The 57,671-nt window shown below is 45.5% G+C and carries 49 protein-coding genes and 1 pseudogene (2 of these 50 cut by a window edge); 21 read left to right on the top strand and 29 right to left on the bottom strand.

Annotation, left to right across the window (positions count from 1 at the left end):
- The 3 genes from hrpA to ACRN9H_RS03130 form a co-directional block, all read right to left on the bottom strand.
- Window positions 1-2,101 carry the 5' portion of an ATP-dependent RNA helicase HrpA gene (hrpA, locus tag ACRN9H_RS03140; protein ID WP_432312427.1) on the bottom strand. It extends 1,784 nt beyond the left edge of the window, so the window shows 2,101 of its 3,885 coding nt (coding positions 1-2,101); the start codon lies at window positions 2,099-2,101; its stop codon lies off the left edge, out of view.
- A 116-nt stretch (window positions 2,102-2,217) separates the two neighbouring features.
- Complete coding sequence (locus tag ACRN9H_RS03135) at window positions 2,218-2,634, bottom strand: CBS domain-containing protein (RefSeq protein ID WP_432312426.1); 417 nt, start codon at window positions 2,632-2,634, stop codon at window positions 2,218-2,220.
- Window positions 2,635-2,863: 229 nt separating this feature from the next.
- Window positions 2,864-3,892: an isoaspartyl peptidase/L-asparaginase family protein gene (locus ACRN9H_RS03130; RefSeq protein WP_432312425.1), complete on the bottom strand. Its 1,029-nt coding sequence runs from the start codon at window positions 3,890-3,892 to the stop codon at window positions 2,864-2,866.
- 120 nt (window positions 3,893-4,012) lie between these two features.
- Between ACRN9H_RS03130 and ACRN9H_RS03125 the strand changes: the two genes are divergently transcribed.
- Window positions 4,013-5,866 carry an autotransporter assembly complex protein TamA gene (locus ACRN9H_RS03125; RefSeq protein WP_432312424.1) on the top strand — a complete coding sequence of 618 codons (1,854 nt, stop codon included), beginning with the start codon at window positions 4,013-4,015 and terminating at the stop codon, window positions 5,864-5,866.
- The gene (gene tamB / locus ACRN9H_RS03120; RefSeq protein ID WP_432312423.1) at window positions 5,863-9,858 is read left to right on the top strand and encodes an autotransporter assembly complex protein TamB; all 3,996 of its coding nucleotides are present in this window, start codon (window positions 5,863-5,865) and stop codon (window positions 9,856-9,858) included. Before ACRN9H_RS03125 ends, tamB begins: the two co-directional genes overlap by 4 nt.
- 112 nt (window positions 9,859-9,970) lie before the next feature.
- Here tamB and rplY read toward each other — a convergent pair whose 3' ends face one another.
- Complete coding sequence (rplY, locus tag ACRN9H_RS03115; protein WP_220775157.1) at window positions 9,971-10,258, bottom strand: 50S ribosomal protein L25; 288 nt, start codon at window positions 10,256-10,258, stop codon at window positions 9,971-9,973.
- 303 nt (window positions 10,259-10,561) lie between these two features.
- Here rplY and ACRN9H_RS03110 point away from each other — a divergent pair.
- Window positions 10,562-10,996 (top strand): annotated as a pseudogene (locus tag ACRN9H_RS03110) (hypothetical protein).
- On the opposite strand, the gene ACRN9H_RS03105 reads toward ACRN9H_RS03110, so the two are convergent.
- The 10 genes from ACRN9H_RS03105 to ACRN9H_RS03060 all read right to left on the bottom strand — a co-directional run bounded on the left by ACRN9H_RS03105 (window position 10,947) and on the right by ACRN9H_RS03060 (window position 23,209).
- On the bottom strand, window positions 10,947-11,495 hold the full coding sequence (locus tag ACRN9H_RS03105) for a DUF882 domain-containing protein (protein ID WP_220775159.1): 549 nt from the start codon (window positions 11,493-11,495) through the stop codon (window positions 10,947-10,949). The pseudogene ACRN9H_RS03110 and the gene ACRN9H_RS03105 sit on opposite strands and share 50 nt — an antisense overlap.
- A gap of 160 nt (window positions 11,496-11,655) precedes the next feature.
- On the bottom strand, window positions 11,656-13,326 hold the full coding sequence (locus tag ACRN9H_RS03100) for a L,D-transpeptidase family protein (RefSeq protein WP_432312528.1): 1,671 nt from the start codon (window positions 13,324-13,326) through the stop codon (window positions 11,656-11,658).
- Window positions 13,327-13,490: 164 nt separating this feature from the next.
- Window positions 13,491-15,674: a glucans biosynthesis glucosyltransferase MdoH gene (mdoH, locus tag ACRN9H_RS03095; RefSeq protein WP_432312422.1), complete on the bottom strand. Its 2,184-nt coding sequence runs from the start codon at window positions 15,672-15,674 to the stop codon at window positions 13,491-13,493.
- Window positions 15,675-15,697: 23 nt separating this feature from the next.
- Window positions 15,698-17,326, bottom strand: coding sequence for a glucan biosynthesis protein G (locus ACRN9H_RS03090; protein ID WP_432312421.1), 1,629 nt, complete (start codon window positions 17,324-17,326; stop codon window positions 15,698-15,700).
- Window positions 17,327-17,814: 488 nt separating this feature from the next.
- Window positions 17,815-19,215, bottom strand: coding sequence for an ATP-binding protein (locus ACRN9H_RS03085; RefSeq protein WP_432312420.1), 1,401 nt, complete (start codon window positions 19,213-19,215; stop codon window positions 17,815-17,817).
- Between the two features lie 87 nt (window positions 19,216-19,302).
- Entirely contained in the window at window positions 19,303-19,962 is a 660-nt protein-coding gene (locus tag ACRN9H_RS03080) for a response regulator transcription factor (RefSeq protein WP_220772828.1), read from the bottom strand.
- Window positions 19,963-19,996: 34 nt separating this feature from the next.
- On the bottom strand, window positions 19,997-20,905 hold the full coding sequence (locus ACRN9H_RS03075) for an FAD:protein FMN transferase (protein WP_432312419.1): 909 nt from the start codon (window positions 20,903-20,905) through the stop codon (window positions 19,997-19,999).
- Window positions 20,906-21,035: 130 nt separating this feature from the next.
- Entirely contained in the window at window positions 21,036-22,355 is a 1,320-nt protein-coding gene (locus ACRN9H_RS03070) for a DUF3570 domain-containing protein (protein WP_432312418.1), read from the bottom strand.
- Between the two features lie 164 nt (window positions 22,356-22,519).
- Window positions 22,520-22,738, bottom strand: coding sequence for a DUF4266 domain-containing protein (locus ACRN9H_RS03065; protein WP_028760174.1), 219 nt, complete (start codon window positions 22,736-22,738; stop codon window positions 22,520-22,522).
- A gap of 3 nt (window positions 22,739-22,741) precedes the next feature.
- Entirely contained in the window at window positions 22,742-23,209 is a 468-nt protein-coding gene (locus ACRN9H_RS03060) for a TlpA disulfide reductase family protein (RefSeq protein WP_432312417.1), read from the bottom strand.
- 385 nt (window positions 23,210-23,594) lie between these two features.
- Between ACRN9H_RS03060 and hyaA the strand changes: the two genes are divergently transcribed.
- The 11 genes from hyaA (at window position 23,595) to hypA (ending at window position 35,886) form a co-directional block, all read left to right on the top strand.
- Window positions 23,595-24,731: a nickel-dependent hydrogenase small subunit gene (hyaA, locus tag ACRN9H_RS03055; protein ID WP_432312416.1), complete on the top strand. Its 1,137-nt coding sequence runs from the start codon at window positions 23,595-23,597 to the stop codon at window positions 24,729-24,731.
- A 3-nt stretch (window positions 24,732-24,734) separates the two neighbouring features.
- Window positions 24,735-26,438, top strand: coding sequence for a nickel-dependent hydrogenase large subunit (gene hyaB / locus ACRN9H_RS03050; RefSeq protein WP_432312414.1), 1,704 nt, complete (start codon window positions 24,735-24,737; stop codon window positions 26,436-26,438).
- Between the two features lie 19 nt (window positions 26,439-26,457).
- A complete protein-coding gene (cybH, locus tag ACRN9H_RS03045) occupies window positions 26,458-27,132 on the top strand; it encodes a Ni/Fe-hydrogenase, b-type cytochrome subunit (RefSeq protein ID WP_432312412.1) in 675 nt (224 codons plus the stop codon).
- 7 nt (window positions 27,133-27,139) lie between these two features.
- Window positions 27,140-27,697, top strand: coding sequence for a HyaD/HybD family hydrogenase maturation endopeptidase (locus ACRN9H_RS03040; protein ID WP_006086407.1), 558 nt, complete (start codon window positions 27,140-27,142; stop codon window positions 27,695-27,697).
- Window positions 27,698-27,700: 3 nt separating this feature from the next.
- Window positions 27,701-29,587 (top strand): NiFe hydrogenase, encoded by a 1,887-nt coding sequence (locus ACRN9H_RS03035; protein WP_432312410.1) that lies wholly within the window; start codon window positions 27,701-27,703, stop codon window positions 29,585-29,587.
- A 94-nt stretch (window positions 29,588-29,681) separates the two neighbouring features.
- Window positions 29,682-32,093 carry a carbamoyltransferase HypF gene (gene hypF, locus ACRN9H_RS03030; RefSeq protein ID WP_432312527.1) on the top strand — a complete coding sequence of 804 codons (2,412 nt, stop codon included), beginning with the start codon at window positions 29,682-29,684 and terminating at the stop codon, window positions 32,091-32,093.
- A 186-nt stretch (window positions 32,094-32,279) separates the two neighbouring features.
- Window positions 32,280-33,077 (top strand): hydrogenase nickel incorporation protein HypB, encoded by a 798-nt coding sequence (gene hypB / locus ACRN9H_RS03025; protein ID WP_432312409.1) that lies wholly within the window; start codon window positions 32,280-32,282, stop codon window positions 33,075-33,077.
- Window positions 33,077-33,322, top strand: coding sequence for a HypC/HybG/HupF family hydrogenase formation chaperone (locus ACRN9H_RS03020; protein WP_432312408.1), 246 nt, complete (start codon window positions 33,077-33,079; stop codon window positions 33,320-33,322). Before hypB ends, ACRN9H_RS03020 begins: the two co-directional genes overlap by 1 nt.
- A gap of 62 nt (window positions 33,323-33,384) precedes the next feature.
- A complete protein-coding gene (gene hypD, locus ACRN9H_RS03015; RefSeq protein WP_432312407.1) occupies window positions 33,385-34,524 on the top strand; it encodes a hydrogenase formation protein HypD in 1,140 nt (379 codons plus the stop codon).
- A complete protein-coding gene (gene hypE, locus ACRN9H_RS03010; protein ID WP_006086399.1) occupies window positions 34,517-35,533 on the top strand; it encodes a hydrogenase expression/formation protein HypE in 1,017 nt (338 codons plus the stop codon). The genes hypD and hypE overlap by 8 nt, the downstream gene beginning before the upstream one ends.
- Window positions 35,533-35,886, top strand: a complete 354-nt coding sequence (hypA, locus tag ACRN9H_RS03005; protein ID WP_432312406.1) for a hydrogenase maturation nickel metallochaperone HypA — start codon at window positions 35,533-35,535, stop codon at window positions 35,884-35,886. The genes hypE and hypA overlap by 1 nt, the downstream gene beginning before the upstream one ends.
- A 157-nt stretch (window positions 35,887-36,043) precedes the next feature.
- Here the strand turns inward: hypA and lpxM are convergent, their stop codons facing one another.
- The 4 genes from lpxM to pheS all read right to left on the bottom strand — a co-directional run bounded on the left by lpxM (window position 36,044) and on the right by pheS (window position 40,774).
- Window positions 36,044-36,982, bottom strand: a complete 939-nt coding sequence (lpxM, locus tag ACRN9H_RS03000) for a lauroyl-Kdo(2)-lipid IV(A) myristoyltransferase (protein WP_432312405.1) — start codon at window positions 36,980-36,982, stop codon at window positions 36,044-36,046.
- A 105-nt stretch (window positions 36,983-37,087) separates the two neighbouring features.
- Complete coding sequence (ihfA, locus tag ACRN9H_RS02995) at window positions 37,088-37,384, bottom strand: integration host factor subunit alpha (RefSeq protein ID WP_006081370.1); 297 nt, start codon at window positions 37,382-37,384, stop codon at window positions 37,088-37,090.
- 3 nt (window positions 37,385-37,387) lie between these two features.
- Window positions 37,388-39,775 (bottom strand): phenylalanine--tRNA ligase subunit beta, encoded by a 2,388-nt coding sequence (pheT, locus tag ACRN9H_RS02990; protein ID WP_432312404.1) that lies wholly within the window; start codon window positions 39,773-39,775, stop codon window positions 37,388-37,390.
- 15 nt (window positions 39,776-39,790) lie between these two features.
- Window positions 39,791-40,774 (bottom strand): phenylalanine--tRNA ligase subunit alpha, encoded by a 984-nt coding sequence (pheS, locus tag ACRN9H_RS02985; protein ID WP_006081368.1) that lies wholly within the window; start codon window positions 40,772-40,774, stop codon window positions 39,791-39,793.
- A gap of 469 nt (window positions 40,775-41,243) precedes the next feature.
- On the opposite strand from pheS, the gene ACRN9H_RS02980 reads away from it, so the two are divergent.
- On the top strand, window positions 41,244-42,764 hold the full coding sequence (locus ACRN9H_RS02980; protein ID WP_432312403.1) for a methyl-accepting chemotaxis protein: 1,521 nt from the start codon (window positions 41,244-41,246) through the stop codon (window positions 42,762-42,764).
- Between the two features lie 102 nt (window positions 42,765-42,866).
- Here ACRN9H_RS02980 and ACRN9H_RS02975 read toward each other — a convergent pair whose 3' ends face one another.
- The gene (locus ACRN9H_RS02975) at window positions 42,867-43,307 is read right to left on the bottom strand and encodes a YcgN family cysteine cluster protein (RefSeq protein ID WP_006081366.1); all 441 of its coding nucleotides are present in this window, start codon (window positions 43,305-43,307) and stop codon (window positions 42,867-42,869) included.
- Window positions 43,308-43,450: 143 nt separating this feature from the next.
- Entirely contained in the window at window positions 43,451-43,729 is a 279-nt protein-coding gene (locus ACRN9H_RS02970) for a YcgL domain-containing protein (RefSeq protein ID WP_432312402.1), read from the bottom strand.
- A 122-nt stretch (window positions 43,730-43,851) separates the two neighbouring features.
- Between ACRN9H_RS02970 and minC the strand changes: the two genes are divergently transcribed.
- From minC to minE, 3 genes are read left to right on the top strand one after another with little or no spacing between them, the layout of a single operon-like run.
- Complete coding sequence (minC, locus tag ACRN9H_RS02965; protein WP_432312401.1) at window positions 43,852-44,517, top strand: septum site-determining protein MinC; 666 nt, start codon at window positions 43,852-43,854, stop codon at window positions 44,515-44,517.
- 27 nt (window positions 44,518-44,544) lie between these two features.
- A complete protein-coding gene (gene minD, locus ACRN9H_RS02960; protein ID WP_432312400.1) occupies window positions 44,545-45,354 on the top strand; it encodes a septum site-determining protein MinD in 810 nt (269 codons plus the stop codon).
- A 2-nt stretch (window positions 45,355-45,356) separates the two neighbouring features.
- Window positions 45,357-45,614 carry a cell division topological specificity factor MinE gene (gene minE, locus ACRN9H_RS02955; RefSeq protein ID WP_007648439.1) on the top strand — a complete coding sequence of 86 codons (258 nt, stop codon included), beginning with the start codon at window positions 45,357-45,359 and terminating at the stop codon, window positions 45,612-45,614.
- A gap of 91 nt (window positions 45,615-45,705) precedes the next feature.
- Here minE and rnd read toward each other — a convergent pair whose 3' ends face one another.
- The 7 genes from rnd to tsaB all read right to left on the bottom strand — a co-directional run bounded on the left by rnd (window position 45,706) and on the right by tsaB (window position 52,508).
- Window positions 45,706-46,809, bottom strand: a complete 1,104-nt coding sequence (rnd, locus tag ACRN9H_RS02950) for a ribonuclease D (protein ID WP_432312399.1) — start codon at window positions 46,807-46,809, stop codon at window positions 45,706-45,708.
- A gap of 70 nt (window positions 46,810-46,879) precedes the next feature.
- The gene (gene fadD / locus ACRN9H_RS02945) at window positions 46,880-48,553 is read right to left on the bottom strand and encodes a long-chain-fatty-acid--CoA ligase FadD (protein WP_432312398.1); all 1,674 of its coding nucleotides are present in this window, start codon (window positions 48,551-48,553) and stop codon (window positions 46,880-46,882) included.
- 204 nt (window positions 48,554-48,757) lie between these two features.
- Entirely contained in the window at window positions 48,758-49,621 is an 864-nt protein-coding gene (locus ACRN9H_RS02940; RefSeq protein ID WP_432312397.1) for an alpha/beta fold hydrolase, read from the bottom strand.
- A gap of 21 nt (window positions 49,622-49,642) precedes the next feature.
- Entirely contained in the window at window positions 49,643-50,455 is an 813-nt protein-coding gene (locus ACRN9H_RS02935; RefSeq protein ID WP_432312396.1) for a class I SAM-dependent methyltransferase, read from the bottom strand.
- Between the two features lie 211 nt (window positions 50,456-50,666).
- Entirely contained in the window at window positions 50,667-51,380 is a 714-nt protein-coding gene (locus ACRN9H_RS02930) for a M50 family metallopeptidase (protein WP_432312526.1), read from the bottom strand.
- 2 nt (window positions 51,381-51,382) lie between these two features.
- Window positions 51,383-51,688 (bottom strand): hypothetical protein, encoded by a 306-nt coding sequence (locus ACRN9H_RS02925; RefSeq protein WP_107882695.1) that lies wholly within the window; start codon window positions 51,686-51,688, stop codon window positions 51,383-51,385.
- 106 nt (window positions 51,689-51,794) lie between these two features.
- A complete protein-coding gene (gene tsaB / locus ACRN9H_RS02920) occupies window positions 51,795-52,508 on the bottom strand; it encodes a tRNA (adenosine(37)-N6)-threonylcarbamoyltransferase complex dimerization subunit type 1 TsaB (protein WP_432312395.1) in 714 nt (237 codons plus the stop codon).
- Window positions 52,509-52,845: 337 nt separating this feature from the next.
- On the opposite strand from tsaB, the gene hemB reads away from it, so the two are divergent.
- Window positions 52,846-53,829, top strand: coding sequence for a porphobilinogen synthase (gene hemB / locus ACRN9H_RS02915; protein WP_432312394.1), 984 nt, complete (start codon window positions 52,846-52,848; stop codon window positions 53,827-53,829).
- Window positions 53,830-53,937: 108 nt separating this feature from the next.
- On the opposite strand, the gene ACRN9H_RS02910 is transcribed toward hemB, so the two are convergent.
- Window positions 53,938-54,843, bottom strand: a complete 906-nt coding sequence (locus ACRN9H_RS02910) for a bifunctional methionine sulfoxide reductase B/A protein (protein WP_432312393.1) — start codon at window positions 54,841-54,843, stop codon at window positions 53,938-53,940.
- A gap of 378 nt (window positions 54,844-55,221) precedes the next feature.
- Between ACRN9H_RS02910 and ACRN9H_RS02905 the strand changes: the two genes are divergently transcribed.
- Together ACRN9H_RS02905 and ylqF are read left to right on the top strand one after the other, a co-directional pair.
- Window positions 55,222-56,061 carry an isopenicillin N synthase family dioxygenase gene (locus ACRN9H_RS02905; protein WP_432312392.1) on the top strand — a complete coding sequence of 280 codons (840 nt, stop codon included), beginning with the start codon at window positions 55,222-55,224 and terminating at the stop codon, window positions 56,059-56,061.
- A gap of 150 nt (window positions 56,062-56,211) precedes the next feature.
- Complete coding sequence (gene ylqF, locus ACRN9H_RS02900) at window positions 56,212-57,150, top strand: ribosome biogenesis GTPase YlqF (protein ID WP_432312391.1); 939 nt, start codon at window positions 56,212-56,214, stop codon at window positions 57,148-57,150.
- 211 nt (window positions 57,151-57,361) lie between these two features.
- Here ylqF and ACRN9H_RS02895 read toward each other — a convergent pair whose 3' ends face one another.
- On the bottom strand, window positions 57,362-57,671 hold the 3' portion of the coding sequence (locus ACRN9H_RS02895; RefSeq protein WP_432312390.1) for a low molecular weight protein-tyrosine-phosphatase. 179 nt of this gene lie beyond the right edge of the window; the window shows 310 of its 489 coding nt (coding positions 180-489); its start codon lies beyond the right edge, outside the window; the stop codon is at window positions 57,362-57,364.

Below are 57,671 nucleotides of genomic sequence, written 5' to 3'. Positions count from 1 at the left end.
CGACATAGCTTTTCTTAATCAAATGCGCGGCTAAGGGCTCTAGCCATTCGGGTTCGATTTTGGCGCAGCAGCGAGCGAATAAGCGTGAGGTTTCGGTAAGCTCAGCCGCCATGATCCACTTAGGGCCTTTTTTGGCCAAAGGCGAACCGGGAAACACAAAGAATTTACGATTACGCGCACCTAAGTACTCGTTATTGTTATCTTTAAAACCCACATGGCTCAATAAGCCCGACAACAGCGCGCGGTGCAAGCTGTCGTAATTGGCTGGCGTATCGTTTAAGCGCCACTTTAAATCGTGCACGGCTTGCTTAAGCTGGGCGTATAAATCCTGCCACTCGCGAACGCGTAAATAGGCTAAATATTCATCGCGGCACTTTTTACGAAACTGACTAGCAGATAACTCTTTTTGTTGATCTTTTAAGTGCTGCCACAGGTTTATCCAGCTAACGAAATCGGAACTGGGATCGGCAAAACGGCGATGGGCTTCATCACTGGCTTGCTTCTTCTCCATCGGACGTTCGCGGGGATCTTGAATTGATAAGCCAGCGGCAATCACCAGCACTTCGTTCAAACAACCTAACTGCTGACTCTCGACCACCATACGCGCCAAACGCGGATCCACAGGAATTTGCGCCAAGTTGCGCCCAAGTGGCGTCAACACTAGCTTGCCGTGTTTACTCTCAACCGCCTGTAATTCTTCAAGCAACAGGAAACCATCACGGATATGGCGTGGATCGGGTGGCTCGATAAAGGGGAAACCGGCGATATCACCCAAACCGATGGCGAGCATCTGCAAAATGACCGAAGCCAAGTTAGTGCGCAAGATTTCAGGATCGGTAAACGCCGGACGATTATTAAAATCCGCCTCATCGTACAAACGAATACAAATACCCGGCCCTACACGTCCACAACGGCCTTGACGCTGATTGGCGCTCGCCTGCGAGATAGGTTCAATCGGTAAGCGTTGCACCTTAGTCCGATAGCTATAGCGGCTAATGCGCGCCGTACCTGGATCAATAACGTAGCGAATGCCCGGCACAGTCAGCGAGGTTTCCGCCACGTTGGTCGCTAATACAATCCGCCGACCTCTGTGACTACTGAAAACTTTAGACTGCTCACCGTAAGATAAACGCGCGTACAACGGCAAAATTTCGGTATCGCGGTAATTACGCCGGCTCAATTGCTCGGCCGTATCGCGAATTTCCCGCTCGCCGTTCATAAAGATCAGAATGTCGCCCAGCCCTTCGGCCACCAACTCATCGACAGCGGCAAAAATGCCTTCGATTTGATCTAAATCGGCATCGCTATCTTGCACTAAGGGTCGGTAACGGGTTTCGACCGGAAAGGTACGGCCCGACACTTCGATAATAGGCGCATTGTTGAAATGCTTAGAAAAACGCTCAACGTCTATGGTCGCCGACGTGATAATAACTTTGAGATCGGGGCGTCTTTTGAGAATTTGTTTGAGGTAGCCCAGAATAAAATCGATGTTGAGGCTGCGCTCGTGGGCCTCATCTATGATGATGGTATCGTATTGATCGAGATTGCGATCGGAGGTTAATTCCGCCAGTAAAATACCGTCGGTCATCAACTTGATATAAGAGTCACTCTTAAGCGCATCGGCAAAACGCACTTTAAAGCCAACCACTTCACCGAGCGGACTTTGTAATTCTTCGGCGACTCGGCTCGCCACACTGCGGGCTGCTAAACGTCGTGGCTGGGTGTGGCCTATCATTCCACGGCAACCTAAGCCCAGTTCCAAACAGATTTTAGGTAACTGAGTCGTTTTACCCGAGCCCGTTTCACCAGCGATGATCACCACTTGGTTGCCCGCAATCGCGCGTGCAATATCATCGCGCATCAAGGAAACAGGCAAGTTTTCAGGATAGTGGATTTTAGGGCGAGCGTTACGGCGCTGCTCAACCTTCTCAAACGCCGCCTGCGCTTGCTCACTCAGCTGGGCTAAGACTTGGGTCTTTTTATCTGAGTCGGCTTCTTTATTGAGCTTAAATAAACGACGACGGATCCGCGACGCGTCGCTCTGATAACAAAGATTAAGAAAGGCGTTCGATAGCGGATGTTTGTCTGAGTTCAAATCCAAATTCCATTGCTAGCATCAAAAACGGCGATCCTAGCAAGGAAAGTGGCGTAATGGTATTGCTAATTTACTCTGCACTCAGTATATGGTGTGTCAGTTTCGCACTGGCTCGACTTAGATTAAACCGGTGACAGATAACATTGTTGCATATAGATATTCATGGCTTTGAGCACATTGGTACGATTAATCGTGCCAATTACTTTGCCATGTTCAACCACTGGATACACTTTAGGTTTAGGCCCTAGCATTTGTTCAGCGAGCTGCAAAATACTGTCATCAGGCCCGACAAACAGCACTTCAGTTCGCATGCAATCCTTCACCACTGAGGTCATATCACAGTGATAGCTACTTTTGATCATCACAGCCAAACAATCCTGCTGGGATAAAAAGCCCACCAAATCGCCCGTATCATTAACCACTGCTGCGCCCATTTTATTATTATCTAACAACTTTTCGACCGCAGTCGCGAGCGACATATTCGCGCGCAGTAACACGGGCTGACGATCCATATGATCGCGGATTTTAATTAAGTCCATAGTCTTTCCTCCCATAATATTTTTCTCGTACTGACCTTAAGCTTTAGTCTAGTCAAAATATTGCGATATCAGTGTGATAAATATCGATTGAGCTCATCTAGTGCATAAAAAATAGTACTGGTTAAAATATCTTAGGCATTTCAATTGAGAGTATTCAAACTCAGTAGGTGACAGAAGATGATTCAGAACCCCATTTCAATGACGAACTTACATCATAAAAATCAACTGATTATTCATCTTGCCAAATCAACACTTGCGCAAGCTCGCCATTGCTGCGGGTAGCACGGTACATGCCTTCGGTATTAAAAGGCGTCGCGATATTACCTCGCTGATCAACAGCAATCACCCCGCCAGAACCACCGGCAGTAATGAGCCGTTGATTAATCACTTCATCGGCCGCTTGAATGATCGACTTTTGCTGGTATTTCACCTTGGCACAAATATCCCCCGCCACTAAGTAACGAATAAAAAATTCACCATGTCCTGTTGCTGAAACAGCACAAACGCCATTTTCAGCATAGGTGCCCGCGCCAATCACAGGGGAATCGCCAATACGGCCAAAACGCTTAGCGGTCATCCCGCCGGTTGAGGTACCTGCGGCTAAGTTACCCTTTTTATCTAAGGCTACGGCGCCTACGGTACCAAATTTATAATCGAGGTCTTTCATCTCAACACTGGCAACTTGCTCTAATTTAGCTGCTTGCAGTTTTTGCCGTGCATCGAGTAATTGCTGGTAGCGTGCGTCGGTATCAAAATGACTATTAGGCACTAAGGTAAAGCCTTGAGTCAGCGCAAATTCTTCTGCCCCTGCGCCAGAGAGCATCACATGTTCGGATTTATTCATCACCGCTAAGGCTAAATCTATCGGGTTGGCGATATGGCGCACGCCCGCTATTGCACCTGCATTCATAGTTTTGCCATCCATAACCGCAGCGTCTAACTCATGCCCGCCGTCATAGGTGTAAACCGCGCCGATACCCGCATTAAATAAAGGACTGTTTTCGAGTACTTTAATCGCGGTTTGAATCGCCACTAAACTGTCTCCGCCCTCTTCTAATATTTTTGAGCCTTTATCAACGGCTTCTTTTAACTTATCTTTGTAAGCGCGACGTTGTTCTGGGGTGAGATTGGCCTTAGAAATCGTGCCCGCACCACCGTGAATCGCAATGGCGAAAGGTTTATCTGCGGCAAACGCGTTCTGTGACATAAAAAGTAGACCCGAAATAATTAAACTAAAGGTAGTTAGTTTTGTTTTCATTCTTTACATCCCCTTAAAAAGTAGCCTCCTTTGTAACCATTTCAACATGTAATTTCAATCCTCTCCTTGCCTGTTGGTTTTATTCTGGCGACAATGATGTCATATCACAGGGAATTTAGAGTGCAGCCATTTTTGCAAATTACTTCACATTACTTTCGTCTTTGCTTATTTCTGAGTTTGATGTCAGTCGTATCGATCGCGTTGGCGGCAGATAATTTTCTTCGGTTATCAGTTTCAGGCGTTAACGAAGCTCTGCAACGTAATATCGTTGCTCATTTAGGCACCTTGCCCGAATCTGAGGTGCAGCGTCGTGCCTTTTTGTTTAATGTTGAGGACAATGTCAGCACAGCGTTAGAGTCAATGGGCTACTATCACGGCGAAATAGACGAAAATCTGATTGAGCATGATAAGGGGCCGTGGGAACTAAAACTTGAAATTACCCCCGGCGAGCCAACCATTATTCAGTGGGTTGATATTAATTTTACTGGCGAAATGCTTGATGACCGCGCCTTTGATCGGTGGCTCGCACAAATTCAAATTAAACCCGGTGATATATTAAACCACGGTGCCTATAGCGAGATGAAATCGCAACTGGTATCCCTAGCCTTGGCGCGCGGTTATTTTGACGGTGAATTTATTGAATCACAGATTAAAGTGAATCGCGACATCAATACCGCCAAAATCATTTTACATTTTGACTCGGGTAAACGTTACAAATTTGGCCAAGTGACCTTCGAGGGGCATAGCTTAGAGCCCGAAATTTTAGATGACCTTATTCCTTTTAAACCCGGGGCTTCCTATTCGACCAGACGAGTGAGTTCACTCAACCGTCAACTATTGGATACTGGCTATTTCGCTAATATTAAAGTCATGCCACAGATCGACGATGTTGATGACAGCCAAATTCCGGTGCGAGTTGAATTGACCCCCAAGGCCAGCCACGCTATCGAGCTAGGTTTTGGGGGTGATATAGGTAAAACAGACCAAGCCTTTGATCCAAGAGTACGAGTGACATGGCGGACTCCGCAAATCAATAAATACGGCCACTCACAGGAGACCAGCCTAGAATGGTCACCCGATAGGCCAAAATTATTAACCACTTATACTATCCCGTTAACACACCCCTTGGATGACCAACTGAAAATCCGCGTTGGATTACTGCGAGATAAATACGGTGTCACCCAAGTTTACGATGCCGATAATCGCGATTTCACGAATACGGGGCAATTAGAATCAACCAAGTATCTTATTGGGTTATTACGTCAACAAAGATTAGATAATCAATGGTTAATGAACTATTCCCTTGAGGCCATTCGCGAGGAATATACTCAGTCAGACATCGATTATATGCCGACATTTTATTTGGCTGGGGTTAACTTTTCTAAAACGACGCGTGGCGATAATTCCCTCGATCCTAAGTCAGGATTTAGACAAATCTACAGCCTAGACTACGCCGACCCCTATTTGGGTTCTGAAACCCGCTTAGCGCGACTGCAAGCTAAATTTAAGTGGATTGATACCTTCTTTGATAAACACAGAATTGTTGCTCGCATCGATTTAGCCGCCAACTTAGCCAACGAGAATGAACTGGCAGAAATACCGCCGTCATTACGTTATTTTGCCGGTGGAGATCAAAGTGTGCGGGGTTATGGCTATCAAGAACTGGGTCCCTATTTAGACTATATTGCCGACGATGGATCACTTAACCGCGAGGTCATCGGCGGCCGCTATTTAATGGTAGGCAGTTTAGAATATCAATATTATGTCACGCCCACTTGGCGAGTCGGCACTTTTATTGATGCAGGTAACGCTTTTGATAATAATCAATTTGAACCGGTAGCGTCTGTAGGGGGAGGTATTCATTGGATTTCACCTATTGGCCCAATAAAACTGGATTTAGGGGTGGGATTGAAAGAAACCGATACTATTGAACGATCATGGCGCATTCACCTGACGATGGGGACAGATCTATGAGCCAGCCCCCAGAGCAACATAAACCCACAGAACAAGACACAGCAAACAACCCGATCACTGAGGTAGGTGATGCAATTAGTGCATCTGTGACGCAATCAGTGTCATGGCTACAAAAATTATGGCGAAGTTTCAAACTGTGGACACGCATTATTATTTATGTCCCCTTAAGCTTATTAATTGTGGTCGCTTTATTACTCGGCACAGAATTTGGCTCGCGCATTACCGTAGGACTCGCAAACCAATTTATCCCCGAGGCTGGACTGACTTATACCTCAGGATCGATTAATAAAGATTTAGTGTTATCGCAGGCCACTTGGTCTATGGCCGGAATCAAAGTTGAGCTTGAGGATGTGCATTTACTATGGCAACCCGCCTGTTTTTTACAAAAACGCTTATGTGTAAATAGCTTATCTGCAACCAAGGTTGATATAACTATTGATACTTTTGCCCTTACAGCCGACAGCGAAACGGTAATTACGCCGCAGGATAAAACACCCTCTGAGCTGCTATTACCTTTTGATATTGTGTTAGATTCAGCCACGCTTAACGCTATTCATGTTCAAGTGGATAATATGCAATTTGCGGCGAATCAACTTAGCGCACAAGCGCAATGGTTTGCCGAAGGCTTATCAATAAAACAGTTAACCAGCGAGGGATTATCGGTATTTATCCCCACATCGGCTGATACTGTGCAAACCAGTTCCGCAACGGGCAACCATAGTCCCACGCAACAAAACGCGGATCCGACTGTCGCAGCGCCAACTCCGGTACAAGTACCAACAATAGCTGCATCAACGGTTGTAAATGATAATTCTGCTGAGTGGGCATTAGCTCAATTGCCAGCCGTGTTTATGCCTTTCCCTGTGACAGTCCACGCCCTAACGCTAGACAACACCACTCTGCAAATTGGTGAACGCAAAGATGCCTTTAGTCATGTTGAATTACAAGGCCACTTTCGTGAATATCAATTGACCCTAGAGCATCTGCAGTTCAACCATACCGATGGTAACGCCGATATTACTGGCAGCTTAACCCTTGATAAAGACTATCCACTTGATTTAGAAGTCAGCCTCATCCTTAACCAATTAGCAGAATTACCCGAACTCACTCACCAAGCATTAACGCTACATTTGAGTCAAAGCGTGGGTAAATTACAGATTAACGCTGTGGCAAAAGGCGATGCGGATCTTATTCTTAATGGCCAGATAACGCTTGGTGACCCTAACCTACCCTACACAGTGAAACTGGAGCAGACGCGACTACAGTGGCCACTGAAGAACCCAGAATACTCAATAAACGATGTGACACTGGTGAGCGAAGGCGATTTCAATCAACAGCAGGCGGCACTTAAAGGTCAACTCACAACGCCGTTTCACAAAGTGCTCGATATAGACACACAGCTCCAAAATCAAGGGGCTAAGTTAACGATTAACAAGCTTGAAGCGCTGGGAGCCATTGGTAAGGTAGATCTCACCGGAGAACTTGATTATCAAAAAGCCATGAGTTGGAACGCTAATATCAAGCTCAATGACATCAAACTACAAGAATTACAACTGCCCAAAACTGATACCACGCAAACTACAACCACCTTGCCTGATAGTTTAATTTCAGGGACATTACGTACTCAAGGTTCGTTTGCAGATCCTCATTGGCAAGTTGCCTTAAGTGACACTGCGCTCAGCGGTAGTTTGCAAGGATACCCCTTCGATATTACAGGGGATATTAATATCAATGATGCTTTGTATGTCAGTTCTAAAGGACTTAATGCCAAAGTGTTAGGTGCGACGCTAGTATTAAAAGGCGAAGCTAATGCCAACTGGGATCTCCAAGGTGAATTACAAGTACCCGATTTTGGTCTGTGGATACCTAAAGCAAGCGGCCAGCTGCAAGCACAAATTAATGTTACCGGTGACGAAAAACATCCCCAAGTTGAACTCACGGCACTATTAGCAGAGTTTGCTTATCAAAATATCAGACTACAAGAATCTAACTTAACAGCCTATTACAAGCCATTAGAGCAGCATGAATTTGCCATTTCCCTAAAATCAAAAACCTTACAGCTGGCAGCGGAACGTATAGACACCTTAACGCTCGGGGCAAAAGGCACTATCAATGCTCAACAACTCACCCTGAATGCCATTGGCGATCTCAGCCTTGATGCGACAGTAAACAGCCAGTACGATGTGAAAAAATCACATCTACAAGTCGACATCGAACGCTTAAACCTCAACACCCCCGTTGGCCCATGGCAACTAGACAAGACAGTCAATCTCGCTTGGGATAAAAACAAGAATCAAGGTAGTATTACGCCGTTTTGTCTTATTAACCCAAATAGCCGCGTTTGCTTAAATAACAACACCCCATTAGGAAACAAAGGCAATGCACAGATAAGTTATTCAGGTAACCCGGGGAAATTATTAATCCCCATATTACCAACGAATATGCGCTGGGATGGGCCCGCATCGCTATTAGCTAACTTTGCTTGGGCCGCAAATCGCAAACCAACAGCAGATGTTAATCTGGATTTTACGCCTGGCAGTATCATGCTTAAACGGGCTAAAAATCGCGAAGTGACTATTAATTATCAAAATCTATCGTTACGAGCCAACTTAGATGCAAAACAGCTAACGACGGCATTAACTTTTGAATCGGAAGGTGTAGCAAGTTGGCAAAGTGAAATTAATGTCAATGTCACGCCCGATCGTGCGCTCGCGGGCTATGCCAATATCAAACAAATCAACTTACAACCACTTGGGGAGTTTTTCCCGCAATTAAATACAGTCCAAGGCTTGCTAACAAGCCAGCTTAACTTTGCTGGTAGCCTAGATGCACCTGAAGTATCAGGCAGCATGGCCTTAACTGAGGGCGCTTTAGCACTAACAGCCAACCCAACCTTGGTTGACAAGATTGACATGTCAATGACATTTGCAGGCCAACAGGCCCAACTTAAAGGCCGTTGGATGATGGGAAATGGTTTAGGCCGAGTGAATGGCCAACTGCAATGGCCACAAGGACAATTTAGCGGTGAGTTAGCCGTCCAAGGTGACAAACTGGCGGTGATCCAGCCGCCACTGGCCATCCTCGATGTATCACCTGATATCACGGTTACGTTTAGCAGTAAGCAACTGGCAGTGAAGGGGCAAATCAACGTCCCATCTGGCAATATCAAAATTATCCCGTTAGCAGAAGGCGGCGTTGCGACCTCTGAGGACGTGGTATTTGAAGACTCCATCGCCGCCACTCAACCCAAAACCAGCCCCTACGCCATAGTCGCTGATCTTAATATCAATGTGGGGAATGAGCTCAGAATTGATGGTATGGGCCTCAAAGGTAAGCTGCAAGGTACTTTAAGGCTACAGCAGCAAGCTTTCCGCCCTCCTTTGCTCTTTGGTAATATCAAAGTCAATCAGGGTAGCTATAAGTTTATGGGCCAAACCCTTAAAATCCGTACTGGTGAAGTACAATTTGTGGGACCAACCTCAGTACCAAATCTTAATATTGAAGCTATACGCGAGATTAAGAGTGAAGACTTAGTCGCTGGCGTGCGCGTAACAGGTACGCCATCGCGCCCTGTCGTCACTTTATTTTCAAACCCCGCCAAAGAGCAGGCCGAAATTTTATCTTATATTGTCAAAGGCAGTGGTTTTAATAATGCTAATAATGAGCAGAATAACTCTCTTATGATGGGCGCAGCCTTAGGGTTAAGCTCACAGGTAAGCGGCGGCGCAATTAACAGCATAGGTAATACTGCGACGGGATTGATTGAAGAATTTGGTTTCTCAAACGTGCAACTCGACACCAACGATGAAGGACGCGTTGCGATCAGTGGTTATATTGGCGAGGACCTAATGGTGAAGTATGGCGTTGGCGTATTTAACCCAGGCTATGAAATGACCGTGAGATATTATCTACTTTCTCAACTTTACCTAGAAACCGTATCGGGTACATTAGGCCAATCCCTTGATATTTATTATAACTTTAATATCAAATAGCACGCTTAGCACAACATCCATTTTATGGGGCTGACGGTAATCTATTCTAAAACCGCTGGATTTGAGAGACAAAAAAAGCGCCATTAGGCGCTTTTTACTTCAATTACGACAATTAAGCGTAAACGAAGTCAACATGCTCAATGAGTGGCTTGAACACGTGGCGTTGCATAGCTTGAACACTTACACCGACTTCTTTACCATCAACAACGATAGTCAGTGTAGAAGTGTAGAAATCTTCATTAGCTTGAATGTTAATGATATCTTTGTGATCAAAAACAATAGAAATTGGCTCTTTGCCTTTGCCATAAATGACAGCAGGTACTTTACCAGCATGGCGTAGGCGGCGGCTCGAACCTTTCCCTATTTCAGTGCGGGCTTGTGCTTGGATAGTGTAAGACATGTGTTTCTCACTTAAATTTAGAGTAAAAAATTGCCGACATTTTCGACCAATGGCGGCTCATATAAAGCGCGCGAATACTAACATAGATACCTAAAGCACACAAGAATCAGGCAATGTCTGAATTTATAACCATTTGCGTTAGTAAAAAAGGAGGTTCTTTATTAACTTAAAGGACTTGTATCGTGGCAGTTACACTAAAGAAAAAGCTTTGCTCTTAAACAAAAAACTCGCGCTCTAGATCACATAGCATCCTAAAAAAGTCTGGTAAGCTCGCGCAAAATTCGATAATTGGTGTGCCATAACATGCCTCATCCACTATATCAGTTGCAACAAGAGAATAAACTTTCATGCCAATTGGCCCATGAACTCGTCTCACTTATCGAAACCGTTCCCTATCAACAAAATACATTAGAATTAAAATGTTTAGAATTACTCGCTTGTACCCAACAAAAAAACCATAGCTTAATTTTGCTGATGCAAACCACTCAGGGTGTCGACATAAAAACGCAAAGGCTCAGACAATATCAATTATCGCAGCGCTTAAGCCTATTAATCTGTCATTGGCAACAGCATCGTGAGCTAAGCACGCTAAACCAGCACTTTATTCCACTGTTACAACATTATTTAATTGAGGCTCAAGCCTTAGAGCAAGCATTTCACCTGCAGATGCAACAATAAAAGTACTGAGTTACCAGTGTCTTACCGGACCACAATCCACATGCACAAAACCAGAGTTAGGATAATAACCTACACCACCGAGCTTCAGCGATAACGCGGCCTCACGCAGGGTTTTTAACTTAACACTTGGAATTGCAATATCCATCGCCATTCCCCGCATATGGTAACTCTTCTTGGCAACACCACCACTGTTGTTCGCTAGTATGGCATTAGTTTTTGGTGATCGATAACCAGAAATAACATGTATTTCATCATCGGTATTTAAGGTCGTTTTAAGCGAATAGAGTAAATCGAATAACCGCTTATCCATTGGCGCAGCAATATTTTGACGATGATCCCGCAGCAAATGATTAAAATCTTTTAATACCTTACTTTGATAATGTCCATCAACCCAATAACTACCATCATCACGTTCTCCGGTATGGCGATTAAAAAGGCTTAATTCGCGGATACCTTTTGTCGAACGACTTGCCACGGCTTTTGAAGGAATAAAAGAGCATAATGCCACACCACTAAGGCCTAACAATAACTGCCTACGGGCAGGACAGATCAAAGTCACACGGTCACCTTTTGTCTATTTTTTGGTCGTTAAAGAGGCAACTTATACTGAATTAATACTAAGTTCAAGTTTTACTCGCTCCATTCTTTACCACAATTTTAAAATGCCGTGTGAGTTCAATTTGTTAGTTATGCAAATAGTAAAGTGATAAAAAGCTCCCTCAACGAATATCGAGTACTGCAGCAGGGACGGCATTGGTTAACTCAGGTTCTAAGTTATATATGTCACTGCGGTAATGATCTTGACCATTATCCTCTAGCCATGCAGTCCAATAAACAAGATGCACGGGCAGCTTTTCTGACAAAGCAAACCATTGTGTATGGGAAACTTCTGGCGCCAATTTGTCCCACAAGCGCTTGTCTTTTACTAAATGTTCCTTAAACCACTGCGCTAACTCAGAAACCTTCTCTATACGAATACAACCCGAGGATAATGCTCTATTATCCTTGTTAAACAAGCTAGGCTCAGACGTGTCATGTAAATACACACTAAAACTGTTTTCAAAATGAAACTTATATTTACCTAATGCATTCTTAGCACCCGGGCGTTGAACTAATTTATATGGAAAAGAAGTCGATGCTAATGCTTGCCACTCTTCTGGCGTATGCTGCACCTTTTGACCATTATAATCATACACATCAAACTTACGCTCACTGAGGTAATGACCATTTTTTTTGATTTGCGGCAGAATATCCCGGCGTAAAATACTGCTAGGGACTCGCCAATCAGGATTAAGCACAACACTGGAGATTTGACTATCTAAAATAGGGGTTTGTCGAGATGGTTTACCGACAATCACCTTAGACTTAAGCACTGTAGTGCCGTTATCCACTAAAGTCATGTCAAAGGCAGGGATATTTATCAACAAATAGCTCGGCGCTAACTTACGCTCAAATAGCCTTTTCCGAATAGTGTTTTTCGCCAGTAATACAGCCCTTGTTTTAGGGGATTGATTCAACCAATACAAGGTTTGTTTACCAATGACCCCATCTTGCTTCAATCCATGCCTTAGCTGAAACTGCTTAATACCCACCATGAGCTCTTCAGTATACACTTGAGTCGTTTCTGACCATGTCGTTAAGTCGCCCAATACTTGTAAACGTTTTGAAATGATATCAATAGCTTGATGCGTCATACCTAAGGTCAGCTTTTCATCTAGCACTAAGGTTTCCCATGACTCAGTTGCATCAAGTTGCATAAGATGAGTAATTTGTTTCAGCACGCTTTGGAATGGAGTATCCATAGGAATAACGGCAGAGGTTACTTCCATCGTTCCAGTGTCATTACATGCCGTTAATAACGTCACATAACGCCAATAACTCACTACATTGGCTTGTATTCGGGCTAAATCTGCCATTGATAATATATTGGGTGAAGCGACCAGCTCACGGTAATCTTGGCTGAATAAGGGATTCACTCCCGCAAGATCTAATAACAACACCTGTGGCATTAATGCCTCCAGTTGCAATTGGGGCTCGGGGTCTATCACGTGAAATCCCGTACTGGACCCAGTACTTAATTCACTGTTTAACTCAGGGCCTAAGTTAGAATTTAAGTCAGGATTTAACTCGCGTTCCGCGCTTGGATTTACGTTTTGTGGAGGGATCTCATCAGCTGCATTAACTAAACTGAAAGGTATTATAACGATAACGGTGAATACTAAACGGCGAAATAATGAGACAGCCAAGCGAGCATCACTTAGTCCCCGGTCTCTCTTTGCCACTGGCACATTTGATATACCGTTTATTAGTACAATGGTGTTGCGCACCAGAGTCGCTAAAACACATTGAACAAAACGATAGAAATAGCGAATGATCTTTTGCAATACCATAAACACTTCCTTAATACGGTCAGCAATCATGTCAGGGATCAACACTACAATATGACTATTCCATGGAGCTTAATGAATTGCTAGCGCTAACTATAGATAATAAAAAGAAAAATGCCACTGAGGTTAGTCAGTGGCATGTAGGACAAACTATGCACTAGTGGCTATTAACAAAAAGACACTAAATCTTCTTCAACAAATTGCTCAGGTAACTTTTGTAAGTTACGTAGCATCTGTGGATTTGCTAACACCATCGCCCTTTCTTGACGATTAAGCAGAGCTAATGCACTTTGCTGACAACGCGCTTCCAATACCTTCACATGCAATATCGCTTCCGTCGCTTCAATCGGTGTACCTGCGGCTCGCAATGGTTGCTTATCAACCATTGCCAAATGCAGTTCCATCAACGCAGGATCTTTAAGAAGCTGTTCTAATGTCCAAGGTTCGGCAATAAAACGTTGATAAGCAGTACGCGCTTCTTGTGCTTGAATACAAATGGTAGCGGGACTACGTTCTTCTGGCGTGGCGAGAATACCAGCACGCTTGAACACTTCGCCAATTTTGACTGAACCTGTCCATGCCGATATAGGCACAGCAAACCACAAACCAATCAAAGCAGGGCTCATCCAAGCTAAAAGTGTTAAAGAGTCTAAAATAGCCGCGTAACCTAACATAATACCCGCTAGCATGTGCCAGCGATGACGGTACAAAAGTGTCAGCCAAGGCATACTGCCATCATCACGACGCTGCGGCGACCAACCACTATCTCGCCCCATCAAAATCGACATCACTGCGCCACAATGAATAAACATCATGATAGGTGCGATTAAGGCTGAAAGTATCACCTCAAAAATCACACTGAGTATCGCTTTAATGCGTCCGCCCACACTGCGAGCAAACTCGCCATCTTTGAGTAGTAATAGCACTCCAAAGACTTTAGGACCAAACAACACACCCATAGTAATGTAGAACAATCTCAATGCTCTATCCGAGTCCATGATGGGCCAAGTCGGGAACAGTGAAAATTGATCGGTGAAATATTCAGGTCGAATAAAGTGTGCCTGCAAAGCCAACATCAAACCGGTCAAAATCAACATCAACCAGAAAGGAGATGACAAATAAGCCATGATACCCGTCAGTAAATGTAAACGGCTTACCCAGTGCAGACCTTTAGTCGGCAAAATACGCGAATGCTGTAAGTTACCTTGGCACCAGCGGCGATCACGCACGGCTAAGTCGATAATCGACGGTGGACATTCTTCGTATGAACCCGGTAAGTCATAGGCAATGACCACACTCCAGCCAGCACGGCGGATCAGCGCAGCTTCTACAAAGTCATGGCTCATGATATGACCACCAAAAGGCGGTTTACCCTTAAGGTTAGGTAGTCCAGCCGCAGTCATAAAGGCTTCGGTGCGGATAATGGCGTTGTGGCCCCAGAAGTTACCTTCTTTTTGTACCCACCAACCTAACCCGGTACCAATTACTGGACCATAAATACGCGCCGCAAATTGCTGTAAACGGGCCATTAAAGTGGTGCCATTGATCAACGACGGAATCGTTTGGATCAAACCCGCATCAGGATCGGCCTGCATACGCTGCGCTAAGCCTGTGATAGTTGACGACTCCATTAAACTGTCGGCATCAAGCACCAATAAATGATCATAGCGCGAACCCCAACGACGGCAAAAATCCGCCACGTTGCCCGCTTTACGGGCGACGTTTTTACGACGACGACGATAATAAACTCGCGAATGCTTATGGGTTTCTTGACGCAACACCAAAAACGCCTGCTCTTCAAGCAAAGCGATATCAGGATCAGTAGTATCACTTAAGATAAACCAATCAAAAGCATGGCCGTGTCCAGTTTGCGACAGGGTTTCTGCCATCACAGAGACCGCAGAAAATACCCTATCTGGGGATTCGTTATAGGTTGGCATTAAAATCGCGGTACGCGTATGCAGCTGCGTCGCATCCAAGTCTTTGGCACGCGGTTTACGTAATAAGATGAGGAAACCCGCAATACCGCTACAAAATGCTAAAGCAATCCAGCAGAAGTTAACCGCAAATAGCACCAATACTAGATACTCTAAGGGTGTAATTCCACCAATACTAAACACTGCGCCCATTTCATAAATAGCAAACAGAGACATCAATAATGCGCCGCCTACTACGAAGAAACGACGAGAGGCACGCGAACGCACGCCATTTGCGACAGTGCTACGGCGCGGAAAACCTTCCGGCATCTTACTTAAATTTTGGGGTTCCATCGCGCCAGGCCGTTCATTTGGCATAGCGCTGCCACCCACGAGGACTTCCGTCTCGAGTACCGAGTTATCGGATACAGTCATATTATGTTGCTCCGTCATGAACCTTACAGCGTCCAGCGATAGAGCCAGGTTTCAACCTGACGAGGAGTTGGGAACTTAAGTTCAGCGCGCAGTTCGATAAGATCTTTATCTTCTGGCTCTAATTCAAAAGCTAAGCGATAGCCATTTCTAGCGGCATTACGGGCAATCACCACATTCGTGACCACACCACCAGACGCTTCAACTTTAGCGACAGGCATTTCATCAGTCATCGGACCTTCTAATTGATAATCAACCACAAATAAACGTCTTGGAGTCGCCTTAGCAATATCGGCACGACCGCTGGCAGAACGAGATACATGCACAGCGCCCATTTTGGCTGCAGGTTCATCACCCCAGCTCATGCGATAGGCAAAATGAAACTCGCCGCCCGCAGGAATTGGTTGACGTGGTTTCCAGTAGCTTACTATGTTGTCATGAATTTCTGACTCAGTCGGGATCTCAGTTAGCACCACTGAACCTTGGCCCCAATTTCCGACAGGCTCAATCCATAAACTAGGACGACGTTCATAATGGGCTTCTAGATCTTGGTATGCCGTATAGTCACGCTCACGTTGGATCAAACCAAAACCCTGCGGTGAGTTGTCAGAAAACGCACTGACTTGTAATTGACGCGGGTTAGCCAGTGGGCGCCACAAATGCTCGCCACGACCGTTTAACATCAATAAACCATCAGAATCATGGACTTCTGGTCTAAAATCGTCGGTATCGTGACGGCCATTTAGCGAATGCAAGAACATACTGGTACTTGGCGCTAGACCTACTTTGTTCAGTTCAACCCGCGGAAACAGTGTCGCTTCCACATCAATGAGCGTGTTATCGCCAGGACGCACAGAGAAAGTATAAGCCCCCGCTACACTTGGGCTATCTAACAAGGCATGTACAACAATCAAGTTGCTGTCATTGTGAGGACGTTCAACCCAGAAGGCACGAAATATCGGGAATTCCTCTCCTTCGGCATCGGCAGTTTTTAAAGCTAAACCACGGGATGATAAGCCATAGGCGTTACCTTTACCCAAAGCACGAAAATAACTTGCACCTTGAAATACCATGAGCTCATCGAACACACCGTTAGTATTCAGTTGGTTATGAATACGAAAACCGGAATAGCCAATATCATCATTGGGCAGCGCTTGAGTAATGACTTCACCCGCAGTGAAATACTTAGGCTCATAGGCCAAATGTGTCGCTTTATTACCCTCAACGATGGCTATTTCAATTAGATCTTGGAAATAAAAACCACGGTGAAACATTTGCATTTGAAAAGGCACACCCTGATCACGCCAAATAGACGCAGTCGGGTTAAAACGAATATCACGGTATTCATCGTATGACAGTTTAGCCAGTCCGGCGGGCAAAGGATCTTTGAGAGCCGCATAGGGTTTCGCTGCCAAACGTTTTGCTATTTTTACGACAGTCTCACCATCAAAATCGCCGGTTTTAGTAAAGCGCACTTGATTTTTGGCCGCAGGCTGAGCAATGGCTTTCGGTGGAGTAACCACTGGAACTGTCTCGGTGGGTTTTGTCTCTTCAGCGTACGCTACACTAGACAAGGCGACAACAGCGCCTAGCGTCAGTGAACATATGAGTGACGAATAAGGTTTGGACGATGGGCAACGCAACAAGCTAACCATAGATAGGTAACCTAAAAAATAAACTAAGAAATCAATGTTTTTTATATAAGCAATGAATTTTTTTCACTCTCAATAGGTGATGAAAAAAAACAACTGCTTACATATCGCGAAAGATATCAGAAGGAGAAAAAAACGCATAAATAAAGATGCGGTTAACCCCTTTTAGACAATACTATTTGAGAATAAGTTTATACTAAAAAAGAATATAAAAATAACATTAACATGCTTATTAATGGTTTCAAAGTTACAAAATAAAATTAATCGTTCAAAATGCGGCATTATTGAAAATCAATAACGCCTCTTAAAGGCTCAATTTAATGTGGGTACACTTAGCTGCCGCAGAATAGTCTTTAAAAAAATATCTATAATAAAACAATTAGTTAAATTAAGCTCTCCTATAATCACCACATTCATACTCTGACTGAATTGATCAAAAAAGCGAGCTTATGTCGCCCTGCCAGCGCCTATGTTTCTCGATTTAACTTGTGCTACTCGCATGGCAGAAAAATAGTTACTGATAATCCACCGTGTTCCCTGGCCGCCAGCACCAGTCGCCCTTGATGTAATTCAATGATGTGATGACAGATAGACAAACCTAAACCCGCGCCAATGCCTTCATTTTCATTCACACGATAGAAGCGTTCAGTTGCACTGGCAATCTGCTGCTGCGTCATACCTTGTCCTTTGTCAGCAATACAAATACAGATTTGGTCATCAACGGCACATGCTGAGACTGATATTTCAGATTCCTTGGGGCTATATTTACAAGCATTTTCGATAATATTTTTTAGTACGAGCAGTAAATAGAAGCGATCGCATTTCACCGTCAAATCGGAGGCAATATCTATGTTCCATTCATAATCCGTAATTTGTGGCATCAGCTGATTAAGCGCATCTTCAATCATCGGCAATATCCCGTGGGATGATACATTAAGCTCATTGATTGAATCGACTCTTGCAAGTACGAGGAGTTGTTCAACCGTATGGCTCATCTGTTCGACACCCGCATCAATGGCCGCTAAATGAAACTTCTGCTGAGGATCATCATCAATCAGGCTTTCTAAACCATGTTGATGTAATTTAATTACCGATAATGGTGTTTTTAGTTCATGTGCCGCATCGGCGCTAAAACGGCGTTCACGGGCAATAAAGCGGGCAATGCTATTGATATACAAATTTAATGCGCGGCGCACAGGTACAAGCTCTTTGGGTAAAGACATAGTCAGTGGCGTAAGATCGTTTGGCGCTCGACTAATTAACTCTCTTTCGAAGGTTTTTAACGGCCTAAATAAAAGATAAAACAACAGACTTACAATCAACAATGTCAAAGGTACAACAATCAAGGGAACTATCACTGCATTATGCATAATTTGAGAGACGAGTTCTTGACGCACATCATCGCGCTGAGCGGTCACAATCCAAACATTATTTTTTACCGAGAAGAAACTAAGTACATGCCAAAGCTGGCCTTCAAACATAGTCTGATGATAACCCTGTACAAAATGCGTAATCGGTTTAAGACCAATATTATCGGATAAAACCAGTGCTTCACCCGCCTCCCCCCAAATCTGAAACGCCAATTTATGTTCATAGGCAAGCTTCAACGCATCCGCTTTTTCAGCAAATGTGCTGATTTGACTATCTGGGACATGCAATATTTGTAGTTTCGTCTGATTTCTAACGGGGACGCCAAGATCTGTATGATAAAAAAGCTCCAGCATTTTTGCAGTTTGTAGCATTTGGGCATCAAAAAGCTCTTCTATTTGATGCTTAGAATCACGGGTACTCAACCAGCTAGAGACAGCGACTGAGACTGAAATACCTGACAAAATCAATAATGTCAGAACCAAACGCAGTGAATACACATCCTGCCCCTTTAATCTAATCACTTAAATTTCCTAACGTCTTTACATACTCAGCAAATAGTTAAGATATCAATACCCATAAACGCGGTTGTTGTCACTGAATGGATCGCATTAATTTATTTCAATCAAGGTATAACCGATACCGCGCACGGTTTTAATCAGTTCGTTAGCGAGTTTTTTACGTAGATGATGAATATGCACTTCAATCGAATTGCTACCAACTTCATCCCAACCATAGGTTAATTGTTCGAGTTGACTGCGCGTCAATACGCGCCCCGCCGACTGGGCAAGTTCAAGTAATAATTGAAACTCACGGCGTGAAAGCACAACATTTTGGTCGCGAAAAGTCACTTCGCGCGTATCTAAACCGATACATAAGGCGCCAATAATCAAACTGTTGTGATCGAGTCCGTACTGACGTCTAACAATAGCTCGAATGCGTGCAGCTAATTCACGCACATCAAAGGGTTTACCTAAATAATCGTCGGCACCTATGTTCAAACATTCTAGCTTAGTGTCAAAATCGGTATTGGCGGTTAGCACTATCGTTGGGATGGATACCCCTTGTTGCCGCCAAGCTTTAAGCAACTCTTTGCCGTTACCATCAGGTAAACCAAGATCGAGCACTATGGCACTAAAACTTTCATTTTTAACCCCCTGTAATGCTTGTTGGTAAGTATTAAGGTGATCAACCTGCATGCCCAGCTTACCCAAGCTTAAGCATATTCCTTGGGCTAATAACTCGTTATCTTCAACCAACATAATACGCATTCAATGTCCTTAACAGAGCCTTTTAAAAGAATCCTTAACGAAAAATACTAAACTTAACATCTTGTTGCTGTAAAAATGCTTCCGCATCTTGGCCATGTAGCATGGCCATAGTCGCCAGCATTCCTGCGGTCACACAATTTGGCCCTAACACAGTTACAGAGCGCGGCGCATGGATAACGGGATAGCCAGTGCGTGGGTCGACAATATGGCCGTAACGCTTTCCATCGACTTCAAAAAAGCGCCGCGTATCGCCACTGGTCGCTAATGCACCCTGACTAATCGCCAGTACACTCGAAGCGTGATCGAGGTGTCGTGGATCTTCAATTCCCACTTGCCATGGCGTCACTTTAGCCACGGGACAAGCGATATCACCGCCAAAATTCACTAACACTGGAATGTCTGGATAACATTCGGCTAACTCATAGGCGACTCTGTCGACCGCATATTCTTTTGCGATACCACCAAAATCCAATTTCATACCTGTTGGCATCTCAATATAGTGCGAATCAAACTCGATACGTTCCAACCCCACTAAGGCTTTGGCGGCAAGTATGTGGGCATGTTCGGGCAATTGGGCTTGGGGATCAAAGCGCCACAGTTCCATTAACGGCCCTGCAGAGATATCGAATAGTCCATCACTGAGCTGAAAACATTGTTTGGCAAAGGCCAATAGCTGCCAGGTTTCTTCATCAATAAGCTGCTTATAACCATTGGCATGGTTTAATTGCCACAGACAATTCTGCGCGATAAAACGACTGTATTTATGTTCGATACGCAGCGCTTCAGCGACGGCCATATCCAACATATCGTCGGCAATATCGAGTTGATCACATGCGATGAGTATTTCACAAGGACTCGCCATGGCCCTAAATTCGCCCACATAACCCCAATCGCGGCGTTGCAACAAATAAGGTGCGCTCTTTAGGGACGATGTCGACATCATAAATCACCTCTTCACATGGCATCCCACTGGGATTACGATTGAATAAGTTCAGGGGCAAATTGAGTATGGGTAGCTCAGCTACCCATACAGTTTAACGCTTTGCTATCTGAGCCAGTAGCATTATTTCGTATTAAAAAGAATAACTAAACTGTGCTGTAATTGCCTTCTGAGTTGGAAAAAGATCAAAGTTTTGCAGCTCTCCAGGAATCGTAGCACCGTTATTTTTCGGATCCTGTTGGTAATACTCTAAGCGATACGACATTTCATGACCGCCCGATAATCTATGGCCGAATTTAACCCCAATCGTATAAGCTGACATATCTCCGATACGATAATCGGCACTGGCAAACTCAGGCAGTGGCGTATCAGCCATCAAGAAAGGTTGATAGAAGTTAGCCGCCGTTTGTTGGTAATAGCGCAGATGTAATTGACCATAGAAGTTGCCGGTAAAGTAATACCGATAATGGGTTTCTAAGGTATGTGATGTGAGGTCCCAGTCATCGGTATTATAACGATAGGAAAAATCCACCACACCCGCATCTAATGCGCCTTTGGCCATCACGTAAAAACTGTGCTTTAAGCGCGAATCGGGGCGGCTCTCATACAATAAATCCTGAGTAATGCCGTTGTTATCCACCACACTGAGCACCTTGTAGGGATCAGTTAAATAGCCGTTCACACTCGACAAGCCATAATTAGCTTGCAACAACCAGCGCTGACTAAGCACTTGGGTGATACCTAACATCACATCCACGGTCTGCTTATTATCACTGCTACCTTGACGGGTAGCATCGAATGCGCTGCGATAAGCTTCCTCACTGGTGAAGTTATCGCGAATGACCATCGAAGATAAATCCACCGGACGACCGCCAACGGGGTCAACCACATCGAAACTATAAGCTGTACCTAAAAATAAAGTGGTGTTGTCTTTATTAAACCCTCGCTCAATTCCGGCGTTGATGCCCATTGACATATAATCAAACTCTTTCGAGCCATATGCGCCAACATTGAGTTTCCAATCGGGTGTTAGCACTTCACTCCAACCGACATTGGCTTGTACGCGGGTATCGTGAAAGGTGTCATCTAACGGCGTTTCCCCCGCTGAAACATGATATTGACCATTACCAGATGGTCGAGTAAAAGTTTGGCTAGTACTTTGGGCCACGGCGCCCGATGCTGAAGGACCCGTTAGACTGTCAACCACGAGTTTGAGATCCAGCACACTGTCATCGCCAAAGGCTTTTTGCGCTGTACCTATGGCTTCGATGGCTTGTACTCTATCTTGCTCACCGTAATACATTAACGCAGCATCGATCTTCCAGTCGTCAGTTTTTTTAGATAATTCAGTCGCATGGCCACTTGTTGCAAACAGTCCACAACTGGCTAATGCAAGAGCACCCGCAATCTGCTTCGATTGTCTTGTATTTATAGGGTTCTTTTTTTGGGTCATAGCTGACAACACCTGTAGGTCACTTCAATCTATTCAATACTGCGGGATTTCGCCCCAGATTTTAGAACATCTGCTCGTCACATTTGTTTTAGTACGTCTGTTCATTACATCTGTGCGTTACATTTATTCGTTACATCTAAGGGCAAATAACACCAACAGAGAGTTTAGTTACAGCCACATCCACCACCGGCAAATGCACGTCCGCCGCTACTGCCTTCTTTACTAAAATAAATATGATCATCGAGTGCTAGGTCGAGCTTTTCACTGTCGAGCGCCATATCGCTGCGGGCCAACTGGCCTTTCTCCCACGGCTGCACGCCTAAACTTGAACATCCACTCAAACCTATGATGAGCGTTACTGCGACTAATGCGGGTTTAAGCATAAATTACTCCTTCAGTAAATTGACGAGTTCTTGCTCGTATTCAGCGGTTTTATCGGCATAAAAGCCAACATGATGCTGTACTAACTGACCTTGACGATTGAACATAAAACTGCTCGGCATGCCCAGCAAATCGAAACTGCGAGCGACATCACCCTCGGGGTTAAAACGCACTGAAAAATTGGCAGGGACTTGTTTTAAGAATTCCTGGGCTAACTCGTTATCTGTATCTAGGTTGATTGCCACGACAGCTAATCCCTGATCTTGATACTTTTTTTGTATTTCATTCATCCACGGAAACGATTTACGGCAAGGGCCACACCAGGATGCCCAAAAATCGACATAGACGACTTTGCCTTTAAACTCACTCAGGGAAACGGCTTGGTTTTGCGCGTTAAACACTTGATAGTCCAGCGATGGCGCGGCTTGTACGCCTACGGCCAATAGACTGAGTAACAACAATATTTTCTTCATAGCATATTCTGCATTAACGATTACGTTTGAATCTATTAACTGAATCTTAAGGTTTTCTTAAACAAGCTTATATAAGTCCAATTAAGCCGTATGCGCAGACTCCCCCACTTAAGGTCGGCATTTTCAACAGCGCAACCTTAATAACATGAGCGCCGATTAAGTGACCGATTTCATCCAAAATGGCGAATGTGAGACATTTTGTCACACCCTAAAAACTGAAATCAGATCTGCGTCATGTTAATTAAATGTAGAATCGATTTTCGTCACGCCGATTTAAAATCCTTGATATACATCAACATTCTTTACATCTCCAAGGGCTAAACTGAATTTGTCAATTATGTAAACCCTTACCAATTTACATTTAAATAACAAAAAAGGTTGACCCATGGACACACATGCAGCCCTATATGAACAGGGAAAGGCGCGCTTAGATGCACTGCGCCAATTCGCTCCCCGTCAACAACAATCGCTGATTGAGAAAATGCAACAGCACGGCATTAGTCGCCGTGATTTTATGAAGTGGAGTGCCATGGTGACGGGCATGCTCGCATTACCACTGCCCTTTAGTAACTTAGTAGCCGAAGCTGCCGAATTAGCTGACCGTGTGCCCTTAATCTGGTTACACATGGCCGAATGTACTGGTTGCTCAGAATCTTTAATTCGTACCGATACCCCCAATCTAGATTCGCTAATTTTTGATCATATCTCCTTGGAATATCACGAAACCTTAATGGCTGCTGCGGGTTGGCAAGCCGAAGAAAACCTCGAAAATGCACTCGAAACCTACAAGGGCCGCTATTTACTGGCCGTTGAAGGGGCGATTCCAACCGCCAATAACGGCAGTTTCCTCACTGTGGGCTGTAAAGGCCACACTGGGTTAGAAATCATCAAACATGCTGCAGAAGGCGCCGCCGCGATTATCTCTGTCGGTACTTGTGCGGCATTTGGTGGCGTGCAAGCCGCCTATCCAAACCCAACGGGGGCGAAAGGCGTGCATGAAGTGGTCAGTAAACCCGTGATTAACTTAGGCGGTTGCCCACCGAGTGAAAAGAACATAGTCGGCACTTTGATGTACTTCATCATGTTCGGCAAATTACCTGCGCTGGATATGTTTAACAGGCCTAAATGGGCTTACGGCGCACGGGTACACGATAACTGTGAACGCCGCGGCCGCTTCGATGCCGGTGAATTCGTTGAAGAGTTTGGCGATCACGGCGCGAAAGAAGGCTACTGCCTGTATAAAGTCGGTTGTAAAGGTCCTTACACCTACAACAACTGCCCTACCGAGCGCTTTAACCATCACACCAGCTGGCCTGTACTCGCTGGACACGGTTGTATGGGCTGCTCAGAACCTAACTTCTGGGACGATATGGCTGACTTTGAAAAACCCCTTGGCCGTCAACTCCTCCATGGATTGGATGCGACCGCAGATACTATTGGTGCGGTGATTTTAGGCGCGACTGTGGTGGGCATTGGAGCCCATGCCGTTGCCAGTATTTTTGCCAAACCGCTGGAGGAATAACCCATGAGCAAGCGCGTTGTTATCGACCCTATCACACGTATCGAGGGTCACTTACGTATTGAAGTTGAAGTTGATGAAAATAACGTCATCAACAAGGCTTGGTCATCCTCCACACTTTGGCGCGGCATTGAAGTCATTCTCAAAGGCCGTACGCCTATGGATGTTGGCCTTATTGTGCAACGTATCTGTGGCGTATGTACCTATTCCCACTACCGCTGCGGTACTGAAGCGGTTGAAAATGCGTTAGGAATTCAAATTCCATTGAACGCTAAATACTTACGTTCATTAATGCAAACCTCTTTATATATGCATGACCATATTGTGCACTTCTACCATCTACACGGTCTTGATTGGGTGGATGTGGTGTCTGCACTGAGCGCCGATCCGGCTAAAGCTGCACAAGTTGCGCTGCAATACACAGACCATCCCATAGCGGCGGGTGAAGGTGATTTAAAAGCGGTACAAGAAAGAGTTAAAGGCTTTGTCGAAACGGGAAAGTTAGGTCCCTTTGCCAACGCTTATTGGGGTAACGGCACCTATAAATTTACTCCAGAGCAAAACCTTATCGCGCTATCTCACTACCTTAAAGCACTTGAAATACAGCGTATTGCCGCTGAAATGATGGCAATATTCGGCGGTAAATCCCCTCATCCACAATCGATAGTGGTAGGCGGCGTAACTTCAGTACGCGACATGTTAAGCCCTGCACGCCTACAAGAGTGGAAGCAAAAACACGCTATCGTGACTGACTTTATTGTGCGCGGATATCAAGCTGACATCGTCATGGCCGCCGAAGCTTTTGGTGCTGAACCCAGTGTACTTGGCGGCGTTAACGTGAAGAACTTTATGGCTTCACAAGAGTTTGTTCTTGCCAATGGTGAACACCTATTTGACCAAGGTGTGATTATGAATGGCGATTTAGCGGGCGTCAGTGATATCAACCCTGACTGGATTGCCGAAGACGTCACCCACGCTTGGTACAGCGCCGATGAGCCGCAACACCCCTACGACGGAACAACTATCCCTAACTATACCGGCTTTGTTGAACGCGATACTGTTTACGGTAAATTGCCAACCTTAGACGGTGACGGTAAATATTCTTGGGTGAAATCGCCACGTTACAAAGGTGAACCGGTTGAAGTTGGCCCACTCGCCTGCTTACTGGTTAGCTATGCTCGCGGTAATCAAATTGTTGTGGATACCGTTAATGGACTACTCGCACGAACAGGCTTACCTATCGAGGCGTTATTTACCACTTTAGGTCGTACAGCTGCACGTATGTTGCAAACATTAATCGCGGCGCAAGAAGGCTTAAAAACCTTTGATGCATTAATTACCAACATTCAGTCAGATGAAACAACCTATATAAAACCCGATATGGACCCGAATAAGGAATATATTGGTCATGCCATGATGGAAGCGCCACGCGGCATGTTAAGCCACTGGCTGCGCATCAAAAATGGTGTGATTGAGAACTATCAAGCTGTGGTACCAACCACTTGGAACGCCGGTCCTATTGATGCTAACGGGAAAATGGGTCCCTATGAAGCATCACTCATCGGCCTAAAACTGGAAGATCCCACTAAACCCCTTGAGGTGATACGTATTATTCACTCATTTGACCCTTGCATGGCGTGTTCAGTACACGTTATGGATTTTAAAGGTCAGGAACTGAGCGAGTTTCGTGTCAGCCCCAATGGTCAATAATCGAGGGAGGGAACGCAAAATGAACCATTCTGCAACCCGCATTCGGACACTGGTTTTTAGTCCTGCAATACGGATTTTCCATTGGCTACGCGCATTATCAATTCTCGTGCTCGTGGTGACTGGGTTCTATATTTCTTGGCCGTTTTTAGTCTCACCCGATAGCTCTGATGTGCTGGTACAGGGCTGGATCCGCTTTGCTCATCTGATTGGTGGGTTTTTATTAACCGCCATCACCTTAGTGCGCTTCTATCTGTATTTTTTCAGCCGAAGTGATATTGAGCGGCGTTCATTTCGCGATGTCATGAGCGTAAAAAGCTGGATAACTCAACTGAAATCTTATTTATGGATGGGGCACTTACATAAAGCCGGTGTCTATGGACCGCTGCAATTTGTGACTTATGTAGCAATCTCACTGGTCGCTCTTGTGATATGTATAACGGGTCTGGTGCTGTATGCCAATGTGTATCACCAAGGTTTAGGTGGCATGCTTTGGGGCAGCGCCGCTTGGATCACGGCACAAATGGGTGGGCTAGCACAAGTTAGGATTTGGCATCACTACCTCACTTGGGCATTTGTTATCTTTGTGGTTATCCATGTCTATATGGCTGTTTGGTCAGGGATACGCTTCAAACATAACTCAGTTGACTCGATTGTCTCTGGCTATGACTACCCAAAGCCAGACTCACACCACTAGGAGTCCAATGAAGATATTGCTACTCGGTATTGGCAATGTCCTGTACGCCGATGAAGGCATCGGCGTACATTTTGTCAATTATATAGCTGATAATTATCAGTTTACCCATGAGTCTCACCAGCTGAAGCTGCTCGACGGCGGCACCTTGGCTCAGGGACTCATTCCCATTATTTGCCAATACGATTATTTAATCGTGGTCGATACTGTCAATGCCAATGGCGTAGAAGCGGGCGAAGTCTACTTCTTCGATTTTGATAAGGCACCGAAGGAAATCGACTGGCAAGGCAGCGCCCATGAAGTCGAAATGCTGCAAACCCTCAATATGATGGAAATGGTTGGCGACAGACCTAAGACCTTTGTGCTGGGCGTCACCCCAACCGTGCTTGAACCTATGGTGCTGGGTTTGACCCCTAAAGTTGCCGCCGCAGTGCCGTTAATGGAATCAAGCTTGTTATCCCACTTAGCCTCCCTTGGGTTCACTGCGACGCGTATTGCCGATCACAGTATCGACTCGCTGATCCCTGACTCTTATAAACGCGGCGTTACTACTGGTGAAAGTATATAGAAAATGAAAAACATCAGATTTGATTTTACCTGTTCACGTCAGGTGCCTTTGTACGCGCATTTATGTAATCAATACCTAAATTACGATGCGCTGAACATCAGCATAGGCTGTGATGGCCAACATGACTTTGGTCAGCACAGTTACTTTATAGAAGCCCAGGGCGAGCAGACTCAACTCGAGCAACTGGCCGATGCCATTGCCGCAGACTTTTTGATTTCCGCTTGGTTGATTGACTCTAGTATTAAAGCCATCGACGAGCCCCAAGGCAGTAAAACCTTACTGCCCTTTCCACAGTCTGGATCTAACCAAGCCATAGTGCCTTTTTGCCAGCATTGTTATCCGTTGATTGGCGATAATCAGTCGGCTAAGTTTGGCACACTCGATTTAATTTGCTCTTGCTGCAAGGGCGAAACACAATTATCGTCCGCGCAAAAAGCCTTAACCTTGTCAGATATAAAAGCCATGGCACAGGGGCTGCTAACACAAGGCCCACTGATATTAGCGGCCGCCGATAATCTGCAAATCAGCCTGACACCGTTTGAGCAGCCCTTAAGCGAGCGGCCACAACTGTTAATTTGTAATCCCAATACGCTGAACGCCCATTTTTGTCTGAATGATGCGCAGGTGCTCGCGCTTTCGAGTATTGAAAAGCCGCTTATCTGCGCTAGACCCACGCAAGAACAAGACAAACTCAGTGCGCCGCTGTACGACATTTGTTTTGCCTACAGCCGAGTGATTTTAGTACTCGCCGAAGTATTACGACAAAAAGGGGTCGATTGGGTTTACATTAAAGGGCCGCATAATAGGCCAAAGCTAGCGTGGGTCGATGGTGCTTGGGCACAAATCGCCAGTCACGATTTAAGCTCAACACAGGTTCAAACCAAGCACTTTATCGCTCCAGAACCCTTAAGGGAAAAAGTCAGTCTTCACGGTTATCAAGCCCAATGGCAGGCGGCGAAACGTTCACGATCGCACCAAGGCAAACTGAGTGTGGCATTATTGACTCAAGTACCGTCAAGTGAAGACAGTGATATTCATTGCACCAGTATGCTAAGCGATAATAATCAAAATACAGTCAACACAGAAAATCACACCCTTGCAGACGCAGCGCTATTCAGTGCGCTGCTCAACGGTAAGTTTACCAGTCATAAACAGGCAAAAAATGCCGCGGTTATTTACTTAAGCCATACCCATACGAGCCAAATTGTCACCTGCGATAATAAGGGCGACACTGAACTTTTCTTCGCCCTGCCCGAGCTGCCCGATAACGGTTACGAAATCTTCCATCAACTGGACAGCAGTCCGCAAAAAGCCGTAGCGCAAAAATTTAAGAGCCTGTTCCCAGACGATTACCTAAAACTTTTAAGCCTAAAGCTTCACGGCAGACGGGACAACTTACAAAGTCTGTGGGCGATTGCCGCCATATTAATTGGCCTCAATATCCAAGAAGAGACTCAAAGCCAAGCAAGGCTCAGCGATGCACTCATGGCTGCCGCCATGCGTTACCACGGCGCCAATGCTCCTCGTATCGATTATCCGCTAACCAAAGGTGAAGCCCACCGCAGCCTAAATTGGTGTAAAACCTTAGGCACAGTCTTAAGTTTTCGTATTGCGGGGAATGATGATCCGAGTCAGCTTGCCTTTGCGATGCAAGACTCGCTGGCGGACTATTTATCTAACTGGATCGAGCATATCGATTTAAATATCGGCGTGCATAATATAGCCTTAGCGGGCAATGAATTAATCAATGAAACCCTGTGCAAACGCATCAGGTTACGCTTAGGCAAAAACTTCCCCTTAGTGATCAATCGCAGCCTAGATTTAGACGGCGATAACTTAGCCGTTGGCGCACTTTACGTTAAACAGCGCCAACTGAATACCCATGATTAGGAGGCCAAAAGTTAAGTCACAACGCATGAAGCCAGATAGGCATAATAGTCGCCACAAAAAGCACAGTGATCTGCAGATAAAGCGCAGGCTGGCATTGGAATACCTTGTCCACAAGGGAGCCACGTTAAAGCGTTGTCAGTTGCACGTCACTGGCATTGTACAAGGGGTGGGATTTCGCCCCTTTGTCTATCGTTATGCCCTTGAATTTCAACTGACAGGTACTGTGCTCAACAATGCCAAGGGCGTGACCATTGAGCTGCAAGGTAATGATGAAAACCTCACTCGCTTTATCATAACGCTCAATACCACCCCACCGCCACTGGCCCGTATCGACAATATAATCCAAACACCTCTACCGATTTTGCTAAGCGAAAATACATTTGAAATTATAAAAAGCGACAGCCATGAAAACGATGGTCCAAGTTCATCAATGGGTGCGCAGGTGGCGGTATCGGCGGATAAAAGTACCTGCCAGGATTGCTTGAACGACATGCATAATCCTGATGATCGCCACTTTGGCTATGCCTTTACCAACTGCACAAATTGCGGCCCAAGATACACCATAATCAATGCCTTACCTTATGATCGCCACAGTACCGCCATGGCCGATTTTGACATGTGCCCCGAGTGCGCCAAAGCATATCAAAACCCACTCGACCGCCGCTATCATGCTCAGCCAGTCAGTTGCCCAGTTTGCGGCCCCAGACTCAGTTTAAAAACACCCCAAGGGGAATACATCCTTCCCAATACCTCAAATGTCAGCACACCTGAATTGAGTACGGACCTTACGGTACTGACAGCAGCGGCTGACAGATTACACCAAGGGCAGATTCTGGCAATTAAGGGACTGGGCGGATTTCACTTAGTCTGTGATGCCCGAAGTGATAATGCCGTCAACGCACTCCGGCTGCGAAAACAGCGCCAAGCCAAGCCGCTAGCGGTGATGATGGCGGATATCACCATGGCGCAGCACTATGTCACAGGGACGGATGCCGAGTGGCGAGTACTGAGTTCGCAGGAGCGCCCCATAGTGCTGATGAGCAGCCGCGCCGAACATGATCTCAGCTTAGCTGTCGCCCCCAATCTGAATAAACTCGGGGTATTTTTACCCTACACACCGCTACATCATTTGCTATTAGGTCTCTTCAAAGGGCCATTAGTTGCAACCAGCGCCAATGTGTCAGGTGAGCCTATCATCACAGATTGTGATGAACTCATTCGCCAGTTAAGCCATGTGGTGGATGCGATAGTCGATCATAATCGGCCGATTATTAATGGCTGTGATGACAGTGTGGTGCAAGTGATCCAGCCGCAACTGGATTCCTCCGCAGAAGTGCAAGTATTGCGCCTCGCCCGCGGCTATGCACCGTTAAGTTTCCCCTTAGAGATACCGCTGACCCAATCAATTCTGGCGGTAGGCGCACAGCAAAAAAATGCCATCGCCTTAGGCTTTGGCAATAATGTGTTTTTAAGTCCCCATATTGGCGATTTATTCAGTGTCAGCGCCGAGCAGTATTTTGAGCGCACCTTAGCGACCTTCGCGCGGCTGTATCACTTTGCGCCCAATCTCATTGTTCGCGATAAACACCCTGATTATGCCCCATCGCGCTGGGCTGAAATGCACTCAAACTCAAATGTAGAACTCAGCGATACCAGCCAATGTTTAACTGTGCAACACCACCATGCCCATGTGCTCAGCATAATGGCAGTTAATCAATATCGAGATCCCGTTTTGGGCTTTAGTTTTGATGGCACTGGGCTTGGCGACGATGGCAGTTTATGGGGCGGTGAAGTGCTATTAACCACGCTAGATAAAGCGCAGCGACTGGCCCATTTTGAGCCCATAACCCTGCTGGGCGGCGAGCAAGCCATTAAGCAACCGGTGAGGTTGTTACTGGCATTATTGTTCGAGCAAATGAGCCTTGATGCTGTGATCACGCTGAACTTGCCCATTATCTGCAGCATGAGCCCAAATACCTTAACTAATTTATATAAAATCTGGCAGAACGGCAGCGCGCTTAAAAGCTCATCGGTTGGACGCTTGTTCGATGCCCTCGCCTGCGCCTTAGGCTTAATCGAAACCACACAATTTGAAGGTCAAGCAGGCATGGCAATAGAAGCCGCGGCCAATCGCGCCGATGCATTAGCCCTTGAAGTCATTTCGCTTAACTTACCTCTTGACATCGACCAGTGGCGAAGCAGTGAGATGTTCAAGCAAATTGTTGAATTGATTACAGCACAACCGCTAACAGACAATAGATGCTATGCCATCGCCCGCGCCTTTTTACACACATTAGGTGATGCTATCTGTGATTATGCTGCCCAGTATCAACACCTCCCAACCGTGCTCTGCGGCGGCGTATTTCAAAATAAATACCTCTTGGAATACTGCCTGAGCAAGCTCAGCGCCCAAGGAAATAAAGTGTTATCCAGTAAACAGATACCCATCAATGATGGCGGCATCGCCCTAGGGCAACTCTGGTATGGCATTCATCAGAGTCAATAACCTTATTATTTGATAACCCCTGATGTTCACTCGCCATTTTTATGCCCATAAACCTGACGAACATCAAAGATCCGTAGCGCAATTTGTATCACACTCAACATTAGCGTAACCAAATTAACGATTCGTACATCAATCATTATTTGTCAGGCAAAGTTCTCGTACTCTGCCGATACAAGGAGAGGTAAAATGTGTAAAGACTGCGGCTGCTCCCTTACCCGCCACGACCATGATCATCTAGGCGCGCATGCCCATAGCCATGAGCATAATCATGACCATTCACATTCTCATGAGCATAGCCATCAAGAGTTACACACCAATCCTCAGTTAAACGATAAAAAAACCTTATCAGTCATCCACAAAATTTTAGATAAAAATGATGTCGAAGCAGGTCATAACCGCGCCCACTTTGAGGCACATAACATTACTGCCTTCAACATCATGAGTAGCCCTGGCAGCGGTAAAACCACCCTATTAGAAAATCTCAAAGAATACACGCAGCTCAACTATGCGGTGATCGAAGGCGACTTAGAAACCTCCCGCGATGCTGACCGCCTCATCGCGAAAGGCATTACAGCCTATCAAATTCAAACGGGCAGCGCCTGTCACCTTGACGCCTTTATGGTGCACGGCGCCCTGCATCATCTGCCACTTGAAGGGCTGGATATTTGCTTTGTCGAAAACGTCGGCAATCTCGTCTGCCCAGCCAGTTATGACGTAGGTACCCACAAAAATATCGTGCTGCTGTCCGTGCCAGAAGGCGATGATAAGATTGAGAAATATCCCGTGATGTTCCGCCGAGCCGATGTAGTTTTTATCACTAAGTGCGATCTACTGCCCTATTTTGATTTCAAGCTGGACGAAGCCAGAGCGCAGCTTAAAAAACTCAATCCAGCAACTCAACTGATTGAAGTCTCAATTAAAGATGGCGACTCCATGCAGGCTGTAGCCGCTTGGATTAAAGACAACATTCGAGGTGCACAATAATGTGCTTGTCCATACCTTCCCAAGTGGTGGCGGTCGATATTGAGTGCCAAAGCGTCACCGTCGACACCTTAGGCGTGCGCCGCGATGTCAGCAGTCATTTAATGAATGAGCCACTGGAAATTGGCGACTATGTACTTATCCATATTGGTTTTGTGATGAACATAATTGACAAGGAAGATGCGCAGCAAAGCATTGATCTATACAAAGAAATCGTCACTAAGCTTGAAAATGAAGCCATACACTGACCATCAGCAGTGCAGGATTAAGTCGCAAGGCGCACCCCTATCGAGTGCACCGAGGAAAAAGCATGCTTGAACTAAAACACCTCTATCAAGGCTTTCGCGATCCCCAAACGATTGCCAATTTAGCACGGGATATTCAGTTAACCGCTAAATTAGTTAAGCAACCAATCAATATCATGGAAGTCTGTGGCGGCCATACCCACACTATTATGAAATACGGCTTGCTGGATTTACTGCCTGATAACATTGAGTTTATCCACGGTCCAGGCTGTCCTGTGTGCATTATGCCGAAAGAGCGCATTGACCAAGCGGCGGCGCTGGCCTCCCAAGAGAATGTCATCTTCGTGACGCTGGGCGATATGATCCGTGTGCCCGGTTCTAAGGGTTCCTTAGCCAGTTTTAGGGCGAAAGGATGCGATATTCGGCCGATTTATGATCCCTTAGATACGCTCAAAATTGCCCGCGATAATCCCGATAAAACCGTGGTGTTTTTCGCCATTGGCTTTGAAACCTCAACCCCAATGACAGCGATTTTATTGCAGCTGGCCGAACACGAAAAACTCGAAAATCTACTCTTTCATATCAATCATGTATTAGTGCCGCCAGCGATTGATGCCGTGATGCACGACCCGAAAGCCAGAGTGAATGCCTTTATCGGCCCCGCCCATGTGAGCGTGATCAGCGGCGCCAAAATCTATCGCAGCACAGTCGAAAACTATGGTACGCCTGTGGTTGTCGCAGGATTTGAACCCGTTGATGTGATGGAGTCGATTTTACGGATTGTGCGCCAAAAAGCCGCGGGCAAAGCGGAGCTCGATATCCAATACAGCCGCGCGGTATCGGAAGACGGTAACCTCACGGCGCAGGCCAAAGTGAATCAATTCTTTAATGTCAGACCGCAATTTCGCTGGCGCGGCCTCGGTCCTATCCCCAATTCAGCGCTGCAGCTCAAACCAGAATATGCTCATAGAGACGCCGAACTGCGCTTTAAAGACCGCCTACCCGTGAAAGAAATTGACGATCATAAAGCCTGCCAGTGTGGCGACATTCTTCGTGGGCTTGCTAAACCAAAGGACTGTAAAGTTTTTGGCCGCGGCTGCAATCCCGAAACGCCCCTAGGCAGCTGCATGGTCAGCTCCGAAGGCGCTTGCAACGCCTATTACCGCTATCAAGGTATCGATATCAAGGAGCCACATCATGGCTGATACGCTAAAAGATAAATCCATTCAGCTCAGCCACGGCGGTGGCGGCAAAGAAATGAATAAACTGATCCGTGATCTGTTTTTTGCCGAGTTTGATAATCCAATCCTTCGTAGCGAAGAAGACGCTGCCAAACTCGATTTGCACGGCGCCAACGCCTTTACTACTGACTCTTTTACCGTCTCACCTTTGTTTTTTGCCGGCGGCGATATCGGCAAACTCGCCATCGCAGGCACAGTCAACGATCTCGCTATGATGGGCGCAGAGCCTCAATATCTGAGCTGTAGCGTGATCATAGAAGAAGGCTTTTCTATCAATGATTTAACGACTATTGTCCGCAGCATGGCAAAAGAGCTCAAACAAAGTGGCGCGCGGATTGTCTGCGGCGACACTAAAGTCGTACCCAAGGGCTGCGCCGATGGTTTATTTATTAATACCTCAGGCATTGGCCGCATCTTGCGTCCCAACATCTCAGCAGCAAATATCGCTGTGGGCGATGCCATTATCGTCTCCCGTGATATTGGTTGCCACGGCGCAGCGATTTTAATGGCGCGTGAAGGACTCACACTCGAATCGGCATTGCAAAGTGACTGCGCGACGCTCTGGCCCATAGTCGAGCAATTGATCGCCGCCAATATTCCCATTCATGCGATGCGCGATGCGACTCGCGGTGGCTTATCGGCTGTGCTCAATGAATGGGCCGTCGCCTCCAATGTCGGCATTACTGTCAATGAGGCCAGTATTCCCGTCAGCGATGAAGTCAAAGGCCTGTGTGAACTCTATGGTTTCGAAGCCATGGATCTTGCCAACGAAGGCACTTTCATCCTCGCCGTCCCCAACGACATCGCCTTAGGTGCGCTCGAGATCATGCAACGCTTTGGCCGCTGTGAGCATGCAGCGATAATCGGCACAGTGAGTGAGGATTTAGTGGGGAAAGTCGTACTAAGAACGCCTTGGAATACTAAGCGTTATCTCGATCTTCCCCAAGGTGAACTGCTGCCAAGGATTTGCTGATGCACGAATATTCGATTGTGAGTGCCCTGATTGAGCAATGCGAACAGCACGCGCAGGCCAATCATGCCGATAAAATCACCCGAGTGGATATCAAACTGGGGGTCATGAGCGGGGTTGAACCTAGCCTGCTGCAAACGGCCTTCGATACCTTTAAGCTCGATGGCATTTGCAACGCAGCCCTGCTCAATATCCAAATCCAGCCGCTAGTAATACTTTGCCAAGACTGCCAGAGCGAATCCGTACTGAGTGAACGCACCGTCGTCTGCCCTGCGTGTCAAAGCTATCGCACCCGCGTACTTGATGGCGAAGACATGCTACTGATGCAACTTGAAATGGAGCAGGAGGAAGATTAAATCCTTCATTTGTAATCTGCATTGTTAACGACAGCAGAGTTGATCAAGATCTCAATCAATAAAGAGTGCCATCAACAAGAATACCCCTCAAAACAAAAATGGCTTCGAGCACTTAGCGCTCAAAGCCATTTTAAACCACACTATTTCAGTCACGCCATCAGATGTAGATAGAAGCTTCACCCTCTGGGCGCGTCTTGAGCAACCGCAGGAACCACATATACTGCTCTGGGTAAGCTAAGATAACTTGCTCGACCACTTTGTTCAGTGCCAACGCTTCGTTTTCTTTGCCCACCATGTCTTCAGGCGCAACGGCCGCCATCACAGTGAGATCAAATTGGCGTGACGTTTGATTGTAGCCAATCTTTACTGGCAGCACTTGGGCATTACCCGCCTGCGCTAAACGCCCAACAACAGGTAATGTTGCCTTAATTGTGCCTAAAAAAGGCGCAAACACACTTTGTCCTGGCCCTAAATCTTCATCGGGAAGATAAAAGAAACTGTTACCGCGCTTAAGCTCAGCTAATAACGCACGAATACCCGCCTCACGCATATACACATGGCCACCACAACTGCTGCGAACACGATTACTAAACCAATTAAATAAGCCGTTTTTATGGGCTTTGGCCATCGTCACCATAGGTAACTCAATATTTAAGCGTAAACCAGCATAATCTATCGGCCATACATGAGGCATAACAAAAATAATCGGCTGCCCCGCCGCTTGTGCCTTGACCACATGCTCAAAGCCGAGCAGATTAACTCGACGACGTAAATGCGCTTTTGAGCGCACCAGCAATTCGCCTTGGGCTAACAACACTAGGACAAAATTTTGCACGTTCTGTTGAATTAACGCTTCGATTTCAGCGGTAGATTTATCAGGAAAACACGCTTTTAAGTTAGCTCGAGCAATGCGAATGGGCTTTTTAGCAATCGGTATCACTATTTTTGCTAATAATCTTGCAATAGGATCACGCAGCCATGCAGGCATGAGTCCAAAAATGACTAATAGACCGATCGCCAACCAAGAGGCCCAGTATTTAGGATGTAATAGGACGAGTTTAAAACGACGGTCGAAATGTTTAGGCTGTCTTGACAAAGAAATCACCTCAGACAGTGAATAAGGACAATGAAAATATTGCACTAAAAAAATAAACAGGAAAGCCACTCTCAAAGGAGTGGCCTTCCCATCAAACAAACGAAATTACTTACCCGTGTTTGCTGCTTCTACACGAGTTTTCAGCTTTTGGCCAGGACGGAAAGTCACGACACGACGAGCAGAAATCGGGATATCTTCGCCTGTTTTTGGGTTCCTTCCCGGTCTTTGATTCTTGTCCCTAAGGTCGAAGTTGCCAAAGCCAGATAACTTGACCTGCTCACCACTTTCGAGGGCGCCCCGAATCTCTTCAAAAAAAGACTCAACCATCTCTTTGGCGACACGTTTGTTCATTCCGAGTGTTTCAAAAAGATGTTCTGCCATTTCGGCTTTGGTAAGTGCCATACTTTAATCCCTCAACGATGCGTTGAACTCGGACTTAAGGGCAGAAACAACTGAAGCAACCGTCTCAGCAATCTCTTTTTCCTCAAGCGTACGAGTAGTGTCTTGTAATGTAAGTGCTATCGCCAGGCTCTTCTTGCCGGGTTCAACACCTTTACCTAAGTATACATCGAACAAGTTTATGCCAACCAACTGATTTTCGCCAACTTTTCTTATCAATTTCATCACATCACCTGCAGACACACTCTCATCTACTACGACTGCGATGTCACGACGATTAGCTGGAAACTTAGATACAGCTTGGGCTAGCGGTAAACTGGTATGCAATAAAGCATCCAATTCCAACTCAAAAACGATGGTTTTACCATTGAGTCCAAAAGGCTTCTCCAAACTAGGATGGATTGCACCTATATGACCGATCACTCGATCATTTCTCAATATTTCAGCACATTGCCCCGGATGGAGAGCAGAATGTGTCGCCCTTCTAAAGCTAAATTCTGAGACGGAAACTGTCAAGCCGATAATAGCCTCTAAATCACCTTTAAGGTCAAAAAAATCAACAGTTTTCGATTCCATCGACCAATGTTCATCATTTTGGAGCCCAGTAATGACACAAGCGAGCATTGCTTGCTGCCTTACACCGGATTCTGCATTGATATCAGGAACAAAGCGTAGACCTGTCTCAAAAAGTCTCACACGACTCTGTTGACGACTTTGGTTGTAACCCACTGCGGCCAATAAACCGGTGAACATTGACAGGCGCATGGCCGACATTTCACTGGAAATTGGGTTTGGTAACACCATAGCGTCTAAACCAGGATGAACCAGATTTTGCAATTTTGGATCGACAAAGCTGTAGGTTACCGCTTCTTGGAAGCCGCGAGCGACCAATAAGGCACGCACGCGTTTTAGGCTTAAGTCAGATTCTTTATGATCAGACATACGCAGCGCGGCAACAGGCGCCGTATTCGGGATATTGTTATAACCGTAAATACGGGCCACTTCTTCGATCAAATCTTCTTCAATCGCCATATCAAAACGATAAGTCGCGGTAGTGACCTGCCAGCTATCTTGGCCAACAACGACGCTAAAACCTAAACGTTGTAGGATTTCAACGACATCGTTATCAGGTACATGGTGACCGAGGATTCTATCTAACTTGCTACGACGTAAAACGATTTGTGCAGGTTTGGGTAAATCAGCCTCTGATTTAGCCTCAACTACAGGGCCAGCTTCACCGCCACAGATATCCAGTACTAAACGCGTAGCACGGTCGATAACCTTGTGTTGCATCTCAGGGTCAACACCACGCTCAAAGCGGTGTGATGAATCTGTGTGCAAACCTAAACGACGTGACTTACCCATAATGGCAAGAGGCGCGAAGAAGGCACATTCAAGCAGTATGTCTTGGGTCGTGTCGCTCACGCCTGAGTATTCACCGCCAAACACGCCTGCAAGGGCTAATGGACGCGCATCATCGGCGATCACTAAGGTATCGCTTGGAATGGTCACTTCGCTGCCATCAAGCAGGGTGATTTTCTCTTCGCCAGTGCCTAAACGCACTTGGATATCGCCCGTTAACTTGGCCAGATCGAAAGCGTGCATAGGTTGACCGAATTCAATCAACACAAAGTTAGTGATATCTACGATGGGATCGATAGAGCGAATACCGCTACGACGCAGTTTTTCCTGCATCCATAATGGCGTAGGCGCTTTCACATTGACGCTTTTAACCACACGGCCTAAGTAACGTGGGCAAGCGGCTGGCGCCTTAACGTTAATCGTGACCTGTGCATCTGTCGTTGGCGTAACGGCTTGCCACTGTGGCTCAACCACTGCTTGGCGGTTTAACACGCCCACTTCACGGGCAAGACCTGCCATGCCTAAGCAATCGGCACGGTTAGCCGTTAAATCCACATCGATAACGGCATCATTAAGTTGCAGATAATCGCGGATGTCAGTGCCTAATGGCGCGTCCAATGGCAATTCGATAATGCCATCGCTTTCGACGTTAATGCCAAGCTCGCTGTACGAGCACAACATGCCTTCTGATGGCATGCCACGCAGTTTGGCTTTCTTGATTTTGAAATCGCCAGGTAATACCGCGCCAACCATAGCCACGGCCACTTTAAGACCCTGACGGCAGTTTGGTGCACCGCAGACGATATCGATAAGTTCGCTACCACCAACGTTGATTTTGGTGACGCGCAGTTTATCAGCATCGGGATGCTGACCACACTCAACCACTTCACCAATAACTACACCGCTAAAATCGGCAGCTACGGCTTCAACGTCATCGACTTCGAGACCGGCCATAGTGATCTGGTGGGATAATGCTTCACGGCTGACTGAAGGGTTTACCCATTCACGAAGCCAAGATTCGCTAAATTTCATGCTATTACAGCTCCGTTATTTAAATTGCTTCAGGAAACGTAGGTCGTTTTCGAAAAACGCACGTAAATCGTTTACGCCGTAACGCAACATAGTTAAGCGCTCGACACCCATACCAAAAGCAAAACCAGAGTATTTTTCTGGATCTATGCCAACGCTGCGCAGCACATTGGGATGTACCATACCGCAGCCAAGCACTTCTAGCCATTTACCATTTTTGCCCATCACATCCACTTCTGCTGAAGGCTCAGTGAAGGGGAAGTAAGACGGACGAAAACGCACTTGCAGATCTTCTTCGAAGAAGTTACGCAGGAAGTCATGCAAAATGCCTTTCAATTCAGCAAAGTTAACATGCTCATCAACCAACAACCCTTCCACTTGGTGGAACATTGGCGTGTGCGTTTGGTCGTAATCGTTACGATAAACACGACCCGGAGAAATAATGCGTAATGGTGGCTTTTCAGTTTCCATAGTACGGATTTGCACGCCCGAAGTTTGGGTACGCAGCATCAGTTTAGGATTGAAATAAAAGGTATCATGATCAGCACGTGCTGGGTGGTGCTCAGAGATATTCAGTGCATCGAAATTGTGAAAGTCATCTTCAATTTCAGGCCCCTGCTTTACCGAGAACCCTAATTCCCCGAAAAAGGTTTCGATACGCTCAATGGTTCGAGTCACAGGATGCAAGCCACCGATCTCTTGGGTGCGGCCTGGCAAAGTCACATCAATCTTTTCAGCGATTAATTTGGCTTCCAGTTCCGAACTCTTCAGACCATCGATGCGCTCAGTTAATTTTTGTTGAATAGCCTGTTTAGCATCATTGACCGCTTGGCCAAAGGCTGGCTTTTCTTCAGGGCTTAAGCTACCCATCATTTTCATCATGTCGGTGATCTTACCCTTCTTCCCAAGGTAATCGACACGGATATCATCCAGTGCTTTTAGATCACTGGCCTGGTCAATAATGACTAAGGCTTGTTCTACGATCTCAGTTAACTGCTGCATTTTCTCTTCCACTGCATAGTCGCGCTTGATAAACAAGTGCTATGGGCGCCAAACTTTCAGGCTATTTGGGTGCTCAGGTTATCGGGCGTTAATGCCAGACGCTTTGCTAGCTATAACGAAATAAAAGGATAGAAATTTTACGCGAGCGAGCGGCATATTACTAGGGCTTATTGGGGGTTTTTATCATGCAAATTCATGTGTTACCCCAGTTCAGAGCCTGAGTTTTGCTCAAGGGGAAACCCAAACCTCGATTCTGACGTAAACAACTTCCGCTTTCAGCAACTAGCAGTATTTGTAACTAAACTGTAAACTCACACCTGTACCTTGCCAAAGTTGCAGCAAACAACACAATAACGACTGCAATTAGACTACATTAACCATATAAATCATTACAAAACAGAAAACTATAAAGTCTATGGCAAACTGACCGATATACATTCGGTTAACAGCCCATTTTATCGAGGCACTAATGAAAGAAGTAAAATTTCGCTGGATAGATCAATATCTTATCCATATGACCTTAAAAACTAAATTCGCTATTCTCTCTATCGTTCCCATGTTGATGATTGTTGGACTGGCGCTTTTTCTAGATAACCAATCCCAGCAAACCTTAATTCAAGGACAGCTCAACAGTCTGCAAAATGCTTCACAACAAATCAACCAAGTCACTGGCAGCTTATATAACAAACTACCTGAGCAAGAACGCCAAACTATCCTTAATCAACTTAGCCGCGAAATTGAAGGTAATGTCAACATTGTTTCAATCAATGACGCCGACAGTAAAATACAAGCGATTGCTCGTAGTGGCGGCGGCATTGATGATAGCGGTAAGCAACCAAGAGCTGTGAGTCGCGTTAACGATCAAAACCTGATCACGATTATTCCCTTAGATAACAATGAAATTGATGCCCTTCTCGCCAACGATAACCTGCTGGTTTATGGCCTAATGGCGGCACTCGTGTTTGTGCTTTTTTTGTTCAGCTATTACATTTCAACCTTCGTAGGCGGCGCACTTTATACAACAGTAATGGCATTAAAACGGGCCGCATCGGGTGATTTAACGGGGCGTTTAAACTTCTTCGAAGTAAAGGACGAGTTCAGTATCTTAGCCATCAGCATTGATGCCTTAGTAGAACGTCAACATACCTTAGTAAAACAAATCGCAGAATCGACCGCTAAAATACGCGAAGTTGTATCATCGTTTCGTAGCACGGCGCAGCAAGGTCAATCCTTAGCGGTTAACCAGAGACAACATCTGGACTCTTTAGCCACAGCAATGGAAGAAATGACTGCAGCAGTGAAGGAAGTCGCCCGCAATGCCGAGCAATCATCCGCCGAAACCCAAGAAGCTAATAAACAAGTTAGCGCAGGCGGCAAAGACATTGAAACCACAGTTAAAGCTATCGATTTGTTATCGGATGAAATATCTGCCGCTTCCAATGCGGTCGGTATTCTCAATGACAATGCCAGCAAAATTGATGAAGTGGTTTCAACCATTAATGCCATTTCCCAGCAAACCAACTTGCTGGCCCTCAATGCGGCTATTGAAGCGGCACGCGCGGGTGAACAGGGTCGTGGCTTTGCGGTCGTTGCTGATGAAGTGCGTACGCTGGCGGGGCGTACTCAAACAGCCACGGTTGAAATTAAAACCATGATCGAATCGCTGCAATCTGGCACACGCAACCTGACCCAAGTGATGTCACGTACAGTGACTCAGGCCAATGAGGGTAAACTGCACGTATTGCAAACCGGTAAAGATCTCGATGCGATTGCTCACCACAGCAATAAAGTGTTTGAAATGAGTGTGCTCATTGCCACCTCTGCCGACGAACAATCGGCAGTAGCCAACGAAATTGCCACCAACCTAATGGAAATTCGTAACCAGTCCCACGATGTGGAACAATCAGCCAACCAATCGGTTTCTGGTTGTGATGAGCTACAAGCAACGGCAGGACAACTTGATGAGCTAATGATAGGGTTAAAAATCTAGCAATAATTTTGCCACTTTCAATCTAAAGCCCACAATAAATAAGGGAGCGATAATCGCTCCCTTATTTATTACTCTTTAATCAGCAAACTGACTGCAAAGCAATTAATCCACATCTTTGAGCGGCCATAGCACGATATGATCTTCGATATCTTTCACGCGTCTTTCATCAACCACCTTGCCTTGAATAGACATGCCCGCTAAATGCATCGCTTCTTTGGAGCCTGTAAGCAGCGGGTGCCAGCTCGGTAGCTCACGCCCTGCCGCAAGGCGGCGATAGGCACAACTGTCGGGCAACCAAGTTAACTCATGGATATTATCAATCGTGATCACTGTACATTGGGGGACATGGGTGAAACGGTCACTGTAATGCTGACAGCCCGCCGTTTGATGATCGAGTAAAAGGCAAGCTGCATTGGTGTAATACAAGTCTTCGGTTTCATCATCTATCAACTTGTTTAAACAACATTTACCACAGCCATCACACAGGGATTCCCACTCGGTTGCGCTCATCTGCGCTAATGTTTTGCTCTGCCAAAATGCCATGATTAACTGTATCTTCTTAATAAAAAACCCGCTCAATGCGGGCTATTTTACACTAATTTGTCGTCAGATACGCAATGCCACTGAGATTAACGAGTGTGGTTTGACGCGCCTGAGCTCATTAGCAGCGTCTTGATGCTGCCAACTTAATCTTTGATCCCAAAGCTCAGCTTATGCTCAGTCAATAAATTCACCTGAGGTGGCGGAATTTGTAAATAAAAGCCATTTTCTGCCATGGCCGCTCTGACTTTATGTATATCTGCCATTCCTAACGCGTCGCGTTTAGCGATAGGAAACACCATCACCAGCTTAGGTACACCGAACATTTCCATTAAAGGCGCGGGAACATCGTCAAAAAAATCTCTTTTCTTCACAAATAAATAAGTATCAGCCTTTCGACTACTTTTATAAACGGCACATAGCATAAGAATCAAATATCCAATAGTTCAAACTTGCCAGTCAATGGGGCACACTATAACATGGTCGCCTAGTAATTTAATTGTAAAATCAGCGAACAGGCTGATGATTTCTGGAGAATAGTGCCGGGATGTCAAAACCTAGCGTAGAGTTAAAAGGCGCTTCTTTTACTCTTTCAGTGCTTCATATTAATAGCAGCGATTTACAGGCTGTGATGCATGAGTTGGACAGCAAATTAGCACAGGCTCCTCAGTTTTTTCTGGGTGCACCTTTGGTTGTTAATCTCAGCGCCATTCAACACGACAGCTTAAATTTGAGAGATTTAAAAGATCTACTGATCTCACGTCAATTAGTCATTGTTGGTATAACGGGTGCGACAACCGTGATCAATAAACAGGCCAAAGATTTAGGCCTCGCCATCGTTAAAGCAGGGAAACAAAGCAGTACTCCCCCACCAGCGCCGCGTCAAACTAAAATAGTGAAGCAAAATATTCGTTCAGGCCAACAAGTCTATGCAAAAAATGGTGATTTAATCATATTTGGTGCGGTAGGCAATGGCGCAGAAGTCATCGCAGATGGTAGCATTCATATCTACGGCGCATTACGAGGAAAAGCCATGGCGGGCGCGGCGGGCGATACCAGCGCCGTTATCATTGCCCACTCTCTAGAGGCCGAACTCGTTTCAATAGCTGGACAATATTGGCTCGCTGAAAATCTACAACAACATAGCTCAGATAAAAGCGGCTGTATTCGCCTAAACGGTGAGTCGCTTATGGTTGAATCATTGCCCCTCTAAATGGCAGAACAAAGGACAGAGAGAAACATGGCACAAATTATTGTTGTCACTTCAGGAAAAGGCGGCGTAGGTAAAACCACATCGAGTGCTGCGATTGCCACTGGTCTTGCTATGCAAGGACACAAAACCGTGGTTATCGATTTCGATATCGGCTTACGAAATTTAGACTTGATCATGGGGTGCGAGCGGCGTGTGGTTTATGACTTCGTCAATGTGATCAATGGCGAAGCCAATTTAAACCAAGCACTGATTAAAGATAAACGTTGCGATAAATTATTTATTTTACCCGCGTCGCAAACCCGCGATAAAGAAGCATTAACCAAAGAAGGCGTGGGTCGCGTTTTAGACGATTTGGCTAAAGATTTTGAATTTATTATATGTGACTCACCGGCAGGGATTGAACAAGGCGCGATGATGGCACTGTATTTTGCCGATATTGCCATTGTGACCACCAACCCAGAAGTCAGTTCAGTGCGCGACTCAGACCGTATTTTAGGTATGCTGCAAAGTAAATCACGCCGCGCTGAGCAAAATCTCGAGCCAATAAAAGAATATTTACTGCTGACTCGTTATTCGCCTAGCCGTGTAAAATCCGGTGAAATGTTAAGTGTGGACGATGTTCAAGAGATCCTAGCGATTGAATTACTTGGCGTTATCCCAGAGTCACAATCGGTACTGAAGGCCTCTAACTCAGGCGTGCCTGTGATTATCGATCAAGAAAGTGATGCCGGCTTAGCCTACAGTGACACAGTCGCGCGTTTACTGGGCGAAGATATTCCAGTACGCTTTATTACGGAAGAAAAGAAAGGTTTCTTACAACGGATATTTGGTAGCTAATTATGTCTTTACTCGACTATTTCAAAAGCAAGAAAAAGCCTAGCACTGCGGTAATGGCAAAAGAGCGCCTACAGATCATCGTGGCTCATCAACGTGGACAAAGGGACACTCCCGATTATTTCCCGCAGATGAAACAAGAAATTATTGCCGTTATTCGTAAATATGTGCAGATTTCTGATGATCAAGTTTCTGTACAGTTAGATCAAAACGACGATAACTTGTCAGTGCTTGAGTTAAACGTCACTTTACCTGACAGATAAGTGATACGTCGGTAATACAAAAGCATCATCTTCTGTCGAAGATGATGCTTTTTGTTGGTTACTTTCAATATCATGTCAAAAGCTTAAGCTACTAGACTTCAAGCTTTGCTAGAGATTCAGCGGCTAATTTACCTCGCCAACCGCATAATACTGCGGGTAAATCCCCTTGTTGCTTATCCCAACGCCATTGCAAAAACTCATGAATATGACGTTTAGAACCGAGCATTTCCTGCGGTACATCATGATGTTCACACAACTCAACTAAGCAGTTTTTAATGGCTTTGAAGGCCGATTTATAACCCGGTTTTAACGCTAACACATCTACTAATTCGGGTAAATTTACTAAGTCAGCGGTTTGTAATACACGTAGTAGGTCTTTGCCGTGTATACGTTTTTCCTGCTCAGTTAAATCATTAAGCTTAAACAGATCAGCCGAGGTTTTAGGTTGCTTCTTAGCTAAAGCGATAAGGCCATGATCTTTAACGACAAAACCTAAGGCTAAATCACGTACTAAGGCTTTCTCAAGACGCCATTTAGCAAGCACTTTAAGATAGGCCAATTGAATTTCGGTTAGCTGAAAAGCATTTTTCACTTTCAAATAAGCGGTGTCGGGATCAGCAAGCCTGCCCTGAGTCATTCGCTCCCCTTCTTCGTATAACCAAGCTAAGCGTCCTTGAGCACTGAGTTTAGCTTCAAGCTGAGGATATAATTGATATAAATATAATACGTCATTAGCGGCATAGCTGAGCTGCGCTTCAGTTAACGGACGACGGATCCAATCGGTACGCGACTCGCCTTTATCAATGATTTCACCAAGGCAAGTTTCAACCAATTTAGCATAACCCACCCCATGACCCATACCACATAACGAGGCAGCTATTTGGCTATCAAATAACGGCGTGGGCTGACATTTACCGTAATGGGCAAAGACTTCTAAATCTTCACTACAAGAATGCACTAGCTTAATAATATTTGGATCTGATAACAGCGCCCAAAACTGTGATAAATCCGGTAATGCAACCGGATCAATTAAGGCTAGGGTTTTACCGTCATAGGCTTGAATTAAACCTAACTTGGCATAATAAGTACGGGTACGAACAAACTCGGTATCTAAGACGAGTATTTTACTCTGTTGGTATTGGGCAACGAGAGCATTAAGGCTAGCTTCATCACTCACATATTGAAACGCTGACAAATTCTTCTCCAGATCCTGTGGGTCAATCACAGTCCATAAAAACAAAAGCCGGCAAATGCCGGCTTCAATCTTACGCGTGCTTAACTTCGTCTCTAAGCTCTCGTCGCAAGATTTTACCCACGTTAGTTTTAGGTAACTCGTCCCTAAATTCTACCAGCTTCGGTACTTTATATCCCGTTAAATGAATACGGCAATGCTTAATGATGTCCTCTGCGGTTAAAGATTTATCTTTTGCCACCACAAATACCTTCACTAACTCACCGCTAGCTTCGTTTGGTACACCTACCGCAGCCACTTCGATAACTTTTGGATGCATAGCGATAACTTCTTCCACTTCGTTCGGGAATACGTTAAAGCCTGAAACTAGGATCATGTCTTTTTTACGATCAACAATATAGAAGAAACCTTTTTCATCCATATAACCGATATCGCCCGTGGCTAACCAACCATCAACGTCTATCACTTTGGCCGTTTCTTCTGGACGTTGCCAATAGCCTTTCATTACCTGTGGGCCTTTACCAAACAGCTCGCCTTTTTCGCCTTGCGCTAACACGTTACCATCGTCATCACGGATTTGGATCTGTGTAGAGGGCGCAGGAAAGCCGATAGAGCCGTTGTAACCTGCTAAATCATAAGGGCAACAAGTTAATAAAGGTGAAGCTTCCGTCAGACCATAACCTTCGAGTAAACGAGTTTTAGTGAGAGCTTGCCATTTATCCGCCACCGCTTTTTGCACCGCCATACCGCCGCCGATAGACAGTTTTAAGCCAGTGAAATCAAGCTCAGCAAAATCCTCACTATTGACTAAGGCATTAAATAAGGTATTTACACCAGTCAATGCGGTGAAAGGATATTTTTTTAATTCAGCCACAAACCCTGGAATATCGCGTGGGTTGGTGATGAGTAAATTTTGGCTGCCTTTGTGTAAAAATAATAAGCAATTCACTGTCAACGCAAATATATGATACAGCGGCAACGCAGTAACGACAAACTCGCTGCCATCGTCTAAGGCTGGAGAATAAGCGCCATCGGCCTGCAAGACGTTAGCCACGATATTGCCATGGGTCAGCATAGCGCCTTTAGAGACCCCAGTGGTGCCACCTGTATATTGTAAAAAAGCCAAGTCTGCGTTAGTGACTTCAGGTTTGATGTACTGCATTCGACGCCCCCTTGATAGGGTATCGCGCATCGATAAAGCGTGGGGTAAATCGTATTTTGGCACTAATTTTTTAATGTACTTCACTACAAAGTTCACTAAGGTACGTTTAGGCGCACTTAATTGGTCACCAAGACGGGTAATGATCACACTTTTGATTGGGGTTTGATCGACGACTTCTTCGAGGGTACGAGCAAAGTTTGACACGACAACAATGGCTTTAGCACCCGAGTCAATCAACTGATGTTTCAGTTCGCGTGGGGTATAAAGCGGGTTAACGTTAACCACCACCATACCGGCACGCAATACACCAAATAGTGCAATGGGATATTGCAATAAATTTGGCATCATTAAAGCAACACGATCGCCCTTTTCAAGTTTTAATTCATTTTGTAAATATGCAGCAAATGCGCGGCTACGTTCTTCCAATTTGCGATAGGTTAACGTGGCACCCATGTTGATAAATGCAGGTTGATCTTCATACTTAGCCACCGCGGTCTCGAACATATCGACGAGCGATGAGTATTGTTCAACATTTATTTCAGCAGGCACATCTTTTGGCAAATGATTAATCCAAGGCTGATCCACTACTCTCTCCTAAATCTCCACAACTGTGGAAACGATATCCATACAAGCGTCAATACTCGATAAATACCGAGTTAAAATACCGGCTTACATTTTATAGTTATTGATTTACTCGTCAAAAATCATACGAGCGTTTTAATTTTGATCATCATCACATAAAAAAAACAAAAAACCTAGTGCCTTTTTATGTGACTAAAAAGTTAAGCATTAAACGAATTCTTCGGTCAAGCGAGCAACGCTTGCTGCATTACCCATGTGTACGTGGTGATCGCCCTCAATAATATGTTCAGACAAATGCTTAAACCACGTTCGAGCTTTAGGGATTGCACTCTGTAACTGCTTAAAACCTTGCGTTCCACAAACCAGCAAAGTATCCACCGAGATATCCTGCATCAAGGCATCAACTTGAGCAAAAGTGATTCGCTGGGGTGAATCAAACCTCAACCGTGGATCGCTACGCCAACTCACGCCTTCACCTTCTGGCTGCATATTGCGCTCAAGTAACAGACGACACCAAGGCTCAGCCAATCCAGTTAAATGTGCCCTTGCCTTTATTGCAATGTCGATACTGTCATAACTCTTTATTTGTCGATGCTGCTGCGTTAAATATTTCTCATGTTGGTAGAAGCTTTTCCTCAATCTAGCCTTAGCTTGCGTTGCTGGCTCAGACAGTGGATTCAAGGCTTCAATTAATACCAGCTTATTAACCTTTTCAGGAAAGGCAGCAGTGTAAGCCGAGGCTATTATTCCCCCAAGTGAATGTCCGATTATCGCAATGGGCTTTTGCGGTAAAACAGTTAATAACACATCTAAATCATACAAATAATCAACCCAATGCAAGGGATAATGGCCCGGCCTATGCGCCGAAAAACCGTGCCCAGGCCAATCAATCGCGAGAATTTGGTACTCGAGTAAATACGCGGCTAAAGGCTCAAAACTGTTGGCATTGTCTAGCCAGCCATGTAAAGCAAGTAGTAACGGTTTATCCTTCGCCCCCCATAATCGCCCCGAGAGCCTAATATGAGGTAATACAAATTCAATTTGATTTTGGGGGGCGAAAGATTGCCACATAATGCCTCTAATGTCAGCCGATTAAGATGATTTTTTGACGAATTTAAGGGTCATACGGTCACTCTCACCGATCGCTTGGTATTTTTCTTTATCACTATCACCCAAGCCAAATGATGGCGGTAAAGCCCAAACACCTTTAGCATAATCCTTAGTATCTTTTGGATTGGCATTAATTTCTGAAGTTTCAACTAAGGTAAAACCTGCTTTCTTAGCTAAATCAATCATACTGGTTTGATTCATATAACCCGTGCTAAGGCTCATCCCTTCATTCGCTCTATGTTCTACTACGCCAAAAATACCGCCATCCTTTAACACTTTATATGAGGCAGCAAACACATTATCGAGCTGATCCGCTGATGCCCAGTTGTGCAAATTACGGAAAGTTAATACCAGATCAGCACTACCATCGGCGCCTAAATCCATCTTATATGGCGGATCAAACGTAATCATTGTGGCATTACCGAGTACATCTTTATTCGCCATCATCCACGCTGCATACTTAGTGCCTGCATTAGCACGATAACGATTTCCGGGGGTATCTGTTGCAGGCGCAGTTTCAAAACTGGCGGCGATATAATGGCCTTCTTTGGCTAAATAAGGTCCTAATATTTCGCTATACCAGCCATTACCTGGCCAAAGTTCAATTACTGTCTGTGTTGGGGCAATGCCAAAAAAGCGTAAGGTTTCTGCGGGGTGACGATAAACATCGCGACTGGCATTTTTAGCCTGACGAAAATCGCTTTTTAGAGCTTTATCTAAACTTTCATCTGCATAGGTTGCGTTGGAACATAAACCGGCCATAAGTAAGCTGGCAACTAAGGTGACTTTTTTCATTTTAATTCTCCATGGATACCGAAAGCCTAAGCTAGCAGCCAATGCGTTAAAATCCAAGGAATAGAAGTCGTAAAATCTAGGTTTGAGTGACATAAGTGGTTATGGCTCAAAGTGATGAGTCAATTCACCTTTATCTAAACCAACAAAGCGTAAAGCGGAAAAACGTCTAGAGGAAACACAATACGCCTGAGGTATTAAAAGACCTTGTGAATTATCGATTCGCAGCGTTATCGACACGGCGCCACGCAAAATATAAGGCGCCGGCACTGGTTAATAACCAAAGTCCTACCCAAATCCACGCGGGGATCCAAGTGCGCTCGGCTAACATCACCGCATCCCCTTGACCAAGTCCTAGCAACACCGTCGGACTCGCCAGCGCATTGAGCATGATCATTAAACCAATAATACGTAAAAATTGGGTCAACATTTTGTTTTGACTGAGTTTAAGCGGTAACAACAAAATAATAGTCAGCACGGCTAAAATCGCCAGAGTGAGGATATCCCGGCCCCAAAGCAAGCCGCTTAGCACCACTAAAGCGCCGAGCAAGGCAAAGCTCACGCGGATCCCCTTTGGCCAAGTCGCGAGTAAGTAGATTAAATATCCCCAACAGGCCGCGCCAAAATACCCAGCAAAACCAATCAACATCGGCGAACCCCCTTGGCTAAAACAAAAGCCTGCGCCGTTAGGGAATAGCTGAATATGGCTGACAATGCCCGAGCTTAAAATCGTTGCAATACCATGGGATAATTCATGAAAATAACTTTCAAGCCATTTAAACGGCACGCTTAAATAAGGAATACGGGTGATGAGTAACGCCACCACCAGCTCGATGATAAACAAGCCACGGCTTGGCACACCGCTGGCGGCTAAACCTGTTAATTTAGAAGAGGAAAATCGAGGTTGAACGGGGAGGCTTTTGTTGATGTTCAAGCATACAAGTCCACGCCAACCATTTGCTGAATTTCATCGCGTTTGGCGGCATGTTGGGTTTGTAAATACTGGGCTATCGCTCCTTGGTGACCGCGGGTATCTTGTTCATACTCAAGATGTGCACCAAGTCTTGATTGTAAATTTCCCGCAGCGTTTTTAGGCTTATCTAAACTGACGGCTTCGACGGCATCTTGCTCAATCACTGGGCGTGACGATTCAGGCGCCGTTAGCCCCTGAGCGATAGCGGGTCTATTACTCGCTACGGCATTCGTCAAACTCGTTTGATTCACATTAATCTGCATCAAAAAGCCTTAAGTTTGCACTATTCATCGTTAAGCCATTCATCGTAAAGAATGCTTAGCATTAATTGCCTGAGATTCTATCGCAGATACTCAGGCAAAGAACAGCTTATTCACGACCGGGTAACTTTTTCCATGTGACTGTATCACGTAAATATACAGGTTCAAGCTCATCGACCGAGGTTGTTAGCCCTGCTTTGATACCTGTCTCAGCCAATATCAGCATAGCCCTTGCATCGGGATATTTCACGGCGTCGAGAGCTAAAATCCCCTTGCCGAGTGTCAGTAAATCCGGATACGCATCAAAACCTGTGCCGCAAGCCACTATGGGCGCTTGAGTATCAAGCTGAAGTTGTACGTTGGCAGGAGCACTGACCACTTCTTTACCGACTAATGTCGCAATACCATCGACGGCCACAAACTGCCCCCAATACACTTCGCCCATGCGCGCATCAATGGCACAAAACACTTGCTCGGCTTGATGCTCGCTAATGGCCATTTGTGCCATTGCCGCTAAGGTTGAAATACCAATGACAGGCAAATCTAACCCCAGTGCCAGACCCTGCGTCATGCTAGTACAAATACGGATCCCCGTAAAACTGCCGGGGCCTCGACCATAGGCAATTGCAGTCACTTTATCTACGCTAATGCCTGCTTTTTTGAGCACAGAATCGACCATAGGTAATAAGCGCTGACTATGTTCACGCGGGGCATCGGCAAGTTCAGCATAAATTTGACCTTGATATTGCAGTGCCGCAGAGCAAGATTCTGTACAAGTATCTAAGGCCAAAATACAAGCTGGATGTTCGTGTGTTATTGTCATTTCAAAACCGGATAGCGGGCAAAATTTCGCATCAAAATAGACTATTTTTGTACTTTGCGAATATGCCATGAATAAACTGGCGCAAATAATAACATCAAATGCCCGAAAACAAAGGGCTAAGCACGCAATCCCATTAAAATAGCGCTCGGATAACATACCCCGATATGCCAGTGCGAGAGTGATATGCACGACCTAAACATATGTTAAGTAACCAATTTAAAAACACTATTCTTTTAGGGAACTTTTTATCTTTGATTGTCAGAGCATACAAGTATAAATTGAAGTCATCCCTTGCCATTGTACGATTGCATTTATCCGCCTTCGATAAGGAAAACTCATGTTAAACACGCCTCCATTGCGTCGCTTAAGACGCTTACGTAGTTCAGAAGCGATGCGCGATCTGCTGCGCGAAACCCATGTTTCGTTAAGCGATCTCATCCATCCCCTGTTCATAGAAGAACGCATCACCCACGCAGTGCCTATCTCCACGCTACCTGGCATCAGCCGTTTACCTGAGAGTGCACTGGCGGATGAAGTACGCGAACTTTACGCCCTCGGGATCCGCTATGTGATGCCCTTTGGAATTTCCCACACTAAGGATGATAAAGGCAGCGACACATGGGATGACAATGGCTTGCTCGCCCGCATGGTGCGCACCATTAAAGCTGCCGTACCAGAGATGATGGTGATCCCCGACATTTGTTTTTGTGAATACACAGATCACGGCCATTGCGGCGTGGTGCACAATAATGAAGTCTGCAACGATCTCACCGTCGAAAATTTAGTTAAGCAATCTGTGACTGCCGCCAAAGCGGGCGCCGATATGTTAGCGCCATCGGCTATGATGGACGGTCAAGTGAAAGCCATTCGCCAAGGGCTCGATGCCGCAGGTTTTGAGCATGTGGCGATTCTGGCCCACTCGGCAAAATTCGCCTCTTCCTTCTACGGTCCTTTTAGAGCGGCGGTCGATTGTGAACTCAGTGGTAACCGCAAGGGATATCAGCTTGATTATGCCAACGGTCGCCAAGCCCTGTTAGAAGCCTCATTAGATGAAGCCGAAGGCGCCGATATCCTGATGGTTAAACCCGGTACGCCTTATTTAGATGTACTTAGCCGTTTAAGACAAGAAACTAATCTGCCACTCGCTGCCTATCAAGTCGGCGGTGAATATGCTGGCATTAAATTTGCCGCCCTTGCGGGCGCGTTGGATGAGCGTGCTGTGGTGGCTGAAACGTTTATCGGCTTAAAGCGGGCGGGGGCAGATTTGATTGTCAGCTATTACACCAAACAATACGCCCAATGGTTAACTGAAAGCCGATAGTTAAGTTGTTCGTTAAGAAAACAACTAGGTTTTGCACTTTAGAAACCCCATAAAAAACGCCACCTTTATCGGTGGCGTTTTTGTATTTAACACCCTGTGCTAAATCGCTTAAGCCTTCTGCAATCTTGCAAACAAGGCTTTCACTTTTTCCACTTTAGGACGCACGACCATCTGACAATAGGGCTGCTCACCGTGTAAAGCGAAGTAGTCATTGTGATAATTTTCAGCGGGATAAAAAGTATCAAACGCTGATACTTGAGTCACTATTGGCGCATCAAACACTTTTGCCGCCTCCAACTGAGCCAGCATTGCAGTGATTTGATCTATCTGCTTAGCATTGTGGGTAAACACCACTGAACGATATTGTGGCCCCTTATCATTACCTTGGCGGTTAAGAGTCGTTGGATCGTGACTCTCAAAAAAGACCTGCAATAGCGTCGTAAAATCAATTTCCTCTGGGTTGAACTCGATATGCACAACCTCTGCATGGCCAGTTTGGCCCGAGCAAACCGATTTATAATCGGCATCATGGGCATCACCGCCAGCATAGCCAGAAGTCACATTCACCACGCCTTTTAGGCTTTGAAAGATAGCCTCGACGCACCAAAAACACCCAGCACCCAAAGTCGCAAAGCTGTTCGATGCTGGTTCAACAGCATCATCCATCCCTTTAAAAACCATAGAAACGGAGTTAACACAGTGACGAATATTATTGGGTGTTAACATCTCACCTTCAAAAACATGGCCTAAATGGCCGCCACACTGGCTACAGACAATTTCGATTCTGCGGCCATCGGCGTCGACATGGCGCGTTACAGCGCCGGCAATTTCATCATCGAAGGCTGGCCAGCCACAATGGGCATTAAATTTATGCTCAGAGCGATACAAGGGCGCATGGCATTTTTTGCATAAATACAAACCCTTGGCATCATGATCATAATACTCACCACTAAAGGGGCGTTCAGTGCCTTTCTCTTCGATAACATAGCGTTCAAAATCGGTCAGTTTGTTCATATTAATGCCCTTTCGACTCACGTCGTTGTCTATTTTTATACTCTTCATTCAGTTGATTAAGGAGCTGATCCATAAGAAGCCAACATAAGACCCACTCCATGCAAGATTTCTTGCGCTCGGCTTCAAAATGCGGCCGACATCCATCCAATCACAACAAATCCAATAGCCCATACTAACGGGTTTAAGGGCTAAAATCTTACTACTTAAGCCAGTCCTAATCTATGCGTTTAAATCAGTGCTCATTAGGTGACAGCATAAGTGACGGAAAATACAGCAGTTGCTCTCGCTAACCCCCGCTGAGTATTTGCACCCGCTCCAGCGCACGGCTACACTTGCAGCGGGTCAAATTACAACTAAATATAACAAGTAGAAACCAAAATGAAATTAGAAACCATTGATTACCGCGCTGAAAACAGTGCCCAGCAATTCGTTGAATCACTTCGGGAAACTGGCTTTGGTGTTTTATCTAATCATCCGATTGATAAGCGCTTAGTTGAAGACATCTACACCGAGTGGCAAGCCTTTTTTAATTCAGAAGCTAAAAACGACTATATGTTCAAAAAAGAAACCCACGACGGTTTCTTCCCCGCATCGATTTCTGAAACTGCCAAAGGCAACACAGTCAAAGACATTAAAGAGTATTACCACGTGTACCCTTGGGGCCGGATCCCCGATTCACTGCGTGCCAATATTCTCGCCTATTACGACAAAGCCAACGCGCTGGCCGCTGAGCTTTTAGAGTGGATCGAAACCTACTCACCCGAAGACGTAAAAGCCAAGTTTTCGATGCCATTGCCAGAAATGATCGCCAACAGCCAAAAAACCTTACTGCGTATTCTGCATTACCCACCGATGACGGGCAGTGAAGAAATGGGCGCCATTCGCGCCGCCGCTCACGAAGATATCAACCTTATCACAGTGTTACCTGCGGCCAATGAGCCTGGGTTACAAGTGAAAGCCAAAGATGGCACTTGGTTAGATGTCCCCAGCGATTTTGGCAGCATTATTATCAATATCGGTGACATGTTACAGGAAGCCTCTGGCGGCTATTTCCCATCGACGTCACACCGCGTCATCAATCCTGAAGGTACGGATAAAACCAAGTCACGGATCTCTTTGCCGTTATTTTTGCATCCAAACCCTGCTGTCGTGCTGTCTGAGCGTTATACCGCCGACAGTTATCTGATGGAAAGATTACGCGAACTCGGGGTGATCTAAGCCTTAATTCAGCCTATTAATCCAAGTGACAATCACAAGAGACAGTCAAGGATTAAGCGATTAAAGCGCCTTAGGGCGCTTTTTTTATGACATTCGCCACCTTCAAGGTAGAATAGCCGTTCTTTAAGTTATTTAGGACAAGGCGTTATCATGGCAATTCAGTGGTATCCAGGGCATATGCACAAGGCACGCAAAGAGATTGAAGAGGCAATGCCTCAGGTCGATCTTGTAATCGAAGTGCTGGACGCGCGTATTCCCTACAGTAGCGAAAACCCCATGGTGGCTCAGCTTCGAGGCGACAAACCTTGTATCAAACTGCTCAATAAATCTGATCTGGCCGATCCAGAGATCACCGCACAATGGATTGAATACTTAGAGCGTGAGCAAGGCGTCAAAGCCACGGCGATCACCACACTGCAAGCGGCAATGGTGAAAAAGATCCCTGATATCTGCCGTAAGCTAGTGCCTAGTCGCGATAAAACCGAAAAAGACATTCGCACTATGATCATGGGGATACCCAACGTTGGGAAATCTACCATCATCAATACCTTAGCTGGCCGTGTTATCGCCAAAACAGGTAACGAACCTGCGGTGACCAAAACCCAACAAAGGATCAATTTACGTAACGGTATCGTACTCTCGGACACCCCAGGGATTTTGTGGCCCAAAGTGGATAACGAAGCGAGCAGCTATCGCCTCGCCGTCACTGGTGCCATTAAAGATACCGCAATGGAATATGAAGATGTGGCCCTGTTCGCCGCTAAGTATTTCTTAACCGCTTATCCAAAAGAGATTTGTGAGCGCTACAATCTCAGCGAATTACCCAAAGATGATGTGGTTTTACTTGAAGCGATTGGCCGTAAACGTGGCGCCCTGCGTCCAGGTGGTCGCATTGATATGCACAAGGCATCAGAGTTATTACTGCATGAATATCGCTCGGGGAAAATAGGTCTTCTCTCATTAGAAACGCCTGCGATGGCCGAGATAGAGAAGATTGAAGTCGCCCGTGTTTTGGCCATAAAAGAAGCAGAGAAAGAGGCTAAACTGGTCAACGAACGGCTTAAACGTTCGGGCAAACGCCACGATTAATCAATGAGCAGTTGAGCAGTTGAGCAGTTGAGCAGTTGAGCAGTTGAGCAGTTGAGCAGTTGAGCAGTTGAGCAGTTGAGCAGTTGAGCAGTTGAGCAGTTGAGCAGTTGAGCAGTTGAGCAGTTGAGCAGTAAGTAAAGCCAGTAAAGCCAGTATATTCAATGTGCTGGCTTTTTTATTACGAGATATTTAGCAATATATAAGCGTTAACTCACCGTTGTTTTTGTGTGCTTGATACAAGATTATTGAGCAAGGCATCAATATTTTTTTCTAATAAATCCAATACTAATTCAAAACCTTCTGCGCCACCATAATAAGGATCGGGCACTTCACTGAGTTGCGTATCACCGTAAGCAAGCATCAACTGTAATTTATCCTGATACTCGAGCGGACAACGACACCGCAGCTCGGCTAAATTAATCTTATCTGCCGCAAGAATTAAATCAAAATGCTCAAAATCAGCATCTATAATCTGCCTTGCCCGTATTCCTTCGAAACTAAAACCACGCTTTTTACCCGCA

It is taken from the genome of Shewanella sp. MF08487 (assembly GCF_050848685.1).
GTDB classification, from domain to species: Bacteria; Pseudomonadota; Gammaproteobacteria; order Enterobacterales; family Shewanellaceae; genus Shewanella; species Shewanella glacialipiscicola.
Note: the sequence above shows the minus strand (reverse complement) of the source record. Positions and strands in the feature narration are given on the sequence as shown.

Excerpts from the sequence above, each read along its gene's own strand:
- ACRN9H_RS03135 (WP_432312426.1), bottom strand. The coding sequence starts at position 2,634 with ATGGACTTAATTAAAATCCGCGATCATATGGATCGTCAGCCCGTGTTA.
- ACRN9H_RS03130 (WP_432312425.1), bottom strand. The coding sequence starts at position 3,892 with ATGAAAACAAAACTAACTACCTTTAGTTTAATTATTTCGGGTCTACTT.
- tamB (WP_432312423.1), top strand. The coding sequence starts at position 5,863 with ATGAGCCAGCCCCCAGAGCAACATAAACCCACAGAACAAGACACAGCA.
- rplY (WP_220775157.1), bottom strand. The coding sequence starts at position 10,258 with ATGTCTTACACTATCCAAGCACAAGCCCGCACTGAAATAGGGAAAGGT.
- ACRN9H_RS03100 (WP_432312528.1), bottom strand. The coding sequence starts at position 13,326 with ATGGTATTGCAAAAGATCATTCGCTATTTCTATCGTTTTGTTCAATGT.
- mdoH (WP_432312422.1), bottom strand. The coding sequence starts at position 15,674 with ATGACTGTATCCGATAACTCGGTACTCGAGACGGAAGTCCTCGTGGGT.
- ACRN9H_RS03090 (WP_432312421.1), bottom strand. The coding sequence starts at position 17,326 with ATGGTTAGCTTGTTGCGTTGCCCATCGTCCAAACCTTATTCGTCACTC.
- ACRN9H_RS03080 (WP_220772828.1), bottom strand. The coding sequence starts at position 19,962 with ATGCGTATTATGTTGGTTGAAGATAACGAGTTATTAGCCCAAGGAATA.
- ACRN9H_RS03075 (WP_432312419.1), bottom strand. The coding sequence starts at position 20,905 with ATGATGTCGACATCGTCCCTAAAGAGCGCACCTTATTTGTTGCAACGC.
- ACRN9H_RS03070 (WP_432312418.1), bottom strand. The coding sequence starts at position 22,355 with ATGACCCAAAAAAAGAACCCTATAAATACAAGACAATCGAAGCAGATT.
- ACRN9H_RS03065 (WP_028760174.1), bottom strand. The coding sequence starts at position 22,738 with ATGCTTAAACCCGCATTAGTCGCAGTAACGCTCATCATAGGTTTGAGT.
- ACRN9H_RS03060 (WP_432312417.1), bottom strand. The coding sequence starts at position 23,209 with ATGAAGAAAATATTGTTGTTACTCAGTCTATTGGCCGTAGGCGTACAA.
- hyaA (WP_432312416.1), top strand. The coding sequence starts at position 23,595 with ATGGACACACATGCAGCCCTATATGAACAGGGAAAGGCGCGCTTAGAT.
- hyaB (WP_432312414.1), top strand. The coding sequence starts at position 24,735 with ATGAGCAAGCGCGTTGTTATCGACCCTATCACACGTATCGAGGGTCAC.
- cybH (WP_432312412.1), top strand. The coding sequence starts at position 26,458 with ATGAACCATTCTGCAACCCGCATTCGGACACTGGTTTTTAGTCCTGCA.
- ACRN9H_RS03040 (WP_006086407.1), top strand. The coding sequence starts at position 27,140 with ATGAAGATATTGCTACTCGGTATTGGCAATGTCCTGTACGCCGATGAA.
- ACRN9H_RS03035 (WP_432312410.1), top strand. The coding sequence starts at position 27,701 with ATGAAAAACATCAGATTTGATTTTACCTGTTCACGTCAGGTGCCTTTG.
- hypB (WP_432312409.1), top strand. The coding sequence starts at position 32,280 with ATGTGTAAAGACTGCGGCTGCTCCCTTACCCGCCACGACCATGATCAT.
- ACRN9H_RS03020 (WP_432312408.1), top strand. The coding sequence starts at position 33,077 with ATGTGCTTGTCCATACCTTCCCAAGTGGTGGCGGTCGATATTGAGTGC.
- hypD (WP_432312407.1), top strand. The coding sequence starts at position 33,385 with ATGCTTGAACTAAAACACCTCTATCAAGGCTTTCGCGATCCCCAAACG.
- hypE (WP_006086399.1), top strand. The coding sequence starts at position 34,517 with ATGGCTGATACGCTAAAAGATAAATCCATTCAGCTCAGCCACGGCGGT.
- hypA (WP_432312406.1), top strand. The coding sequence starts at position 35,533 with ATGCACGAATATTCGATTGTGAGTGCCCTGATTGAGCAATGCGAACAG.
- ihfA (WP_006081370.1), bottom strand. The coding sequence starts at position 37,384 with ATGGCACTTACCAAAGCCGAAATGGCAGAACATCTTTTTGAAACACTC.
- pheT (WP_432312404.1), bottom strand. The coding sequence starts at position 39,775 with ATGAAATTTAGCGAATCTTGGCTTCGTGAATGGGTAAACCCTTCAGTC.
- pheS (WP_006081368.1), bottom strand. The coding sequence starts at position 40,774 with ATGCAGCAGTTAACTGAGATCGTAGAACAAGCCTTAGTCATTATTGAC.
- ACRN9H_RS02980 (WP_432312403.1), top strand. The coding sequence starts at position 41,244 with ATGAAAGAAGTAAAATTTCGCTGGATAGATCAATATCTTATCCATATG.
- ACRN9H_RS02975 (WP_006081366.1), bottom strand. The coding sequence starts at position 43,307 with ATGGCATTTTGGCAGAGCAAAACATTAGCGCAGATGAGCGCAACCGAG.
- ACRN9H_RS02970 (WP_432312402.1), bottom strand. The coding sequence starts at position 43,729 with ATGCTATGTGCCGTTTATAAAAGTAGTCGAAAGGCTGATACTTATTTA.
- minC (WP_432312401.1), top strand. The coding sequence starts at position 43,852 with ATGTCAAAACCTAGCGTAGAGTTAAAAGGCGCTTCTTTTACTCTTTCA.
- minD (WP_432312400.1), top strand. The coding sequence starts at position 44,545 with ATGGCACAAATTATTGTTGTCACTTCAGGAAAAGGCGGCGTAGGTAAA.
- minE (WP_007648439.1), top strand. The coding sequence starts at position 45,357 with ATGTCTTTACTCGACTATTTCAAAAGCAAGAAAAAGCCTAGCACTGCG.
- ACRN9H_RS02940 (WP_432312397.1), bottom strand. The coding sequence starts at position 49,621 with ATGTGGCAATCTTTCGCCCCCCAAAATCAAATTGAATTTGTATTACCT.
- ACRN9H_RS02935 (WP_432312396.1), bottom strand. The coding sequence starts at position 50,455 with ATGAAAAAAGTCACCTTAGTTGCCAGCTTACTTATGGCCGGTTTATGT.
- ACRN9H_RS02925 (WP_107882695.1), bottom strand. The coding sequence starts at position 51,688 with ATGCAGATTAATGTGAATCAAACGAGTTTGACGAATGCCGTAGCGAGT.
- tsaB (WP_432312395.1), bottom strand. The coding sequence starts at position 52,508 with ATGACAATAACACACGAACATCCAGCTTGTATTTTGGCCTTAGATACT.
- hemB (WP_432312394.1), top strand. The coding sequence starts at position 52,846 with ATGTTAAACACGCCTCCATTGCGTCGCTTAAGACGCTTACGTAGTTCA.
- ACRN9H_RS02910 (WP_432312393.1), bottom strand. The coding sequence starts at position 54,843 with ATGAACAAACTGACCGATTTTGAACGCTATGTTATCGAAGAGAAAGGC.
- ACRN9H_RS02905 (WP_432312392.1), top strand. The coding sequence starts at position 55,222 with ATGAAATTAGAAACCATTGATTACCGCGCTGAAAACAGTGCCCAGCAA.
- ylqF (WP_432312391.1), top strand. The coding sequence starts at position 56,212 with ATGGCAATTCAGTGGTATCCAGGGCATATGCACAAGGCACGCAAAGAG.